A 57,671-nucleotide genomic window follows, 5' to 3' on the forward strand; every position below is an offset into this window, starting at 1 on the left:
CGCATGCCGCGGCCCTTGCCGGCGACACGAAATATCCGCCCGCCGACGGAACGCCGGCGCTACGGGCCGCGATCCAGCGGAAGTTCAAGCGCGACAATAATCTCGATTACGATCCGAGCCAGATTCTGGTGGCGGGCGGCGGCAAGCAGATCATCTTCAACGCCATCATGGCCACCTGTGACCCGGGCGATGAAGTCGTCATTCCCGCGCCGTCGTGGATCAGCTATGCCGATATCGTGAAGTTCGCGGGCGGCGTGCCCGTGCCGGTGGTTTGCCCGGAGAATAACGGTTTCCGCCTGCGCGCCGAAGATCTCGAAGCCGCGATTACCCCGAAGACCAAGTGGCTGCTTTTCAACTTCCCCAACAACCCCACGGGTGCCGCCTGCTCCCGCGCGGAAATGAAGGAAATCGCCGAGGTCATGCTGCGGCATCCACATGTCTGGATCATGACCGACGACATGTATGAGCACCTGATCTATGACGACTTCGAATTCTGCACCATCGCCGAAGTCGAACCCCGCCTCTATGACCGGGTCCTGACCGTCAACGGCGCATCGAAAGCCTATGCCATGACCGGCTGGCGTCTCGGCTTCTGCGGCGGCCCGAAGGATCTCATCAAGGCCATCAGCAACGTCAATACCCAGAACAGCGGCGGTGTCGCGACCATCGTACAGGCTGCCGCCGTCGCGGTTCTCGACGGCCCGCAGGATCTGCTGAAGGAGCGCGCCGACATCTACAAGACGCGCCGCGATTTCGTGCTCGGCAAGCTTTCGGAAATCGAGGGGCTTCGCTGCCACAAGCCGGAAGGCGCCTTCTATATCTTCCCGAATATTGCCGCGCTGATCGGCAAGACGACGAAGGGCGGCACGAAGATCGAGAACGATACCGATTTCGTCATGGCGCTTCTCGCCGAACATCACGTTGCGACAGTGCAGGGCGCAGCCTATGGCCTCAGCCCCTTCTTCCGGCTTTCCTATGCCACCAGCATGGAAAACCTTGCCGAAGGCTGCGCCCGCATCGCCGAATTCTGCAATGGAATGAAATAGGGAGAACAGCATGTTGGGAGGAAGTGGCCGTGTCATCATGGTTTCCGGCGCATCGCGGGGTCTCGGCCTTGCGATCGCCAAAAGGCTTCACGAAGCCGGTTTCACGGTGGCGGCGGGAGCGCGAAATCCGGCCGCCGTTGCGGTGAAGGACCGGCTTTCGGCCGATCGCTACGATGCGGAAGAGGCTGGCTCGGCGGAGGCCTGGGTTGACGCCGTTGCCGCCAGATATGGCCGGATCGACGGGCTGGTGAATTGCGCCGGCATCAACCCCAAGGTCCGGGTCATGGATGCGGGCGAAGAAAGCCTCGACCAGATGTGGCGTATCAACGTCAAGGGTCCGCTGAGGGTAACCCGCGCCGCCATTCCCCATCTCGTAAAAACCGGACAGGGCAGGGTTATCAATGTCGCTTCGCTGGCGGGACGCCGCGTGGGGTCAAATGTGGGTTATGCCATGACGAAATTCGCCGTTGTCGCCCTCACCCACGGCATCCGGCAGGAATTGTGGGACAGCGGCGTGCGCGCCACCGCGCTTTGCCCTGGCTATATCGCAACCGATATGACGGTCGGCGAAACGGAAGTCAGCCGCGAGGATATGACCCAGCCGGACGATCTTGCCGAAATGGTCGAAACCCTGCTTCGCCTGCCGAACAACCTTTCGGTGGCAGAATTGCTGGTGAACTGCCGCAAGGAAGCAATGCTTTGATCTTTTCCATGCGCGGCACCGGGAAACGCTGCTGCGCATGGCTTTAGAGCCGGCCGAACCCTTTTATTTCAGGGTCTCGGCCAGTTGCAGCAATATCTCCTTCACGGCAAGCGCGGGCTCGGAGAGCGGCGTATTGTCCGATACGCAGAAGGACAGCGTTTCCTCGATCATCGGGCTCGCGATCTGCCTCACGACGATGTCCTCATTGGATTCTGCGACGATGCGGTCGGCAATGGCCTTGGGCGTTATGGTCGCGCCAAGCCCGGCATCCACGCCGCGCGCGATGGTCCTTACCGATTCCAGCTCCGCCATCACGATCAAATCCTTGCGGCTGCGAGTGAAGGCGAGATTGATGGCGCGGCGCACGAAATTATAGGTCGGCGGCAGAAGGAAAGGCAAAAACGCCAGATCGGCGACCGTGATCGGCGCATCGCCCGGTTCCACGCCGAAGCTGCGATGCACGACGAGAACGAATTCCTCACGGAACAGCGGCGTGAACTTGACGCCCCGGATCGGCCCGACGCCGTGGATCAAACCCATTTCCAGACGGCCGTTCATGATCATCTGGCTATAGGGCTGGCTGACGCTTTCCGTGATGTGCAGCAGAATGCCGGGATGAAGCCGCTTGGTTTCCTCCATCAGACGCAGCGAAAGCGTGGCGGCGCTGCTGAAGGGCGCAAGGCCCACCGACACCTTGCCGGAAAGCACAGCGCCGGCTTCCAGAGCCTCCGCCTGCGCCTGCTCCATCTGCCGCAAAATGACCTGCGCATGCCTATAGACAACCTTGCCGGCATCGGTCATGACCACGCCCTGCTGGCTTCGGGTCAGCAGTTTCTGACGGAAATGCTCCTCGATGCTTGCCAGTTGCTGGCTGAGCGCCGGCTGGGCAATATGCAACACATCGGCCGCTCTGGTTATGCTACCCATGTCGACAATCGTGATAAACGATTTCAGGCGCCTGATATCCATCTGCTGTTGATCATCCCATTACTTGCTTGCAGGAAATAAGATGCTCAATTTGCAGACAAAGTCCATCTTCCATTTCCCCGCCGTGCCCATCGGCGCTGATGGACACGGCTGCTCAGGGCGCCCAGTCAGGCCGCCTTTAGAGAACTCCGATGGACACCTGTTCCCTGACCGAGTTCGAACTGGCCGAGCAGCCGGTTCAGCGCATCGACCTCCGTTGCCAGCGTGTGGCTTGCGGCGGTCATCTCCTCGACCATCGCGGCATTTTTCTGCGTGTCCTGATCCATCTGGTTAACGGCGACGTTGATCTGCTGGAGGCCGGATGACTGTTCCTGCGCGGATTCCACGATCGCGGCGACGTGCTGGTTGATCTCCTGCACTTCGGCAACGATGACATCGAGCGCCTTGCCTGTATCGCCGACAAGATGTACGCCCTCTTCGACCTGCTGGTTCGACTTGGTGATCAGCGACTTGATTTCCTTCGCCGCAGCGGCGGAGCGTTGGGCAAGCTCCCGCACTTCCTGCGCCACCACCGCAAAACCCTTGCCCGCCTCACCGGCACGCGCCGCTTCCACCCCGGCATTCAGCGCCAGCAAATTCGTCTGGAAGGCGATCTCATCGATCACGCCGATGATGCTGGAAATTTCGTTCGACGATTTCTCGATCCGCTCCATCGCCATCACGGCCTGACGCACGACTTCACCAGACCGTTCCGCGCCGATGCGCGTGCGGGAAACCAGCCGGCCCGCCTCATGCGCACGTTTGGCGGCGTCTTTTACCGTTGTCGTAATCTCTTCAAGGGCCGCAGCGGTCTCTTCAACGGCCGCCGCCTGCTGCTCCGTTCGCCGCGCCAGATCATCGGACGCTGCCTTGATTTCATTGGCGCCGGCGTCGATGCCGGAGGCATTTTCCGATACCCGCAGAAGCGCGTCCTGCAATTTCCCGGCCGAGCCGTTGAAATCGCCACGCACCGCGTCGAGCTGCTCGACAAAGGGATTGTCGATACGGCAGGCTAGGTCGCCGTCAGCGAGCTTCGCCAGCGCATAAGCCAGGCTGTCGACGGCAAAACGGATGCTGCCCGCCTCATCGGCAGCCCTGCGTTCCCGCGCCGCACGCTCTTCTTCGCCAAGCGTGCGGTTGCTCTCGGCCTGCTGTTCCAGTGAGGCCTTCTGCCGATTGTTTTCGCGCAGAACATCGAGAGAGCGGGCAAGATCGCCGATTTCGTCCCTTGTCCCGATATCCTTCAGTGTCAGATGAAGATTTCCCTGTGCAATCTGGGCGGTCTCATCGATGATGTTTGCGATGCGCCCGATGAACCGCCGCGCGATGAACCATCCCGCCAGCGCCAGCAGGACGGTGGCCGTCACTATGGTCAAAGCGGCGTCACGCATCATGGCATGCAGCTGCGCAAACACCGTTTCTTCCGGCACCGAGATGATTGCGTACCATTTCATGTCCTGGGTAAGCATGACCGGCAAGGCGATGGCGAAGGACGCCGTTCCATCCTGTGCGGTGATCTCGCGCTCCGCACCGGGATTTGCAATCAGCTGGTCCCAACCGGCGGTCTTCGCACCGCCGTCCGCGAGGCTTTTTCCCATGATCGTCGCATCCGGATGACTGATGATCTTGCCGCCGCCACTGACTAGGCTGACGAAACCCGTTCCCATGGGCCGCACCGCCGAAAGCGCCTTGCTTGTTTCATCGAGCGACAGGTCGAGGCCGGCAACGCCCTGAGGCTTGCCATCGATCATAACCGGCTTGGCAATCGAGGTAATCAGGACTTCCTTGCCGTCGATTGCATAGGAATAGGGCTCGACGACGACCGTTTTCTTCAGGGTGAAGGGCAATTGATAATAATCGCCCGGACCTGCGGTTGGCATAGTCCGTCAAAGCGGTATTGCTTATTTTGCCGCCGCTGCGCACCCAATAGGGTATGTACCGGCCGGTCGCGTCATGCCCTTCCCTGTTGGCGAATTCCGCATCCTTGCCGTCAAACGCATTTGGCTCCCATCCGGTCCATAGGCCAAGAATGTCGGGGTTATTGGCCAGCATCTGGTGAATGATCTGATCGGCCTTACCACGGTCGGCATCGCCTGACTGTTTCATCGATTCCAGAACCGAGACGAGGCTGTTGACGATATGGATTGTGCCGCCGATATTCTTTTCGGTCGCCAGGGCTTCGCTATGGGCGATCTGCCGCATACGTTCGAGATTGTTGGCCCTGGTATCCTCAATGGACCGATAAAACAGCACGGCCGAGGCCGCGATCGTCGCAAAGACCCCGCATGCGGCGACCGCAAAAATATTCCGACCCGTTGTCGATTTAAAAAGCATGTCCCATCCCCCAAAAATTATGCTGCAACGGTGGCGAGAGTTACGGGTGCATGCGCAACTGTTGACGACCGGGCTGGAGGGTGAGCTTAAGAAATTATGTTTAAAATTTACTTTCAATTCTATTTTTCAAGCGCCATATCAAAACATCAATACTTTATAAAGTTGCAATATTGAAGTATATACAAAATATTGCGCGATATATTCACCCCTGCACAGATACTTTTGCTCCGCGCAGGGGCTCTGCTCGATGCGGACGCGCGATTGCGCCCTGCAGAAACCGAAGACTATTGCGGTAACCGCAAAGCGTTCCAGAAGCCACGCAACTGCGCGGTCAATTCTGCATAGAGACCGTAGCGCCGCCGATAATGCGAGACTTGCGCAGCATCGGGCCGGTAAGCATTCGCAACCCGTGTCATCGCCGCAACCGCCTCCTCATAATCAGGATAAAGCCCAATCGCCACGGCCGCACCAATGGCCGCGCCGAGCGCGCCCGTCTCGCGGGCTTCCGCGACACGTAGCGGAATTTCCAGAACATCCGCCATGATCTGCGGCCAATGCTGGCTGCGGGAACCGCCGCCGGACATCACGGCGCTTTCCACCGGCAGTCCCGCTTCGCGCAGAACGCCGATATGGCGGCGATGTTCGAAACACACCCCTTCGAACAGGGCCCGCAACATGTGACCTTCGCCGTGCCATCCCGCGAGGCCGTAAAAGCCGCCGCGAAATTCCGCACCCAGCCGCGAGCCGAAAATGAACGGATGGAAGAACGGATCGTCGGCGCGGGGTGAGACGGAGCCGACCAATTCGTTGCATCGCTCGAAGGCGTGGTCGCCATGATCGCCGCGAACGCGGTGCACGTACCATTCGAGGTTGGCGGCGGAGGTGGCGCTGGATTCGATATTGACATAACGGTCACGGCCGAAGGTGGTGACCATGAAGACATCGGGACTGATGACCGGCTTGTCCGCGAAAACCTGGTTGATGCTCCAGGTGCCGGCGATGATGGAAGCTTCCCCGGCATTGATGACCCCGGACCCCATGGCGCTGGAGACCACATCGAAGAAACCGCCGATCACGGGTGTGCCTTCGGACAGGCCCGTCATAGCCGCAGCCTCGCCCGTCACCTGGCCGACGATGTCAGCCGATTCCACGCAACGGGGGAAAAACGCGAACGCGTCCTCAAGATCGTAAAGCGACAGAAGCTCGCGGTCGAGCCGCGCTTCCGGCAAGGCTAGTAGCCCAGCGCCGCTGAGATCGGAAATATCATTGGCAAGGCACCCCGTCAGGCGGAAATTGACAAAATCCTTGCAGAACAGGACCGTGCCGGTCCGGGCATAAAGATCGGGTGCATGTCGCTTCACCCAAGCCAGAAGGCTGGGTGTTTGCGCAGGCCATGGCCGCTGCAGGCAACGGGCCTGCAATTGCGTTCCGCTTTTCCGGTCAAGCTCGGCCGCCACATCGGCAGCACGGCTGTCGAGCGACTGGATGCCGATCAGGGGCTGCCGGTCCTTGTCCAGAAGATAGAGGCCATTGCCGTGGCCGGCGCAGCCCACTGCCAGGATGCTGCGGGGATCGACGGACGATTTCACCAGAAGCTGGCGGATCGCCTCGCAGCCGTTCCGCCACAATTCCTCGAGATCGCGCACGACATAGCCGGGCTCAGGAAATGTCGACTGTCCGTCGATGGCGTGTTGCGCAACCTGCCGGCCTTCCGTGTCGAACAGCACGGCCTTGATGACCGTGTTGCCGACATCGAGACCCAATATGTGATTTTTATCAGCCACGATTATAGATATCCCATGCTTCCTCGCCACCCGCCCCCTGATGGATGATGGCCATCAACGCCGCAACGACGGCCTTGGGATTGTCGTGCTGGTAAATATTTCGCCCATAGACCATCCCGTTCGCACCTTCGGTCACCAGAGCCGCCGATTTCGTAAGCACGTTACGCAAGTCCTCACGCCCCCCGCCCCGCACCAGCACCGGGCACCGCGCGGCTTCGATCACCTTGTGAAAATCGCGCGGATCGCTGGTCGGATCGGCCTTGATGATATCGGCTCCCATTTCCGAGGCAAGACGCACCAGCGTGACGATCTTTTCGGCGTCGCCATCCACCTGATAACCGCCGCGCACATCATTGGGCAGCATCACCAGCGGCTCGATCATCAACGGCATACCGAAACGATGGCAATCTGCCCGCACACGGCTGATGTTTTCGACGCATTGACGAAACAGCTCCGGCTCATCCGGCAGCATGAACAGGTTCACGACGACGCAGGCGGCGTCCATTTCCAGCGCACCGATGATCGGATCGTGATGGTTCTGGAGCTGCGACCACATGGTTCTGTGGCGCGTGGAATTGTAAGGGTTGCCCATGTCGATACGCATGACGAGGGCCGGCTTGTCGCGCTCCGGCCTCTGCTGCAGCAGATCCGCCTGACCATAGGCCATCTGTATGGCATCGGGACCGGCCTCGACCAGCCTGTTCACGGTCTGCGCCATATCCTCCAGCCCGATGAGGAAGCTCGGCTCGTTGCAAACACCGTGATCGATGGCCACATCCAGGCAACCGCCATTGCGGAACAGCCGGTTCATGCGCGCCTTTTTCGAAATCCGCATCATCATGCATTCTCCTTGCATCTGTGTTGAAGCATTGCCGGCGTGACTCCATAAAAAGTCTCCAGCTCATGGATAAGCCGCTGCCGTTCCGCCGCCGCCTGGGTGGCCGGCCAGCCAAGCTCGCGGGCCGTAACGGCGAGGATCTCGTCGATCAGATCGGCATCGATGACGCCGGTGATGGCGAGCGTCGTGCGCCGCAGGGCGAGATCGGTCAGGTGGCGCACGTGTTCGAAGCGGATCAGCCAGACCACCTCCGCGGCCGTGATCGGCGATTTTTCCGAAAGCCGCACATCATCCGCACGGCCCCGGCAAAAGCCCATCAGATCGAAGGCACGGGAGCCGTAAGCCAGAGCCAGATGCTCCGCCCGGTCTCCGGCAATCGAAAATTCCTCCGACAGCAAGGCGGGCAGGCTGCTGGCACCGGTTGGAAAATTCCTGCCGCCGCCGATCGGGCGGTCCATGGTGCCGGTCAGCCGCCGGCGTCCAAGAAAGGCCAGAACCTCGTCGGTCACCTGCTCGCCAAAAGCCCTGAAAGTGGTCCACTTGCCGCCGATCATGCAGAGCTGCGGCGGATCGCCCGCAACGCGATGGATGAAATGGCTGCGGGAAATTCTTCCGGTAAAGGCGGCATCGCTGCGCGGCAGCGGACGGATGCCGCTGAAACTGAAAACGATGTCGGAATGGGTAATGGCAATCTGCGGAAAGACCTGCCGGATCGCATCCAGAATATAATCCCGTTCCTCGGGCTCGCAGCGCACCCGCTCGGGACGATCCACCTTGATATCGGTCGAGCCTGCGAGAACCCGGCCGAGATAGGGAAAGAGGATACAGACGCGATTATCGTCATTCTCGAAGAAGATCATATGGCCGTTCAGGGCCTTCAAAAGCGCCTCGTTGGCAATGATCAGATGCGATCCCTTGGTTCCGGAGACGGTCGGTTTTGCTGTCTCCGCCGCCGGGGGTGCAGCCAGCGTGCCAATCGTCTCGTCGATCCATGCACCGGTCGCATTAACAATGATCCTTGGGCGGATAGGCAGGGCTTCATCCATGCCCTCCAGCCGAAGACGATACGCGTCGCCGAGACGGACAAGCTCCGCATAGTTGAGCGCAACGCTTTGCGGCGCATCGGCATGGGTGTCGATCAGAAGCTCCAGTGCAAGCCGTTCGGGCTGGCTTATCCACGCATCGTAATAGGTGGCCGAATATCTGATTTCCGGCGTCAGATCCGGCCAATGCTGCAAAGTCCCGGACGCACCGCGAAACGCATGACGGGGCAGGATACGGTTTTTGCGGGTGACGAAATCATAGAGCATCAGACCCGCCTTGATGGCGAGAGCGCCACGGCTTGCGGGTTTTCCGCCGGAACCGGCAAAGGTTGCCGCCGCGTTGAACAGGCCGCTGAAAGTCGAAAAGATCGGGATCGTGGTCGGCAGCGGACGAACCATATGCGGCGCGAGCCTCAGAAGCGCATCCCGCTCCCGCAGCGATTCTGCCACGAGGCCGAATTCACCGTTTTCGAGATAACGCAGGCCACCATGGATCATGCGTGAGGGTGCGGCGCTGCAACCGGAGGAGAAATCGTTGCGCTCCACCAGCAGCACCCGCAGCCCCTGCAAGGCGAGATCGCGATAGGCGGCAATTCCGTTGATGCCGCCGCCGATCACGACGGCATCGAAATCACCATCGAGCCGGATGCGGCGCAGAGCGTCCTCGCGAAAATTGGGCATAGAAATACCGTTCGCTGGCGGATGACCAGCGTCCCAATGTTGTTGACCGTTTAAAGCGACGTGAGAGACGGGACGAAAATGATGCGCTGTTCGCCTGAAGTCCCGTCTCAGCCTACATAATCAGGTATCGAGCCCCACAAGATGCTCCGCGACACCGGCGCTGATGAGCGCCAGCTCACTCTCCGTGAGGCGAAGATGTGCAGCCGCGGCGTTTTCGACCGCCTGAGCCGGATCGCGCGCGCCGCAGAGCGAGAATGTTATGCCCGGCTGGGCAATCGTCCAGGCGATCACCACCTGCGCGACCGAAGCCCCGTGGGCGGCCGCCACCGGTTCCAGCACGCCCATCAATCGCGCGATTTTCTGACGGTTCGCCTGGCTGAAGCGCGGGTTGCCGTGGCGCTGGTCGTCGTCCGCAAAGACCCGTTCAGGCCCGACCTTGCCCGAGAGGAGACCGAGCGCCAGCGACGAATAGCTGAGAACCGAGACATCGTTCTTTCGGCAAAGCGGCAGCAGCGTCGTCTCGATATCGCGCTTCACCATGGAATATTCTTCCTGAATGGCATCCAGCGCGCCGGTGGCGATATAAGCCTCAAGATCGCCGGGCGAGACGTTACTTGCGCCGATGGAGCGGATCTTCCCCTCCTCTTTCAGCCGCACCAAAGCCCCGACCGTTTCGGCAATAGGCGTCGTGGCGTCCTGCCAATGGGTCACGTAGTGATCGATGTAGTCGGTTCCGAGCCGTTTCAGACTTTCTTCGACCTCGAAACGGATAGAGGCAGGACCGAGATAACGATGAACGGGCTTGCCATCCTGATGGAAGAAATAAGCACCCTCATTCACATGCCAGACCAGCCCGCATTTGGTAACCAGCACCACCTTCTCGCGCCTGCCGGCAATTGCCTTGCCAACGATGGTTTCCGCAAGCCCCATGCCATAGGCCGGTGCGGTGTCGATCAGGGAAATACCTGCATCGATGGAGGCCTGGATGGCGGCGATGGATTGCCGCTCGTCGGTGCCGCCCCACATCCAGCCGCCTATGGCCCAGGTGCCGAGCCCCACGGCGGATGCGCCGATGCCGCTTCTGCCGATCGTCCGGGTCACTATTGCATTGTCCGTCACGCGGTTTCCCCTCCTTCGTGATCCAGTAAATAGCCGGCTATCGCCTCGTCCACGACGAGCGAGGTCAGATAGCGGCCGGCAAGCGTGGCCGCCACCGGTCCGGCCTTGATGGCGCCTGCCGCCACACCGATGATATTCGGGCACCGGGCGAGCTGCCCGGGGTCCAGCGCCACCACGCGCGAGTTGAGATCGATACGCGCCAGCTGCCCGTCCGCCATGGTGAGATGGGCGAGAAACTCGCCGGCAATGCCCGCATCCACCAGCGCCTGCCCGCCACGGGCCGCATCCGGCAGAAGATCGTAATAGCCGGAGCCCGGAGCCTCCACGGAGCCGATGCCGACCAGCGCCACCTGCGCCTGCCGGGCCAGATCGAAGACCTCGCGGATCGATGCGACATTCATCAGCAGATCGCGCTGTTCCTCATCCTCGGCAAACAGCGGCGCATGAACGAGCGATGCGCTGCCGCCGAGCTTCTCCGCCAGTTGCGTGGCGAGATGATTGACATCCGTATAGTGCTTGCCCTGCACACCGCCGGTCAGCGGCACCACCCGCACATCGAAACGACGCTCCGCCTCCAGATTGTCGACAACGGCACTCACCGCCTTGCCGCCGGTAATCGCGATCACATCGCCGTCACGAATGGTCTCCAGCAAATGGTTGGCGGCCACCCGACCCACCATCTGCAAGGCGGTTTCCGGATTATCGGAGACCGTCGGCGTCACCACCGATTGCCTGAGGCCGAAACGGCGGGTAATCTCGTTTTCGAGGTCTACCAGCCTCTGATAGGGGCTGGCGATGGTGATCTTCACCATGCCCGCCTTGCGGCCGGCCGCAATCATGCGGTTCACCTTGGTGTGGGAAAGATTGAGCCGCTCGGCGATTTCCGACTGCTTCACACCCTCGATGAAATGCAGCACCAGGACGGAATACATCTGCCTCTGTTGATCGAAATCGTCCTTGATATCCAGCATGGTCGTATTTCTCCAGTTACCCTCGGGCGAGCGAAGGGCGCTCAACGGCGGCGCCTGACCAGATAGTGGTCGAACAGGACCGCAGTCAGCAATATGCTGCCCTTGATGATGTCCTGCCAGTAGACAGACACATTGAGCAAGGCAAGCGAACTGGAAAGCACCGAAAGAAGGATCGCCCCAAGGATCGCGCCGAGAATGGTGCCCGAGCCGCCCGAAAGGCTCGCGCCGCCGATGACCGCCGCCGCAATCACGTTAAGTTCCATGCCGACGCCGAAGCTTGGCTGGGCAGAGCCGAAACGGGCCATATAGATAACGCCTGCAACACCGCACAACATCGAACAAAGCGTGGTGGTGGCAAACACTACCCGGCCGACGCGGATACCGGAATAGGCCGCGGCCTTCGGATTGCTGCCGGTATAGAACACCTTGCGGAAGGCGGTCGTGCGTCGCAGCAGCAGATCGAAAACGACAACCACCACCGCGAAGATAATCAGCACCAGCGGAATGCCGCCAAGCGCGCCCTGACCGATGAACTTGAATTCCGGCGGCAGGGAATAGAGCCCAAGCGGCCGCCCGCCCGTCGCCAGCAGGCACACACCGCGCGCAATCACCATGACACCCAGCGACACGATGAAATGATGCAGCCCGATCACCGTCGTCAGGAATCCCATGGCCATGCCGATCAAGGTCGTAAGGCAGATCGCCAGCCCCGCCGCCACCCATGGATCGACGCCATTGAGGAAGAGCCAGCCAGCCGCCACCATCGCAAGTGCGGTGACGGAGCCGACCGAAAGATCGATGCCGCCAGAGATCAGCAGGATCGTCATGCCCACCACGACGATGCTTTCGATGGCGAAGACCATGGCCATGGCCCGCAGATTGTCCACGGTCAGGAAATACGGAGATATGAAGGACATCACCGCAAAAAGCGCGAGGATGATGACGATCAGCCCGGTTTCCCGCGCCTTGAGCGCCGGCTCCCACCAGGTGGTGCGGCGAACCGCCGTCTCAGCTATGCCCGAAGGTGTTTCCGATGTTGCCATTTTCCCGCTCCCTCAGGCCCTTTCCGGGCTATGCACAATATTGATCGATGCGAGCTGCATGATCTTTTCCTCCGTCATGTCGTCGCCCTCGACCTCACCCGTAATCCGCCCCTCGCGCACGACCAGCACGCGGTCGCTGACGCCGATAAGTTCCGGCAGTTCCGAGGATATGACGACCACACCGACCCCCTCACGCGCCAGTTTCCGGATCTGGCGATGGATTTCCGCCTTCGCGCCCACATCCACCCCGCGTGTCGGCTCATCCAGAAAGATGACCTCCGGCTCCACCGAGAGCATCTTCGCCAGCGCCACCTTCTGCTGGTTACCGCCGCTCAGGGTCGATACCGCATCGCCGATGCTGTTCGCCCGCAATTTCAGCCGGCGTCCCAGCTCATCGGCACGCTTCATTTCCTTGCGCCGTTCGATGAAGCCCATGCCGTTCGATACCCTGCCGATATCGAGTGCAGAGACATTCGAGGCGATGGACATGTTGAGGAAAAGCCCGTCCCCCTTGCGATCCTCGGACAGATAGACCAGCCCCTCGCGGATGCTGTCACGATAATCCTTGAGCCTCAGCGGCCGGCCGCGCAGCGTAACCTCGCCTCTCGGCTTCCCCTCCAGCCGGCAGACCGCCCGGGCGATCTCGCTTCTTCCCGCACCGATCAGCCCGGCAAGCCCCAGGATTTCGCCGCGGCGCAGATCGAAATCGACATCGAAAACCCGCTTTCCTTCGTTCAGGCCTCGCACAGAGAGAATGACGTCATCCGATTTTTCATCCTCCGAAAGCTTTGGCGGGTAGAGCTTGTCGAGCACCCGTCCCACCATGCTGTTGACGACCTCTTCCGGGGAAATATCGGCAATATTCTCCGTCCTGATATGGCAGCCGTCGCGCATCACCGTGATGCGGTCGCAATGTTCGAAAATCTCCGCCATACGATGCGAGATATAAACGATGGCAATGCCCCGGTCCGCCAGCCGGTGCATGATCCTGAAAAGGGTCTGGGCTTCGGTTTCGGTCAGCGCCGCCGTCGGCTCGTCGAGGATCAGGATGCGGCAATCGAGTGTCAGCGCCTTGGCGATTTCGACGATCTGCTGTTGCGAAATCGACAGGTCTCCGGCCCGGCGGGCGGGATCGATATCACCGATTTCCCGCAGCACAATTGCCGCCCGCTTTTCGAGATCGCGATAGTTCATGAACCAGGAGCGGCTCTGCCCCGTCTGCGACATAAACATGTTCTCGGCGACGGAAATCTCCGGGCAGAGCGCGATCTCCTGATGCACGAAACCGATGCCGAGCCGGTTCGCCGCATTGGGCGAGGATATCTTGACCGGTTTGCCATCCAGCACGATTTCCCCACCATCCGGCTGCAGAATACCGTCGATGATATGCATCAGTGTCGATTTGCCAGCGCCGTTTTCACCCGCCAGCGCATGGATTTCGCCGCGCCGCAACTCGAGTGCCGCATTGCGCAGCGCCCGCACGGGGCCGAACGCCTTGTGAATATTCGTCATGCTGAGGATGACCTCACCCATAACGCCCTCCCGAACCTGCTTCCCCTTGTGGCCGGCGAGGTGCAAACCCCGCCGGGTCCAGAGCGACGCGTCAGCGCCCCTTCATATAGTCGTTGAGATCGAAGGAAGCGGCGTTCGCCTTGGTGATGACAGCGAAACCATTGTCCATCGAAGGAACCTGCATCGGATTGAAGCCGGAAACCTTGTAGTCGTTGAACGGGTCGATAAGGTCCGAATGGGCGCCCAGAAACGTGTTCATGAAACCCATGAAGCCCTGCACACCCTGATTGGGGTTGATGGACATGTAGATATTGCCCTGCTTGATATGCTCCAGCGTGGCCGGGGTGATATCCGCATGCAGGATCAGGACCTTCTTCTTCGCCTCAAGGACCGCAGCTGTCGCGCCTTCGGCCGAACCGGCTTCGGGAATCCACAGGGCACCCAGATTGGGATTGGCCTGCAACAATGCGCCAACGGCCTGGTAGGCAAGGTTCGAATCCTGATTGGTCGCCTGGCGACCGACCAGCTTCATCTGCGGATAGGTGCGCCCCATATAGTCGATGAGAGCGGTGACGCGCAGATCGTGATTGCTCTGTCCCGGATTTTCCAGAACGGCATATTCGCCTTTTTCGCCAAGTTTCTTGACGATTTCATCCGCCGCAAATTTCGCCTCGGCAACATTGTCCGAAGTGATATAGGCGGTGCGTTTCGACTTCGGGGAATCCGCCGCAAAAGTCGTCACCGAAACGCCGGAGCCGATCGCCTTGTTGATCGGTTCGATAAAGGGATCGGCCTGCATCGGATGCAGCAGAATGCCCTTCGGCTTCTTCACCAGTTCCTGCTCGAAAGATGCGATCTGCTTGGTGATGTCATATTCCGGGGTGCCGGTGAAAACGGCCTCGCAGCCGAGCGCCTTTGCGGCCTGCTTGAACCCCTCGAAGACCGGCACCCAATAAGGGTGGCTGGAAACCATGACGTTCATCACATAGGTCTCACCCGGCTCGCAGGCAAATTTGCCCGCAGCAGCGGTGGCCTGCGAACCGGCCCCACCGGCAATCGCCACGGCTAAAACACCCGCGGCAGCGGTCGATTTCAGAAAAGCCAACATACTCCCCTCCCAAGGACAATGACTTAGTCCGCAATAAATTTTATTCGATGTAATTTATTTCATGTGAATTGGGATAGCCGGAAACGGAGCGGCCGTCAATACCTTTGAATTTTATTTTATGCTGTGAAATTTATTTCGGTTCAGCCGCAAGGCACGGAAGCGATGGCCGGCGCCTAATCGGCGCCGAGCAAATAGAGGATGAATTTATAGAGGACATAGGCGCCGACAACGGCGGGAAGAAAGTGCATGAATGGATTGATTATCGCCATATCAAACGCGCCCTTTCCAGATCGACTAGGTCGTCGCCAACTGAATGAAGCGAATGGCATCACCGACAGTGGAAAGACTGTCTGCGGCAGCATCGGGAATTTCTATGCCAAATTCCTCTTCGATCTCCATGACGATCTGAACGACCTCAAGCGAATCCGCATTCAGATCTTCGGAAAAATTAGCTGTATCGACGATTTTATCATCAGCTATTCCGAGCTGCTCGCCGATGATTTTTGCCACCCGGTTTCTTATCTCGGACACCGCGGTATCTGTGGGGACCGAAAAACTCACCATCTCGATTCCGACTTCCTGTTCTCCGTGCCGATGTCATCCGACATCCATCGATAGAAGGCGAAAATGCTTATCGCGAAGACAAAAAGGGATATGAGGCCACCCAGGTTCGACATTGCTCTCTCATTTCTCCCCCGATAAAATCTAAGCTTCGGAATGAGTGACCTGCAATGAAGATTTTGTAATTTATTGTTGCCCGTAACCGGCTTTTAGACCGCTCTCTGTCTCTGAACTTTTCCGGCTTTCATGAATTGCATCCGGCTCGCACACTCCGGTGACATGGATAGTCATGTTTCATCTGGCCCTAAGCGAAATATCCCGGAAAGACTGTTTAATGGTGACGGGCCGCGCGGAAGCTGGAGTGAATGAAAGCCCGACCCATATGGCACCCGTTACCCTTAGATCCGTAAAGAAAAGCTACGGCGCATTCGCCACCATCGACCGTTTATGTCACGCATGATCAGGTGGAAGCCATGACCATGGCCGACAAGATCGTGGTGATGAATGCCGGACGGGTCGAGCAATGCGGAGCGCCGCTCGAGCTTTATGACCGGCCCGCCAATCCCTTCGTCGCCGGTTTCATCGGTTCCCCGGCAATGAATTTCATCAATGGGCGATTGACCGCCGATGGTTTCGAGGCTGACGGCGTCGTCCTGCCCCTCCCGCCCAGCCATGCCACAGGCGAAGCGATCTACGGCATCCGCCCGGAACATTTCGAACTGGTCAACCATGGCCTCGCCGCAACCGTTTTATTGGTGGAGCCGATGGGGTCGGAAACGCAGGTCACAATGATGATCGGCGATCACCAGGTCATCGGTGTCTTCCGCGAGCGCGTACAAGCGCAGCCGGGCGCGACCATCCAGGTTCAGCCGGATCTGGCATCGATCCACCTGTTTGATGCCAGAACCAGTCAACGCCTCAACTAGCGTCGATGAAAACCGGAAGCGTGCGTATAGAATCGTCGCGGAAATCGCGGCGCAGGGCCAGAGAAGGCCTGCCACGGCCGTGCGATAATCTATGGTGCCGCCTCCACTGAAAAAGCAGATTTGATGAGTGTTTCGGTATATTCAGCCGTCGGATTGTTGAATATCACATCCGTTTCTCCTTCCTCCACAATCTTCCCGTTTCTCATGACGATGACGTAGTCCGAAATCGCCTTGATGACAGAAAGGTCGTGGCTGATGAAGATGTAGGAAAGGCCATGCGTCTTCTGCAAATCACGCAGCAGATCGATAACTTGTCCCTGAACGGATCGGTCCAGTGCGGATGTGGGTTCGTCGAGAATGACGACATCCGGTTTGAGGATGATCGCGCGGGCGATTGCGATACGCTGACGTTGTCCGCCCGAGAACTCATGAGGGTAACGGTTGCGAGCGGCGGGATCGAGACCGACTTCTTTCAGTGCTTCTATTGCCCGCTTGTCCCGTTCCGCTCGGCTCAGCCGTTGCTCATGCACAAACAGGCCTTCCGTGATGATCTCTCCGACCGTCTGTCTTGGCGAAAGCGAGCCATAGGGGTCCTGGAACACAAGCTGCAGACGCCGCCGCAATGGCCGCATTGCCTTCCGATCAAGTCCGGTAATTTCCCTTCCATCGAAGAAAATACGGCCATCTGCCACAATTAGACGCAGAAGCGCACGACCGAGCGTGGACTTGCCTGATCCGGACTCACCGACGATGCCTATGGTCTGTCCCTGGTGAAGGTTGACATTGACGCCGTCTACGGCTCGGAACCTGCGAGACTTCGACAAGAAGCCACCAGGAATTGTATAATCGATCGTCACGCCCTGGCCGGAGAGCACGACCGGCGCCTCTGTACTAATTGCCGGCTTGTGTCCCTTGGGTTCGGCGTCGAGAAGCATCCTGGTGTAATCCGCCTGCGGGCGATCGAAGATATCTTCCGTCGTACCGGACTCGACAATCTCACCACGGCGCATGACAGCCACACGATTGGCAAAATGGCGGACCACGCCAAGATCATGCGTGATCAGGACGATGGCCATGCCGAAGCGTTGTTGCAACGACTTCAGGAGGTCGAGGATTTGCGCCTGGATCGTCACGTCCAGCGCAGTGGTCGGCTCATCCGCAATCAGAATATCCGGTTCATTCGCGAGAGCCATGGCGATCATGACGCGCTGGCGCTGGCCACCGGAAAGTTCGTGGGGATAGCTGTCTATGCGCCGCTCCGGCTCGGGAATTCCCACGAGCTTCAGCAGTTCGAGAACGCGGGCGCGCGCCTCTTTTTTACTGCCGCCCCTGTGGTGCAGGATAGGTTCGGCGATTTGCGCGCCGATCCGGTAGAGAGGATCGAGCGAGGTCATCGGCTCCTGGAAAATCATAGTGATTTTCGCACCTCGAATATCGTTCAGCTCGCCGACCGGCAGACCGATCAGCTCGCGTCCGCGATATTTTGCCGAGCCTTCAATAACGCCGTTGGATGCCAGCAGCCCCATGATGGCCATCATGGTCTGGCTTTTGCCGGAACCGGATTCTCCGACAACGGCAAGCGTTTCACCCTGCTTGACGTCAAGATCGATGCCCTTGACGGCTTTCACCGTGCCGTCCGGCGTTGTGAAATCGACCTTGAGATTACGGACGGTGAGAATGGTTTCAGATGTCGTATTCATGTCAACGATCCTTGGGATCGAGTGCATCACGCAACCCGTCACCCACGAAATTCAGCGAAAATAGGGTCAGTACGAAGAAGATCGCCGGGAATATCAGTAGCCAGGGGGCGGATTGGATATTGTTGGCACCTTCGGAAATCAGCGCACCCCAGCTCGTCAGCGGCGCCTGCACGCCAAGACCGAGGAAGGAGAGGAAGCTTTCCAGAAGAATGACTTTCGGTACGACGACCGTGACGAACACGACGACGGGCCCGATCGTATTCGGAATGATGTGACGGCGGATGATCTGCCAGTCGCTCAAACCCAAGGCCTGTGCGGCGCCCACAAATTCCCGCCGTTTCAGGGCAAGCGTCTGACCGCGGACGATACGCGCCATGTCCAGCCATTCCACCGCACCGATGACCAGGAAGATCAGGATGAAGCTGCGGCCGAAAAACACCACCAGCACGACCACCAGAAAGACGAAGGGCAGCGAATAGAGAATTTCGACGAAACGCATCATCACATTATCGACACGCCCACCGATATACCCCGCAGTTGCGCCGTAAAGCACGCCGATTCCGAGCGAAACGAGGCCGGCGAGAACGCCGACGGCGATTGAGATTTGCCCACCCAGCATCACGCGCGCCAGCATGTCGCGACCGTTGGAATCCGTGCCGAAGAAGAAGTACTCACGGTTGACGTCGCCTTCCAGCTTCAGCGTTCGACCCTCATCTTCGGTGGCAACGACCTTCGTGTTTTCGAATTCGTTGGCGCGGTCGAAATAGCGTGTCGTGCGGGGGTCGATCGGGCCGCTGGAGGTGACGGTTGCCGTGAAGGTCTGCCCTTCGACTGAAAATTCTTTCAGCTCGACGCGCGCCCGGCTGGCAACGCCCTCCATCACGTCTTGCAAGTTGTTCACATCCGGGCGCGGCTCAAGGCTCGGCGGGACGGAGACATAGGACGAAAACACCTGATCGTAGGTGTGCGTGAGGAAATGCGGGCCGATGAACGAGAAAAGCGTGATCAGCAGCAGCATGACGGAACCTGCCATGGCGGCCTTGTTTCGTTTGAAACGCAGGGCTGCCAGCTGGAACAGGCTTCGGCTTTTTACCAATGGTTGAGGGGCAATATTGCCGGGGATATCAGTCATGTCTGACCCTCGGATCCAGCAGGCCGTAGAGAATATCGACCACGAGATTGAACAGGATGACAAAAATGGCGACGAGAACGACGGTTCCCATCACCAAGGTATAGTCACGATTGATCGCACCAAGAACGAAGTAGCGGCCGACACCCGGAATAGTGAAGATCGTCTCGATGACTGCTGAACCCGTCAGCAGTGCTGCGGCGCAGGGAGCCAGATAGGAAACGACCGGAAGCATCGCTGCGCGCATGGCGTGGAATACCACCACGTTGCGCGCCGGAAGACCGTAAGCCTTGGCGGTGCGGATGTGGTCCATTCGCAAAGCCTCAATCATCGCGCCGCGTGTCAGGCGCGCGATAACCGCAAGCTGCGGCAAAGCGAGCGCGATCATCGGAAGGATGAGATATCGCAGCGATCCGTCGCCCCAGCTGCCGGCGGGCAGAAGCCCGAGTATGACGGCAAAGACAAGCGTGAGAACCGGTGCGACAACGAAGTTCGGCACGGTAACGCCAACGGTCGAAATCGACATGATCGAGAAATCGAAGGCACTGTTCTGCCTGAGCGCGGCCAGCGTCCCGGCAAGAACGCCGCCGACCAGCGCCAGCAAAAGAGCATAGCTGCCGAGTTCCAGCGAATAAGGCAGACCCTTGCCGATCAATTGCGCGACGGTATTATCCTTGTAGACGTAGCTCGGACCGAAATCGCCGGTGACGGCATTGCCGAGATAGATGAGATACTGGCGCCACAATGGTTCATCCAGATGATAGGTTCTCATCAGGTTTTCCATCGTCTGCGGCGGCAGGGGACGTTCAAGATTGAACGGACCACCCGGTGCGAAACGCATCAGGAAGAACGAAATCGTGACGACGATAAACAACGTCGGCACCGCACTCGCCAAACGGCGCAGGATAAACGAGATCATGCTTTTTCGGGCTCCGGCATGGCACGGTGGTGTGAGCCACCGTGCCGACGCTGCTTATTCGGAAACGCTCAGGAAGCGGCTGAGGTGTGCGTTGGCAGCATTGTCGACCCAACCCTTGACGCGGTTGGAAACCAGCCAGAGATCGGCCTGCGTCAGAAGCGGAACAACCGGCTGTTCCTTCATGAGGATGGTCTCTGCCTCATGCAGGAGCTTGGAGCGAGCGGCAGGATCCTTCTCGTCGTAGGACTTCTGCATCAGCGCGTCATATTCGGCGTTGTTGAACTTGGAATAGTTGAAGGTCTTGTTGGAAGATACCGAAAGCGCGAGGAAGTTTTCGGCATCCGCATAGTCGGCAACCCAACCGGCACGCGCCACGTTGAATTTGCCGCCTTCCTGAAGGTAACCATAGTGCGAGGCGACGTCGAGGTTCACCAGCGACACCTTCGCGCCGAAAGTGTTCTTCCACATATCAGCGATAGCCGTCGCGACGCGTTCATGGTTCGGGTTGGTGTTGTAACGGATTTCGATGGAAAGCGGCTTGCCGCCCTCACCGTAACCAGCGTCCTTCATGAGCTTGAGGGCTTCGTCTTCACGATCAAGCTGAGACAGCGTGGCAAAGTCGGCCTTTGCCGGCTCTTTGTAAGAATCCATGCCCGGAGGAACCATGGAATAGGCCGGAATCTGAGAACCGCTATAGATTTCCTTGGCGAGGAAATCGCGGTCCACTGCCATGGAGAACGCCTGGCGGACACGGACATCGTTATAAGGCGCTTCGCGGGTATCAAAGGTGTAGTAATAGGTGGCAAGCGTCGGCGAAACGTGAACCTGTTCGCCATAGGCCTTGCGCAGACGGTCGATCTGATCTGCGGAAAAGTTGTAGGCGAGGTCCATTTCCTTTGCTTCGAAACGACGAACGGATGCGGCCTGATCGTCGATCGGGTAGAAGATGACCTTGTCGATCTTGGTGTTGGATGCATCCCAGAAACTGGTGTTCTTGACGACCGTCAAGCTGTCATTGGGAACATGCGCTTCGAGTTTATAGGCGCCGTTCGAGACCATGACGCCGGGCTTTACGAAGTCGGTGCCATTCTTTTCGTAGCTTGCCTTGGAGATTGGCAGAGCCGCCTGGTGAGAAAGGAGTTCAAGGAAGAAAGGTGTCGGGCGCTCGAGTGTGATCTCAAGCGTCTTGTCATCCACCGCCTTGACGCCAAGCTGGTCAACCGGAACATCGCCCTTGTTGATCTTTTCGGCGTTCTTGATCGGGTAAAGGATATTTGCATATTTTGCGGCGGTCTTTGGGTCTTCGACGCGCTGGTAGGAGAACACAAAATCTCCGGCCGTTACCGGTGTGCCATCCGACCACTTCGCATCTGCACGCAGTTTGAACGTGTAGACGGTGCCATCCTCAGACAGTGTCCAGCTTTCCGCCGTACCGGGAACGATCTTGCCGGCGGCATCGTAAATGGTGAGACCTTCATAAAGGTCTTTCAGGATAAAGGCTTCGATGTTGATGGAGGTCTGCGCCTGATCGAGCGTCTGCGGTTCCCCGGCATTGCCGCGGTGTAGAACTGTTTCCGCAAGTGCAGAACTCGCCCCAATCAGAAGCGATCCTACCAGCAGAGTGGCGCGAGTTGTTGTTTTTATGGACATCGTTTCTCTCCCCGTGAAGATTTTGAGTCTACAAATAAGGCGATATTGCTCCGAAGCGCAACAACAATAAATTGTGAGTTGATGGGAAGCCTTGACCTCGTCGGTGCTCTTTCAATGCCAGGACTGTGGACAACTGTTCTGAATACCCCCGGCGCGAAAATCGCAACCCGGGTGTTGCTCTGTCGTGAAAGACCTGCGCGATACGAACCTTATCTACGAACCGCGTGGCATCGAAGACGGTAAGGCAGACGCAAGTGTCACTCGCTGGGGGCCACTATGTAAAAAGGCCCTGCGATCTCTCGCAAGGCCTTGATACTTAAGAATTCGGATGGTGGGCGTGACAGGGATTGAACCTGTGACCCCTACGATGTCAACGTAGTGCTCTCCCGCTGAGCTACACGCCCTCCGTGGCGGCGGATAGACCACAAAACCGGTTCATGCGTCAACTGCTTTTTTTCGGTTTTGTGAAGGTTTTTTGAGAGGCCTTACGCCACAAGGAGTTTGTTGACCTCATCCACCAGATCGCGCAGATGGAACGGCTTGGAAAGCACCTTGGCGTCCTTCGGAGCCTTCGAATCGGCATTCAGCGCAACGGCTGCAAAGCCGGTAATGAACATGACTTTCAGGTCCGGGTCGAGTTCGGTCGCGCGCCGCGCAAGCTCGATGCCGTCCATCTCGGGCATGACGATATCGGTCAGCAGAAGCGAAAAGGGCTCTTCGCGAAGCCGGTCATAGGCGCTGGCGCCATTGTCGAAGGAAGAAACCTTGTAACCGGCTTTTTCCAGCGCCTTGACGAGGAAGCGGCGCATATCGTTGTCGTCTTCAGCGAGAAGAATTTTCTGATTCATCATAAGTGACCGTAACTACTCAATGTTTGGAATACCCTAGCCCGATTATAGGATTTTCACGGTAAATATCCTGTGAACGCGTGAATCGGTATAGCGCTGATTGGGCGATAGTATGGACTTGCCGCGCCGTAACTGGCAACATGAACATCCTGATAGTTTTGCGACATGGTAAATGACCCTGAATGGACTGGATAACGGGTGAATATGAGCTGTTTGAAGTAACGGAACCTGCCGTTCAAACCCTGCCATTCGTCTATAATTCCCCCCATAGCGGCCGCTGCTACCCCATCTCCTTCCTGGAATCGGCAAGGCTCGATTCGCACGAGATTCGCCGCTCCGAAGATCATTTCGTCGACGAGCTGTTCGCGGCGGCACCGGAGATCGGCGCGCCGCTTCTCAAAGCGAATTTCCCGCGCGCCTATCTGGACGTCAATCGCGAGCCCTACGAGCTCGATCCCCGCATGTTCGAAGGCACGCTTCCGCCTTATGCCAATATCGGCTCCATGCGGGTCGCCGGCGGTCTTGGAACGGTGCCGCGCATCGTCGCCGAGAATATGGATATCTATGCCCACCGGCTGCCGGTCGACGAGGCGCTTTCGCGGATCGAGACGATCTACAAGCCCTATCATGCCTGCCTGCGCCGCCTGCTGTCTCGCACCCACGCCAATTTCGGAATGGCGGTGCTGATCGACTGCCATTCCATGCCGGGCAATATCCGCGTTGCCGGCTCGAATCTGAGGCCGGATGTAATCATCGGCGATCGCTACGGCACCAGCGCATCCCAGGAAGTCTCCCGCGCCGCGCTGCATTTTCTTGAAGAACTGGGGTTCGTCGCGGTCTGCAACAAACCCTATGCCGGCGGCTTCATCACCGAACATTATGGCCGGCCCATCCGCTCTCTCCATGCGCTGCAGATCGAAGTCAACCGGGCGCTTTACGTGGATGAAAAGACGCTTTTGAAAAAAGCCGATTTTCCTGCCATTCAGGCGTCGCTTGAAATCTTCATGCGCCAGCTCGGCGCCTTCGTTTCCGAATACGCGATAGAAACGTCGCTCGCCGCTGAATAGCAGTTCAAATCATCCGCTATCTCAATCTTTTATCCCGGATCGTCTGGCAGCCCGCCGGACAAAAAAAACCGCGCCTTGGCGCGGTCAAGTCTAGGGAGGAAACACCCAAGGAGGGTATTTACAGTCAAAGACTGTAGGATCACGCTACGCAGTAATTGCACAATTGTCAATCATTTTATTTTATGCATATTTTTTAGGCTTATGCTGAAAATATGGAAACACCGGCGCCTTCATTCGTATGAGTGGACGGCGGATGCGATTCCGGTCTATGCATTGCCGCAATAGAATTCAGACCCAATATTCAGGCAATGAGGTTTCGCATGCTGCCCGACCGGGATTTCTTCTTCAAACTTGCCGATGCCGCCAGCGCTGAAACGCTTCCCCGCTTCCGCACGGGCATTGCCGTCGCCAATAAAGAGGATGGCGGCTACGATCCGGTGACGGAAGGCGATCAGGCCGCAGAAACAGCCATTCGCGCCCTGATCGAGGCCCGGTTTCCACAGCATGGCATTCTGGGCGAAGAACACGGCAATATCGGTCTCGACCGCGAGCATATCTGGGTCATCGACCCGATCGATGGCACCCGCGCCTTCATTTCCGGCGTGCCGGTCTGGGGCACGCTGATCGGTTTCCAGTCGGCCGGACGCGCCTCCATGGGCATCATGGACCAGCCTTTCACGAAAGAGCGCTATTTCGCCGATGGCGAGACAGCCTGGTATTTCGGACCCGACGGCGAAAAGAAACTCCGGACGCGTGATTGCGCGTCTTTGTCGGATGCGGTGCTGTTCACCACTACCCCGCATATCTTCACTGCGGAAGAAAAGCCCTTCTATGAAAAGGTACAGGATCAGGTTCGCCTTTTCCGCTACGGCGTGGATTGTTACGCCTATTGCCTGCTTGCAGCCGGCCACGTCGATCTGGTGATCGAATCCGGCCTGAAGCCCTATGATGTCGGCGCGTTGATCCCTGTCATCGAGCAGGCCGGCGGCATCATGACGACCTGGGATGGCGGGCGTCCGGAAAATGGCGGCCGCATTCTCGCAGCCGGCTCAAAGGCGGTGCACGAACAGGCGCTCGCCATTCTCTCAAAACTCTGAGGCAGCCCGGTTAAGCGGCCATCATTCCGGCGCGAAAAACGCGTCGATGGCCGCCAGCGCCTGTTTGCGGAAAACGTCACGCTCATGCAGCAGTTCGTGGCGCGCACCGGTGATAGGAAGAAGCTGCGCTGCCCGGAAATTGCGTGAGAGTTCCTCCTGCGCCTTATAGGGCGTGATGGTATCCAGCATCGGCGCCAGAATAAGGGTCGGAATGGTGATATTCGTCAGATGGTCCTGACGGACCACCCGTCCCATGGTCTTCAGCGCCTCATACACCCAGCGCGCCGTCGGCGCACCGATGAAAAGTTCCGGAAACTGCCTGTGCAGCGAGAGATTTCTTTTAAAACGTCTGGGGTCCGAGGTGAGCGGATTACCGTCGAAATCCCGCTCGCGCTGATCCTTGCCGAGCTGCACCCGCCCAAGGCCAACGAGACTTAGAGCCGTCGCCACCGCCCGAATGACGGATGAGGGGACGGATTGCTGGCTGTCCAGCTCGATGAAAGGCGAACAAAGCGCCAGACGGTCGATCCGGTTCGACAGGCCGGGTGCGGCGGCAAGCGCTGCAAGCGCGCCGGTGGAATGCGCGATCATGAAGAATGGCAGCCGCGTATCCGGCAACACCACCTGTTCGAGAAAAAGGCCGATATCACGCTGATAGTCGGAGAACCGCCGCACATGCCCGGCACCCGGTTTTTTCAGCAATCTTTCGGAACCGCCCTGCCCGCGCGTATCGAAGGTCGCAACCCAGAAACCCATGGCGGTGAGATCGCCGACCGTTTCGAAATATTTCTCGATACATTCGTTCCTGCCATGCAGCAGAACCACGGTTCCGCGAGCCACCTGGCGGCTGGCGCGAAAGATCGCGTAGCGAAGCTGTTTGCCGCGATCGCCGGTAAAATAACCGACGGTATGGTTGCCGGGAACCGGGTTGTCTTCGCTGGCGCGCAATGTGGCTTCGATCATCGGTCTTTTCCGGCTTTTCTGCCTTTTCGGGATAGGTCGGCGGCGCGGGAAGGTCAAAGAAAAAATTGCCGGAACCGTCGGTTAAAGCAGTCGCGGTTCCGGCGAATAAGACAGAAGAAGAAGGGACGTTATTGCTTCTGTCCACGGAGAATGTCTCCGATGACCGATGTTTTATGGCTCTCAAACTGAACGATGCCGGAACCTGACGTTCAGCCATGGTTCATGTTTCTTTCGCCTTTTCACGCCCCCTTGACGCAGCGGCAGGCCATTCCCATCTCATTCATGCGGTCGCCAGAACGGGACCGCGCCACATGTCCGGCCGTTGCCAGAACGGGACGCCGGGCTTAACCGCAAACAGTCGCTTCTTAAGGAGGACACCATGCGTCACGTTGATTTTTCCCCCCTCTATCGTTCCACCGTCGGCTTCGACCGTCTTTTTTCGATGCTTGACGGCCTCGGCCAGCCCGAACAGGCCCAGTCCTATCCGCCCTACAATATCGAGCGGACCGGCGAAAACACCTATCGCATCACCATGGCCGTTGCCGGTTTCGATGAAACTGAACTCAGCATCGAATCCCGTGCGAATACGCTGACGGTGAAGGCCGAGAAGGCCGCAGATGAGAAGTCATCCGAAGGTGAGTTCCTGTATCGCGGCATTGCCACCCGCGCTTTCGAGCGCCGCTTCCAGCTTGCCGACCATGTCGAGGTCCAGACCGCTTCCCTGAAGAACGGCCTGCTCCACATCGATCTCGTCCGCAATATTCCCGAAGCCATGAAACCGCGCCGCATTGCGATCTCGTCCGACAGCGCCGATGCGCCGAAGACCATCGAAGCCCAGATTTCGCCGGCTCAGGTCAACTAAACCGATCCGGACCTCAAACGAACGGCCCCGTAAAGGGGCCGTTTTTGTTTGATGAAAATTCGTTCTTCAGCGGGTGGAGACTACCGCACCTTCTGCGGCAGCGGCTTCCGATATGGCCGCTTTTTCATGGGCCTTTCTGGCATAACGTTGGGCCAGCACCGCGCAGACCATCAGCTGGATCTGGTGGAAAAGCATAATCGGCAGGACGATTGCACCAATGCTTTGGCCGGCGAAAATCGCGCCCGCCATGGGCACGCCACTGGCGAGGCTCTTTTTCGAGCCGCAGAAGGTGATGGTGATTTCATCGGCCTTATCGAAACCCAGCAAACGGCTGCCGAACATCGTCACACACAGGACAAGCGCCAGCAGCAGGATATTGATGACGATGACCACACCGATATCCCTGAGCGAAAACGTGTGCCAGATGCCTTCGATGACCGCATCGGAAAAAGCGAGATAAACGACCATCAAGATGGAGCCGCGATCGACCGGAGCCAGCAGTTTCTTGCGCGCCCTGATCCAGTCGCCGATCCACGGCTGCAGCACCTGACCGACGATGAAGGGCAAAAGCAGCTGCAGGAAGATCTGCAGGAACGCATCCAGCGAAAATCCACCGCCATGGCCCCCCACCGTAAACAGCAGACCGACCAGCAGCGGGGTCAGGAACATGCCGAAAATATTCGAAGCGGAGGCCGAACAGATCGCAGCCGGCACGTTTCCGCCCGCCATGGAGGTGAAGGCAATGGAGGACTGCACGGTGGATGGCAGGACGCAGAGGAACAACACGCCCATATAAAGCGGCGCAGGCAGAATATTCTCGGGAATGAAGCCGATTGCCACACCGAGCAGCGGGAACAGGCCGAAGGTCACGAGAAGGATCGCCAGATGCAGGCGCCAGTGCAGGATACCGGCAATCACCACATCCCGGGAAAGCCGCGCGCCGTGGAGGAAGAACAACAAAGCGATCGCGAGTTTTGTCGCCAGCCCGAAGTACTCCGCCGGCTCACCGCTGATCGGCAAAATGGAGGCCAAAATCACGGTGGCCACCAGCATCATGGTGAAGCGATCAGGTAGGAAGCGGGTCATGGGAGATCTTTCCGGCATCGGTTTTGCTTGAAACGCGCGCTACTATCGCTCATCATGAATTCCGATGCAAAGATTAACAGTTATCGCGATTCAGGATAATGCTGAACCTTCAACATCTTGCCAGCTTCGTGATGCTTCAGCAGACCGGCAGCTTCACGCTGGCGGCCGAACGGCTGGGGATTGGCCAGTCCACTGTCAGCCAGCATATTCAAAGGCTTGAGGCCGTACTTGGCCGCCGGCTGATTGCCCGCAGCACCCATCAGGTGAAACTGACGGGCGAAGGTGAGGCGCTGCTGGGTTACGCCCGCAACATGCTGGAAATCGACAGCAAGGTGTCATCGCTATTCAGCGAGAACCGTCTGCGCGGACGGCTGAGGCTTGGCGTTTCGGAAGATTTCGTCGCCAGCCGGCTGACCGCCATTCTGGAAGAGTTCATCCGGCTTTATCCCCTCGTCGATCTGGAACTGACGGTTTCGCTGAGCGGCGTGCTTTACCAGATGCAGGACAATGGCGAACTGGATGTGGTGCTTGCCAAACGCCGTCTCGGCGACAAGCTCGGGCACTTTCTCTACCGCGAACCGCTCGTGTGGCTAGCGCGCGACCCGGAGCGAATGCTGAACCAGCCGGACGCCCTGCCCCTGATTGCCTTTCCGCCGCCGAGCATCACCCGAAAGGCGGCGCAGGAGGCGCTAGACCGGGCCGGCCTCGCCTGGCGGATCGTCTGCACCTGCGGCAGTCTCAGCGGACTGACCGCTGCGGCAAGAGCGGGCATGGGCATTCTGGTGCAGCCGCGCAGCATGGCGCCGGCAGGTCTGAAGGAGATTGCCGCAGGCGTGCTACCACCGCTGGAGGACGTGGAATTTGTGCTTCAGCCGAGCAAGGGCGCGGATGCGAAGCTGGTGCGCGCCCTTTCCGATCTCGTTTCCAGCAAGAGCATCGCACCCGGCAGTTTCGTATAGCCTGTTCAATTCTCCCGCCGCGACAGGCAGCGGCCGACACTGTCACGCCAGCCGGCAATGGCGTCTTTCCGTTTAGCCTCTTCCATTGCGGGGCTGAAACGGCGGTCACGCCGCCAATGTTCAGCAAAGGCCTTGCGATCCGGCCAGATGCCGGCGCGTGAGGCGGCAAGCCAGGCCGCTCCGAGAATGGTCGTTTCCAGGAAGACCGGCCGGTCGACGGGTGCCGCAAGAATATCCGCCAGCCGTTGCATGGTCCAATCGGAAGCGACCATGCCACCATCGACCCGGAGCACCGTCTTGCCATTGTCACCCGCCCAGTCCTTGCGCATGGCGTCCAGCAGATCGAAGGTCTGATAGGCGACGCTTTCCAGCGCCGCGCGGGCGAATTCCGCCGGACCGGTGCCACGCGTCAGCCCGAAAATAGCGCCACGCGCCTCCGCGTCCCAGTAGGGTGCACCAAGGCCGGTGAAGGCCGGAACCAGATAAACACGCTGATTGGCGTCGGCCTTTTCCGCAAGCGCGCTGACCTCGGAAGCGACCGAGATGAAACCAAGCTCATCGCGCAGCCATTGCACGGCGGCACCGGCAATGAAGATGGAGCCTTCCAGCGCATAGGTGGTGACGCCGTCGAGACGGTAAGCGATGGTCGTCAGCAGCCGGTTGGTGGAGGCGACGCGATCCGTGCCGGTGTTGAGCAATGCAAAGCAGCCCGTGCCGTAGGTGGATTTCATCATGCCCGGCTCGAAGCAGGCATTGCCGATCACGGCTGCCTGCTGGTCGCCGGCGACGCCAAGGATCGGAATTTCCGCGCCCAGAAGCGATTTATCCGTCACGCCGAAATCGGCGGCGCAATCCAGCACCTCCGGCAGCATGGCGCGGGGGATATCGAGGATCGACAGGAGTTCATCGTCCCATGCATTTTCCTCGATATTGTAGATCAGCGTTCGCGAGGCATTGGTGGCGTCGGTCACATGGCGGCGGCCGCCGGTGAGACGGTAGATCAGGAAACTATCGACCGTGCCGAAGCAGATTTCGCCCTTGACGGCTTTTTCGCGAAGGCCGCTGACACTATCGAGAAGCCATTTCAGCTTCGTGCCGGAAAAATAGGGATCGAGCAGCAGACCGGTCTTTTTCGAAAAAAGCGGCTCCAGCCCCCTTCTTTTCAGCTCCTCGCAGACGGGAGCAGCGCGGCGATCCTGCCAAACCACGGCCCGATGCACGGCCTCGCCCGTGTTCCGGTCCCACAGCACGGTCGTTTCGCGCTGGTTGGTAATGCCGATGGCCTCGATATCGGAGGCGGCGATGCCGGCATCGGCAAGCGCCAGCCGGATGGTTTCGAGCACGCTTTTCCAGATATCCTCGGCATCGTGTTCGACCCAGCCGGAGGCCGGAAAATGCTGCGGAAATTCTCGCTGTCCGACACCGATGACCCGCATGTCGCGATCAAAGACCATCGACCGTGTCGATGTCGTTCCCTGATCGATCGCCAGAATATAACCGCCCATCATGCTACTCCCTTTCAGACGCAATGACCGGGGCGGCAAGCCGCCCCGGTTTCAGATTTTACGCAGACATCACTTCTGCCAGCTTTTGACCAGTTCGTCGTAATTGACGGTGACCGGCTTTTCCTTTTCGTTGGCAATCTTCAGCTGCGGCGCCAGATTGCCCTTCGAAACGGCATCCTTGTTCCAGTATTCGATATCGTGCTCTTCCGCCAGTTTCGGGCCGATATCGCCCTGCACGCCAGCGCGTTCCAGACGGCTCATGACCTTTTCCTGCTCGGCGCAGAGAGAGTCCATCGCCGCTTGCGCGGTTTTCGCACCCGACGAAGCATCGCCGATCGCCTGCCACCAAAGCTGCGCCAGCTTCGGATAATCCGGAACGTTGGTGCCGGTCGGCGACCACTGCACGCGGGCTGGCGAACGATAGAACTCGATGAGACCGCCGAGTTTGGATGCCCGATCCGTGAAGCTCTTGTGGTGGATGGTGGTGTCGCGAATGAAGGTCAGGCCCACATGGCTCTTCTTCACATCCACGGTCTTGGAGGTCACGAACTGCGCATAGAGCCAGGCGGCCTTGGCACGGTCGTCGGGGGTGGATTTCATCAGCGTCCACGAACCCACGTCCTGATAACCGAGCTTCATGCCGTCCTTCCAGTAGACGCCATGCGGCGAAGGTGCGACGCGCCATTTCGGCGAACCGTCCTCGTTCACGACAGGCAGGCCGGGCTTGGCCATATCGGCGGTAAACGCCGTGTACCAGAAGATCTGCTGGGCGATGTTGCCCTGCGCCGGCACCGGACCGGATTCGGAGAAGGTCATGCCCTGCGCTTCCGGCGGCGCATATTTCTTCAGCCATTCGAGGTATTTCTCGATGGAATAGACCGAAGCCGGACCGTTGGTATCGCCGCCGCGCGCCACGCAGGAGCCGACCGGCTGTGACTTGTCGTTGACCTTGATGCCCCATTCATCGACCGGCAAACCGTTCGGCAGGCCCTTGTCGCCGTTGCCGGCCATGGAGAGCCAGGCATCGGTGAAGCGCCAGCCGAGCGAGGGGTCCTTCTTGCCGTAATCCATATGACCGAAGACCTTCTTGCCGTCGACATCGCGGCCGGTGAAGAATTCGGCAATATCCTCATAGGCCGACCAATTGACCGGCACGCCGAGGTCATAACCATATTTGGCCTTGAAATCGGCCTTGTTCTTTTCGTTGTTGAACCAGTCGTAACGGAACCAGTAGAGGTTCGCGAACTGCTGGTCGGGAAGCTGGTAGAGCTTCTTGTCCGGCGCCGTCGTAAAGGCGCTGCCGATGAAGTCCTTGAGGTCGAGGCCGGGATTGGTGACGTCCTTGCCTTCATTGGCCATGAAGTCGGTCAGGTTGCGCACCTGCTGGTAGCGCCAATGCGTGCCGATAAGGTCGCTGTCGTTGACCCAGCCGTCATAAAGGTTCTGGCCGGTCTGCATCTGGGTCTGGATTTTTTCGACGACGTCGCCTTCCTGGATCAGGTCGTGCGTGACCTTGATGCCGGTAATCGCGGTGAAGGCCGGAGCCAGAACCTTGGATTCATATTCATGGGTCGTCAGAGATTCGGAAACGACCTTGATTTCCATGCCCGCGAAGGGTTTCGCGGCATCGACAAACCATTGCAGCTCTTTTTCCTGATCGCCACGCGAAAGCGACGAAAGATCGCCGATTTCCTTGTCCAGAAACTGCTTTGCTTCCTCCATTCCGGCGAAAGCGGAACCCGTCATTGCCAGCAGCATAGCCGCCGTCGTCGTCATCAGATGCCGTCGCATATCAGTCCTCCCAGGGGTTTGCGATTGCATGAAGTCTGCGGGTGCGGTTTTCCTCCGCCGCACCGTTTTCCTGCTCTAGACAAATCGGAAAACGCCGATGGCGTAAACCAAGGATAGAGCGAGAGCCCACCACAGGTTCGGGCCGACCAGCCCGAGCCATGCGAGATGAATGAAGGCGCTGCCGAGCAGCGAGATAAACAGCCTGTCGCCGCGCGTGGTCTCGAAGCGCAAGAGGCCGAAGCGGGGATTGCCGCCGGGCGAGAGATATTCCCAGAACCACATTCCGACGAGCAGCAGGGCGATGGCGCCGAAAAAGGCCGCCGTCTGCCAAGTCCATGCCATCCAGGTAAAATCGGGCATCTTCGTCATGGTCAAACCCTCCCGAGCGCGAAGCCCTTGGCGATGTAATTGCGCACGAACCAGATCACCAGCGCGCCGGGGATCAGGGTCAGAACGCCGGCGGCGGCAAGCAGGCCCCAATCCATGCCGGCGGCGGAAACGGTGCGCGTCATGGTCGCGGCAATCGGCTTGGCGTCCGTCGTCGTCAGCGTGCGGGCGATCAGAAGCTCGACCCACGAGAACATGAAGCTGAAGAAGCAGGCGACACCGATGCCGGAAGCGATGAGCGGCATGAAGATTTTCACGAAGAATTTCGGGAAGGAGTAGCCGTCAATATAAGCGGTCTCGTCGATTTCCTTCGGCACGCCGGACATGAAACCTTCGAGAATCCACACCGCCAGCGGCACGTTGAACAGGCAATGCGCCAGCGCCACGGCGATATGCGTATCGATCAGGCCAAAAGCCGAATAAAGCTGAAAGAACGGCAGCGCGAAGACGGCGGGCGGCGCCATGCGGTTGGTCAAAAGCCAGAAGAACAGGTGCTTGTCGCCGAGAAAGCGATAACGCGAGAAGGCGTAAGCCGCCGGCAACGCCACCGCGACCGAGATCACCATGTTCATGACGACATAGATGATCGAATTGATATAGCCCGAATACCAGGATGAATCCGTGAAGATCGTCCGGTAGTTCTGCAACGTCGGCTGATGCGGATAAAGCGTCATGGAGGAGACGATTTCCGTGTTCGTCTTGAAGCTCATATTGACGAGCCAGTAAATGGGAACCAGCAGCAGCAGGATATAGATCGTCGGCACCAGCCAGGAAAAACGCGACGGCCCATGGTGGCGACGCCGTGCATTGACGGCAAGGCCGGATCGTCCCGTCGCAGTGGCTCTCACCGGCGAACTGCCGATGCCGTTGCGCTCCACGCTTGTGGTGACATTCGAGGCGCTCATGTCTCAAGTCTCCGCGTCGTGGCTGGTCATGACGGTGTAGAACACCCAGGACAGCAGCAGAATGATGAGGAAGTAGATCAGCGACATGGCCGCCGCCGGCCCGAGGTCGAACTGGCCGAGCGCCATCTTCACGAGATCGATGGACAGGAAGGTGGTGGAATTGCCCGGGCCGCCGCCGGTGACGACGAAAGGCTCGGTATAGATCATGAAGCTGTCCATGAAGCGCAGCAGGAAGGCGATCAGCAGCACCCGCTTCATCTTCGGCAGCTGGATGAACCGGAACACCGCGAAACGCGAGGCGCCGTCGATCCTTGCCGCCTGATAATAGGCATCCGGAATGGAAACGAGGCTGGCATAACACAGAAGGACGACAAGGCTCGTCCAGTGCCACACATCCATGATAACGACGGTGATCCATGCATCGACGGGATCGTTGACATAGTTGTAGTCGAGCCCAAGCTGATTGGCATAATAACCGAGTAGCCCGATATCGCTGCGCCCGAAAACCTGCCAGATCGTGCCGACCACATTCCACGGCACAAGCAGCGGCAGTGCCATGGTGACGAGGCAAACAGGCACGCCAATGCCGGATTTCGGCATCTTGAGTGCGATGAAAATGCCGAGCGGAATTTCAATCGCGAGGATGATGCCGGAGAACAGCAGGTTGCGCCCCAGCGCATCCCAGAAACGGTCCGAGGCCAGAATTTCCTCGAACCATTGCGTTCCAGCCCAGAAGAACTGGTTATTGCCGAACGTATCCTGCACCGAATAATTCACGACGGTCATCAGCGGAATGACGGCGGAAAAGGCGACCAGCACCAGCACCGGCAGCACCATGAACCATGCCTTGTTGTTCCAGCTCTTTTCCATGGTCAGGCCCCCATCTTTACACGCCACGAGTTGGCGAAGACGCCGATGGCGGCCGGATCGAAGCGAACACCCGCTTCCGCCGGGATTTCCTCGTCTTCGGCAACGACGATCGCGAGTTTCTGGCCGGCGAACCGGGCGCGCACGATCTTCTGCCGGCCGATATCCTCGACCTTGTCGACAGCTATGGGCATGCCGCCCCGTTCCAGCCGGACGAATTCCGGGCGGATGCCGATCTCGATGCGTTGCGCTCCGTCAACCTTTGGCGCACCGGCGAGCGGCACACCAAGGCCGCCGACCATTGCGGTCGCGCCGTCGATACTGGCGGGCAGCACATTCATGCCCGGCGAACCGATGAAATAACCGACGAAGGTATGTCCCGGCCGTTCGAAAAGCTCAGCCGGCGTGCCGATCTGGACGATCTGCCCGTCATACATGACCACAACCTTATCGGCGAAGGTCAGCGCTTCGGTCTGGTCATGGGTGACATACACCATGGTGAAACCGGACTGGCGATGCAGGCGTTTCAGCTGCGAGCGCAGCACCCATTTCATATGCGGGTCGATCACCGTCAGCGGCTCGTCGAAGAGGATGGCGTTGACATCGGACCGCACCAGCCCGCGCGCCAGCGAGATCTTCTGTTTCTGATCCGCCGTCAGACCACGCGCATGGCGTTTGGCCATGCCGGAAAGATCGGTCATTTCGAGGATTTCCCGCACCCGACGGTCCACCTCGGCCTCCGGCACATGCCGGTTGCGCAGCGGAAAGGCCAGATTGTCATAGACCGTCATCGTGTCGTAGACGACCGGGAACTGGAATACCTGCGCGATATTGCGGTCTTCCGTGGCGAAATCCGTCACGTCGGTTCCGTCAAAGGCGATGCGGCCTTCGGAGGGGCGCAGCAGCCCGGAAATGATGTTGAGCAGCGTGGTTTTGCCGCAGCCGGAAGGGCCGAGCAGAGCATAGGCGCCGCCGTCCTCCCATTCATGATGGACTTCCTTCAGCGCATAGTCGCCGGCAGCCTGCGCCTTTGCGTTATAGGCGTGGCGGATGTGATCGAGCGTGATGCGTGCCATGACCGATCTCCCTCAAGCCGCTTCGCCGATGGCGCGGCCATTCGCGTCAAAGGCCATCAGGTGTTTTGTATCGAGAAACAGCTCTATGTCCCTGTCCGGCTCGATGTCGTGAATGCCATGCGCGAGCATGACCCAGCGCCGGCCCGAAAATTCCACATGCACGAAGCTTTCCGATCCGGCGATTTCCGAAATCAGCGTCCGCGCCCGGATCGACTGCCGGGCCTCGCCCTTCGCCTGCGGGAAAAGATGATGCGGTTGGAACGCAATGGTCAAAGGTCCATCCGGCACGGCGGCAAGATGCGCCGGCACCGCAATCACCGCCTGGTCGGCACGGGTGAATGCACCGCCCGCCTTGATGACCTCGATGGTGTTGAGCGGCGGGTCTGCAAAAATTTCCGCGGTGACGATATCCACCGGACGCCGGTAAACCTCGATGGTACGGCTGAACTGCGTTACCCTGCCCTCGTTGAGCGTTGCGGTATTGCCGCCCAAAAGCAGCGCCTCGGAAGGTTCGGTCGTGGCATAAACGAAGATGGCGCCGGATTCGGCGAAAATGCGCGGCAGTTCCTCGCGCAACTCTTCGCGCAGCTTGTAATCGAGATTGGCCAGCGGCTCATCGAGCAGCACCAGATTGGCGTTCTTGACGATGGCGCGGGCGAGTGCTGTGCGCTGCTGCTGGCCGCCGGAAAGATTGAGCGGCGTGCGGTCGAGATAGGGCGTCAGCTTCAGAAGCTCGGCGGCTTTCCTCACTTCCCTGTCGATGGTCGCCTGGTCCTTGCCGGCAACGCGCATCGGCGAGGCGATGTTTTCGTAAACGCTGAGCGCCGGATAGTTGATGAACTGCTGATAGACCATGGCGACGTTGCGCTTCTGCACCGGCCACCCCGTCACATCTTCGCCATTGAAAAAGATCGAGCCCGCGCTCGGCTTGTCCAGCCCGGCCATCAGCCGCATCAGCGTCGTCTTGCCCGAAAGTGTCGGTCCAAGAAGGACGTTCAGGCTTCCGCGGTGCAACGTCAGATCGGTCGGGTGAATATGATATTCACCGCCAACCATCTTAGAGACGTTTCGCAATTCAAGCATGGTGATCCAAAGCCTCCTCCGCTTTTATCCGGATCGTCAGATTGCCCTTAAGCGCCCACCTGCAATGTCTTCGACATAATCCTCCAGCTCACGCACCTCTTCCGGGGTAAAAAAGAGCCCCTGCTTGGTGCGACGCCACAGAATATCCTCCGCCGTCAGCGCCCATTCCCGCGCCATCAGCCAGCGAACCTCAGCCTCGTACAGCGTACCGCCGAAATACCGCCCGAGCGCCGCCGCCTCCGTGGCATTGCCGATCAGCACCGCCGCATCCGTTCCGTAGCAGCGCACAAGCCGCTCCGCATGACGCTCTTCAAGAAAGGGGTAACGCGACCGCAGCGCCGAAACTTCCGCGGTGTAGGCCTCGGCGCCGAAATTTCCACCCGGCAAATGCGAGCCCGCCGTCCATGGCGCACCCTTTTCACCCAGCGCATCGCCGATTTTTTCAAGAGCATGTTCGGCAAGCCGCCGATAGGTGGTGAGCTTGCCGCCGAAAATATTGAGAAGCGGCGCTTCACCTTCCGCCCCTTCGGTTTTCAGCACATAATCGCGGGTCGCTTCCTGCGCTTTCGATGCTCCGTCATCGAACAGCGGGCGCACGCCGGAATAGGTCCAGACGATATCCGCCGGCTCCACCGGTTCAACGAAATATTCGCTCGCCGCATTGCAAAGATAGCTGATCTCCTCGTCGCTGATCTTAACAGCCCGGGGGTCGGCGGTATAGTCGCGATCCGTCGTGCCGATCAGCGTAAAGTCCTGTTCATAGGGAATGGCGAAGATGATCCGCCCGTCCGGATTCTGGAAAAAATAGGCACGCGGATCGGAAAATTTCTTGCGCACGATGATGTGGCTGCCCTGCACCAGGCGGACATTATGGACATTGTTTTTGCCAAATGCCGAGGACAGCACCTTGTCCACCCAGGGACCCGCGGCATTCACCAGCATGCGCGCCCGGTAGGTTTTGGTCTCTCCGGCCGCATTTTTGGTTTCGACATGCCAGAAGGCGCCTTCGCGCCGGGCCGAAACCACCTGCGTGCGGTTGAGGATGAGCGCGCCGCGATTGGCGGCGTCGCGGGCATTCAGCACCACCAGGCGGGCATCGTCCACCCAGCCATCCGAATATTCGAAGGCGCGGGCAAAAATCGGTTTCAAAGGTTTCCCGGCGGGATCGCGGCGCAGATCGAGCGAGCGGGTCGCGGGCAGAAGCTTGCGGCCGCCGAGATGGTCGTACAGAAATAGCCCGAGACGCACGAGCCAAGCCGGGCGCACGCCACCTTTCTGGAACGGCAATACGAAGCGCATGGGCCAGATGATGTGCGGCGCCATGGCCCACAGCACCTCACGTTCCATCAGCGCTTCGCGCACCAGACGAAACTCGTAATGTTCGAGATAACGCAAACCGCCATGGATAAGCTTGGTAGCGGCGGACGAGGTGCCGGAGGCGAAATCGTTCATTTCCGCAAGCGCGACGGAATAGCCCCTGCCGACGGCGTCACGCGCGATGCCGCAGCCATTGATACCGCCGCCGATCACGAAAATATCGTGGATTGCCTCGTCAGACATGGACCCTCCCGCGCTTTCATCGACGCTCTCCTCATCGATATACTGAAAGCACGAACATCTAATTCGAAGACAAAACGAATGTCAAACGAAATTCATGGGCTATCCCGATCAGGACTCGACCATCTCGGTTTCGATCAACCGGACGTCATGATCGGCACAGATGGACCGGATCGAATCCACCGGACAATGATCGGTGATGAAAGTATGCACCTGGGAAAGATGGCCGATACGAACCGGAGCCGTGCGCTCGAATTTGAGCGAATCCGACACCAGAATGACATGGCGCGCATTGGAGATGATTGCCTGCGCGACCTTGACCTCACGAAAGTCGAAATCCAGCAAAGCGCCATCCTCATCGATGGCCGAAACGCCGATGACCGCAAAATCCACCTTGAACTGGCGAATGAAATCCACCGCCGCCTCGCCGACGATACCGCCATCGGAACCGCGCACGACACCGCCGGCAATCACCACCTCGATACCGGGGAAGACACGCAACCTGTTGGCAACATTGATGTTGTTGGTAATGACCATCAACTCGTGATGATCCGCCAGCGCTTCGCCCACGGCTTCGGTCGTCGTGCCGATATTGATGAAGAGTGACGAGTTGTTCGGGATAAGGGCGGCGGCGGCGGCGCCTATCGCCTGCTTTTCGGAAGAGGCTATCGCCCGACGCGCCTCGTATTTGACGTTTTCATTGCCGCTTGGAAAAAGCGCGCCGCCGTGGATGCGGGTTAAAACCCGCGTATCGCAGAGATCGTTCAGATCCTTGCGGATCGTCTGGGGAGTGACGGAGAACCGCGCCGCCAGCTCGTCGACCAGCACCCGCCCGTTCGCTTTCGCCAGCGCAACGATTTCATCCTGACGCGGTGTGAGCAGCATTTCACCCTCCCTCCTCTTTCAATTTTTTCGTTTTATTGAAGAGCGAACGAAAAACCAATGTCAAGGGACGGTTTTGCAGCAGCGATAGTGGCGGGATGAAAACAGGTCGTGAACCCCACGACGCCATTTGACGATATTATTTAGCCGACTTTCTGAATGAGCGGGCTGGAACGGGACATCGCCGAAGACGCGGCACCAAATGCATCGCCGATGCCGATTAGCACCGGTTCGTTTACACCCAGCCTCTCAACGGCCGCAGCCAATTGCGTAAGCGAACCGCACCAGCGCTGTTCGTTTGAGCGACTGACGGAAATCATGATGGCAACGGGCGTCAAGGCAGGCATGCCATGGGCAAGCAGGGCAGCTTCGATCTCGGCTGCGGTGCGCCCACCCATGTAAAAGACCGTGGTTACGGAAGGGTCGGACAGCGATTTCCAGTCGATATTCTCCGGCAGCCTTCCCTGTCGGGAATGGCCGGTGATGAAGCGTACCGACTGGGCATGGTCGCGATGGGTCAGGGACACACCCAGGCGCGAGGCCATGGCGCTTGCGGCGGTAATGCCGGGCACGATCTCGACCGGGATATTTTCAGCCTCCAGCGCAGCGATTTCCTCGCCGGCGCGCCCGAAAATCATTGGATCGCCGGATTTCAACCGCACCACCCGTTTGCCGGCCTTGGCGAGACGGATCATCATGTCATTGATGTCTTCCTGCCTGCAGCTTTCCCGGCCGCCACGCTTGCCGACCAGCATGCGTTTCGCCTCCCGCCGCGCCAGTTCCAGCACCTCGGCCGAGACGAGATCGTCGAACAGGATGACATCGGCCGCCTGCAAAGCGCGCACCGCTTTCAGTGTCAGCAGTTCGGCATCGCCCGGTCCGGCGCCCACAAGCGTCACAAGGCCGCGCCCCGATCCTGCCCGCGCAGCCTGCATTCCGATATCCGCAAGCAGCCGTTCCTCGCTGCCCTCATCCAGCCTTTCGGTAAAAGCCCGATCGACGAATTTTTCCCAGAAAGAGCGCCGCGACGCGCCGGGAGCGAGCCGCAGATTGACGCGCTCGCGGATTGTCTGGGCAAGCGCGCCCCAATCCTTCAGCGAAAGCGGCAGCAATGTCTCAATGCGCCGGCGGATAGCCTGCGCCAGAATGGGTGCTGCGCCATCGGTGGAAATAGATACCACCACGGGCGAGCGATTGACGATGGAGCCAAACTGGAACTGGCAGAATTCCGGCTTGTCGATGACATTGACGGGAACGCCGGCCGCGCGCGCGGCATCGTAGAAGCTCGCGGCTTCCGCATCGGTCTCGCAATCCGCCAGAGCCAGTTCCGCGCCGCCGAAGATATCCGGACCCCACGGACGGTCATGCCATCTCAGCATCTGGCTTTTTGCGACAAGCACTGCAAAGCTTTCCGAAAGCCCGCTCTCCTCGCAATAAAGATGCAATTCCGCCCCGCAGGCCAGCAGCAGTTCCGCCTTCCAGGCGGCCCCGTCCGATCCGCCCGCCAGCACCACGCGCTTGCCCTCAAGCCCCCAGAAGACCGGCAACTTGGCTAATCTTTCCATGCGGGCCGGTTCATTCCGCTGCGGTTTTAAGGCATCCATCGATGATCCCCCTGATTTCAGCGCGGCAGGAGCCGCAATTGGTTCCGGCATTCAACGCCTTGCCTATGGCTTCGACGCTGCGGCAGCCTTCGCGGATGGCCGCGGTAATCTGGTTCACTCCGACGTTAAAGCAGGAGCAGACGGTGGCGCCCGGATCGGCGCGGCCGGCACCGGGGCGACCGGCAACCAGCGCAAAACGCATGCGCAGATCCTCATGACGCTCGGCAAGTTGCGAGATCGCCCAGTTGCGGGCGACGGCCACCGGCTGCCTGGCGACGAACAGCGCTGCCAGCAGGATATCGCCGTCGAAGAAGGCGAGGCGCAGGTCACCCGTCTGCCGGTCACTATAACCCAGCGGCTCGACCCTGGCCTCGATGCCGAAGACCTGTCGCGCCCAGAGTGTCCAGTCCTGCGGCTCCTCGGCAAAGGCGAGCTCCATGCGATAACCGCCATCCGCTTTGGCCGTGGCCCAGTAAGCACAATCCGGTGCATCCGGCCGGACGCGGGAGATGGCGAAACCATAGGCTTTCGCTTCGAAGCGCCTTGCCCTTACTGCCACGTTTTTCGAGGCGGGCTGGCCTGAATATGGGTCCGTCACCGGCGCAACCACAACATCGATGCGCGCCTGCGAGGCGAACTGGTCGTTCCAGTGCATCGGCGCAAACACCGAGCCGCGCGCCTGCCTTTCGCTCACCAGCGCCCGCAGCAGAACCTTGCCATGGGGACTTTCCAGCTCCACCAGATCGGCGCTTTCTATTCCCAGCGTCTGCGCATCGCGCGGATGAAGCTCGGCGAAAGGTTCGGCGATATGGGCAGTAAGGCGCGCACTTTTGCCCGTGCGGGTCATGGTGTGCCATTGATCGCGGATGCGGCCGGTATTCAGCGTCAGCGGATAATCCGCCGATGTTCTGCCCGTCTCCGGCAGGGTGGTGACAATAAACCGCGCCTTGCCATCGGCATGGTAAAACCGGCCATCGGCGAAAAAGCGGGTAACGACGGCGTCGCCCGGCCCGGCTTTCGGCCATTGAAACGGCGTCATCGCATCGTAGGAATTCCGCTCGACACCGCTGATATCGAAATCGCGACTGCCCGCGTTCTCAAAGCCGGAAAGAGCGGCATGTTCGGCAAAAATCTCCGATGGCTGGCCATAGGCGAAGGCCGTGCCGAAACCCATGCGCCGGCCCACTTCCGCCATTTGCCACCAGTCCGCTTTCGCTTCGCCGGGTACCGCGAGAAAACCGCGCTGGCGGGAAATGCGCCGCTCGGAATTGGTGACGGTGCCGTCCTTTTCCCCCCAACCAAGCGATGGCAGAAGCACATGGGCATGGCGGGCCGTATCGGTATTCGCCATGACATCGGACACCACGACGAAAGGACACGCCTTGATGGCCGCCTCGACGGCACCGGCATCCGGCATGGAAACCACCGGGTTGGTCGCCATGATCCACAGCGCCTTGATGCGGCCATCGGCCACGGCCCTGAACATGTCCACCGCCTTCAGGCCGGGTTTTTCCGCAATGGCGGGCGAGGCCCAGAAGCGCCGCACACGGTCGCGATCCTCGGCATTTTCGATGGCCATATGGGCGGCCAGCATGTTGGCCAGCCCGCCGACCTCGCGCCCGCCCATGGCGTTCGGCTGGCCGGTCAGCGAAAACGGCCCCATGCCCGGCCTGCCGATGCGGCCGGTGGCAAGGTGGCAATTGATGATAGCGTTGACCTTGTCGGTGCCGCTTTTAGACTGGTTGACGCCCTGGCTGTAGCAGGTGACGGTTTTTTCGGTGCGTTCGAACAATTCGTAAAAGGAAATCAGTTCGGCAATCGTCAGGCCGGTGGCTTCGGCGATCTCCGGCAGGCTGTGTCCGTTTGCTGCCTGCATCGCCGCATCAAAACCGAGCGTGTGATTTTCCACATAACCGCGATCGATTGCGGGACTATCAGAAAGATGCGCCAGCAAGCCGGTAAACAGTGCCACATCTCCATCCGGGCGGATGGCGAGGTGCATATCGGCAATATCGGCGCTCATCGTCCGACGCGGATCGATAACGACGACTTTCATTTCCGGCCGCGCAGCCTTTGCCGCCGCAAGCCTTTGGTAAAGCACTGGATGGCACCAGGCGAGATTGGAACCGGTGAGGATCACCAGATCGGCAAGCTCCATATCCTCATAGGTGCCCGGCACCGTATCGGCCCCAAAGGCACGGCGATGGCCGGCGACGGAAGACGACATGCACAGCCTTGAATTGGTATCGATATTGGCCGAGCCGATGAAACCCTTCATCAGCTTGTTGGCGAGATAATAATCCTCGGTCAGCAATTGGCCGGAGACGTAAAAGGCGACGGAGTCCGGGCCGTGTTCGGCGATGGCTTGAGAAAACCGGGAAGCGACGAGGTCAAGCGCTTCGTCCCATGACGCCCGCCTGCCGGCGATTTCCGGGTGGAGCAGGCGACCGTCGAGGTCGATGGTTTCGGCCAGAGCCGAACCTTTGGAGCACAGCCGTCCGAAATTGGCGGGGTGATCCTCATCGCCTCTGACGGATACCGCGCCATCGTCGTTGACGGTGGCGATGACGCCGCAGCCAACGCCGCAATAGGGACAGGTGGTTTTTGTTTCAGTGGGCATGGGTTTGCCCCCTCAGTGCGTGGCGGTTACCCCCCTCTGTCCTGCCGGACATCTCCCCCTCAAGGGGAGAGATCGACAAGCGGATGGCTCCCCGTTTCCTCTCCACCGGCAACGACGCCAGTTGTGAATGGACGTTTGTGCCGCGAGTGATCTCCCCCCTTGAGGGGGAGATGTCCGGCAGGACAGAGGGGGGTAACGCCACCGCCATCGCAATTCACTCCGCCGCAATCATCAGGGTTTCGAGCGCTATCGAAAGCCTTCCATCCAGATTACGCACCGGAATGGTCCTCACCTCGCCCTCATCCGCCCCCAAGGCCTTGCCAGTTTCCAGCGAAATGACCCAATTATGCAAAGGACATGTCACCGAAGCGCCATGCACGATGCCCTGGCTCAGCGGCCCGCCCTTGTGCGGGCAGTGGTCCTCGATGGCGAAGACCTGATTTTCCGCCGTGCGGAACACGGCGATCTTGCCCATCGGCGTTTTGACGCAACGCGCGCCGCGCAGGGGAATGTCGGAGATATCGCCAATATCGATCCAGTTGCTGTCCATCGTTCTCACTCCGCCGCCTGATTGAAACCGATCGCCGCCATGGGCCTGAATTCGTGCTTGTCGTGGCCGGATACGCGTTCCGACCAGGGATCGACCTGCGCGAATTTTTGGCTGAAGACGAAGCGATCGAAATAGGCCTTGCGCTTTTCCGCATCGTCCATGATCTGGCGGCGGATTTCGTCATAACCGATGCGCTTGGCCCATTTGTAAATGCGCTCAAGATAGCGGGCCTGTTCGCGATACATCTGCGTCAGCGCCACGATATGCTCCAGCGCCTCATCCTCGGTTTTGACGAGACCCAGAACTTCCGTGCCCTTGATATCGAGGCCGGCGGCACCGGCGAAATGGATCTCGAAACCGGAATCGACGCAGATCACGCCGATATCCTTGCAGGTCGCCTCCGCGCAGTTGCGCGGACAGCCTGAGACCGCAAGTTTCAGCTTGGCGGGTGTCCACGAGCCCCACATGAATTTTTCGATGCGGATGCCAAGGCCGGTGGAATCCTGCGTGCCGAAGCGGCACCATTGCTGGCCGACGCAGGTTTTGACCGTGCGCAAACCTTTGGCGTAAGCCTGGCCGGAAATGAAACCAGCCTTGCCGAGATCGGCCCAGACCGCCGGCAGATCCTCCTTCTCGATGCCGAGAAGATCGATGCGCTGGCCGCCCGTCACCTTCACCATCGGGATTTCGAACTTGTCGACCACATCCGCAATCGCCCGGAGCTCGGAGGAAGAGGTGACGCCGCCCCACATGCGCGGAACGACGGAATAGGTACCGTCCTTCTGGATATTGGCGTGGACGCGCTCATTGATGAAACGCGACTGGTAATCGTCGGCATATTCATCCGGCCAGTCGCAGACGAGGTAATAATTGAGCGCCGGCCGGCATTTGGCGCAGCCGCAGGAGGTCTTCCATTCCAGCTCCTGCATCACGGCGGGAATGGTCTTCAGCCCCTTCGCCTTGATGAGACGGCGCACATCGTCGTGGCCAAGATCGGTGCATTTGCACATGGGCTGCACGGCAGCGGGATTGTAGCTGTCACCGAGCGTTATCGTCATCAGCTGCTCGACAAGGCCGGTGCAATTGCCGCAGGAGGCGGATGCCTTCGTGTGGGCGCGCACATCGTCCAGCGATGTCAGCCCCTTGGAGGTGATGGCCGATGTGATCTTGCCCTTGCAGACGCCGTTGCAGCCGCAGATTTCCGCATCATCCGGCAAGGCTGCAACGGCCGCCATAGGGTCCAGTGGCGACCCTCCCTGATAGGCCTGGCCGAAGATCAGGGTTTCGCGCATGGCGGAAATATCGGTCGATTTCTTCATCAGATCGAAGAACCACGAGCCGTCCGCCGTCTCGCCGTAAAGCACCGCGCCGATGATGCGGTTTTCCTTGAGGATCAGGCGCTTATAGACACCGGCGGTGGCATCGCGCAGCACGATTTCCTCGCGGTCGTCGCCTTCGGCGAAATCACCGGCGGAAAACAGGTTGATGCCGGTGACCTTCAGCTTGGTATTGGTGACAGAGCCGTGATATTCGGCCGAGCCGCCGCACAGCCGGTCCGCCAGCACCCGCGCCGATTCATAAAGCGGCGCGACCAGTCCGTAGCACATGCCGCGATGCTCGGCGCATTCGCCGAGCGCATAGATCGAGGCGTCGGACGTCATCATGCCATCATCCACCACGATGCCGCGATTGACGGCTATACCCGCCTCCTTGGCGAGGCCCGAGGCAGGACGGATGCCGACCGCCATCACCACCATGTCGCCCTTGATGACGCGGCCATCTTCCAGCTCGATGCCCTCGACCTTCTCCTCACCCAGAATGCATTTGGTATTGGCCTTGGTGATGATGTCGATGCCGCGCTCGTTAAGCGCCTTTTCGAGAAGATAGGCCGCTGCTGGATCGAGCTGGCGCTCCATGATCGTCGGCATCAGGTGGATGACGGTAACGTCCATGCCCTGGCGCTTGAGGCCATAGGCGGCTTCCAGCCCGAGAAGACCGGCGCCGATGACGATGGCGCGGCCCTTGCCCTCGGCGATTTCCAGCATCTTCGTCACATCGTCGAGATCGCGGTAGGCGAGCACGCCCGGCAATTGGTGGCCGGGGACGGGAATGATGAAGGGCAACGAACCGGTGGCGATCACCAGCTTGTCGTAGGAAACCGTGATGCCGTTTTCGCTGGTCACGGTCTTTCTGTCGCGGTCGATGCCGGTGACCTTCGCACCCTTGTGCAGCGTCACATTGTTAGCCGCATACCATTCGTCATTATGAATGACGATGTCTTCATAGCTCTTTTCGCCAGAAAGCACCGGCGAGAGCATGATGCGGTCGTAATTGACGCGCGGCTCGGCGTTAAAAATGGTGACGTCGTAAAGGCCGGGAGCGGTTTCGAACAGGTTCTCCAGCATGCGCCCCGGCGCCATGCCATTGCCGATGATGACGAGTTTTTGCGTCATGGTCGTTACTCCGCAGCTTCGACGAAGCGGTGACGTTCGTAAAGGAACTTCAGCACGGCCTCGCGGCATTTGAGGTAGGTCTTGTCGGATGCGAGCTCGATGCGGTTGCGCGGGCGTGCCAGCGGCACCTCCAGCACTTCGCCGATGTGGGCTGCCGGACCGTTGGTCATCATCACGATACGGTCGGAAAGCAGCACCGCCTCGTCGACATCATGAGTGATCATGACCATGGTGTTGCCAAGCCGGGCGTGGATTTCCATCACCGCGTCCTGGAGATGGGCACGGGTCAGCGCGTCCAGCGCACCGAAAGGCTCGTCGAGCAGCAGGATCTTCGGCTCCATGGCGAGCGCGCGGGCAATGCCGACGCGCTGTTTCATGCCGCCGGAAATTTCAGACGGTTTCTTGTCCTTAGCATGGGCCATCTGCACGAGATCGAGATTGCGCATGACCCAGTCATGCCGCTCGGCCCGGGTCTTGGTATTGCGGAAGACCTTCTCGACGGCGAGGTTCACGTTTTCATAAACCGAAAGCCAAGGCAGCAGGCTGTGGTTCTGGAACACGACGGCGCGTTCCGGGCCGGGCTCGTTGACCTCGCGGTTTTCGAGCAGAACGGCGCCGGCAGACACTTTCGTCAGTCCGGCGATGAGATTGAGCATGGTGGATTTGCCGCAACCGGAATGGCCGATGACGGAGACGAATTCGCCTTTTTCGATGGTGAGATTGATGCCTTTCAGCACCTCGGCGCGCGAACCGCCCTTGTCGAAATATTTGTCGATGTGATCGAGCTTCAGATAAGCGTTCATGATCGTCGCCCTCTTAATTTGCCGCAGCGCCGCGGGTGATGACCTTGCCGAGCGCCGCCACCAGCTTGTCGAGCACGAAGCCGACGACGCCGATGTAGACAAGCGCCACGATGATGTCGGGCAGGCGCGAGGAGTTCCACGCATCCCAGATGAAGAAACCGATGCCGACGCCGCCGGTCAGCATTTCCGCCGCGACGATTGCGAGCCACGAAAGGCCGACACCGATACGCAGGCCGGTGAAGATGTAGGGTGCCGCCGAAGGCAGCATGATCTTGAAGAAGAATTCGAGCTGGTTGAGTCGCAGCACCTGCGCCACGTTGCGGTAGTCCTGCGGAATATTGCGCACGCCGACTGCGGTATTGATGATGACCGGCCAGATGGAGGTGATGAAGATCACGAAAATGGCCGAAGGATTGCTGTCCTGAAAGGCGGCCAGCGAAAGCGGCAGCCAGGCAAGCGGCGGCACGGTGCGCAGCACCTGGAAGATCGGATCGAGACCGCGCATGGCCCAGACCGACTGACCGACGACAGCGCCGAGAATGATGCCGGCAATGGCGGCGAGGCCGAAACCGTAAGCCACACGCTCCAGCGAGACCAGCACGCGCCAGCCAAGGCCGATATCCTGCGAACCATTATGGAAGAACGGCGATACGATGAGATCGTAGCTCTCCTCGAAAACCTGGCTCGGGGGCGGCAGCGATGAGCCGGGGGCGGAACAGAGCAATTGCCAGACGCCCAGCAGAATGGCGAGGACGATGAACGGCGGTACGATGTTGCGGGCAGCGGCCGCACCCCATTTGCGCAGATCGATCCGCGGCGACTGTTTCGGCGCAAGCGACACGACATTTGCTTTCTGCGTTGCCGGCTGGTGCGGCTCTTCCTTGAATTTTCGGGCCAATGCGGACATGGGCATTTCCTCTTGATGTCGGTTGCGGTCTGGGGCTCGCCCCTCATCCGGTCTTCAGTCGCGCCGGTTGGGCAGCGCACCTGGCGGATGAGGGGCGACACCCCGGGTCTCCTCCTCAGGAGGCCGCCTTGATGGACAGGCTTTCGAGATAGGCCGACGGATTTTCCGGGTCGAAGACCTTGCCGTCGAAGAAGGTTTCCTTGCCACGCGAGGTGGAGGCGGGAAGATCGGCGACGCCGAGATCCTTGGCCGCCGCGCGCCAGATATCCTCACGGTTCACCTTCTCCACCAGCGCTTTCACATCCGTATCGGGTGCGAATTTGCCCCAGCGGATGTTTTCCGCGATGAACCAGCTGTCGTGGCTGCGGAAGGGATAGGAGGCATGGTCCTGCCAGAACTTCATCTGCAGGCCGGTATTTTCGAGCACGCGGCCGTTGCCGTAATTGATATTGCCCTTCAGGCGGCCAAGCACATCCTTCGGCGGCACATTGAACCATTGGCGTTTGCCGAGGATGGTGGACATTTCCTCCTTGTTCGCCATCTCGTCGCACCATTGCTGCGCTTCCATCACCGCCATCAGCAGCGCCTTGGTGGCATTGGGGTTCTTTTCCACCCAGTCGGCGCGCATGCCGAGCGCCTTTTCCGGATGGCCCTTCCAGAGTTCGCCGGTGGTACAGGCGGTAAAACCGATGCCCTGATTAACGAGCTGCTCGTTCCAGGGTTCGCCCACACAGAAGACGTCCATATTGCCCACCTTCATATTGGCGACCATCTGCGGCGGCGGAACGACGATGGTAGAGACGTCCTTGTCCGGATCGATGCCGCCGGCGGCCAGCCAATAGCGAATCCAGAGATCATGCGTGCCGCCGGGGAAGGTCATGGCGGCCTTGATTTCCTTGCCCTCGGCCTTCTTTTTCTCGAAAGCCGCCTTCAGCTTGGAGGCATCCAGCTGAACGCCGGTTTCGGCATATTCCTTGGCGACGGAAATGCCCTGGCTGTCGAGGTTGAGGCGGGCGAGGATGGTCATCGGCACCGGCACATTGTTCTGGGTCACCTTGCCGGTATGCATGAGATAGGGCATGGGCGTCAGAATATGCGCACCGTCGATGCCGTTCGATGCGCCGCCTAGCACGAGATTGTCGCGCGTCGCGCCCCAGGAGGCCTGTTTCAGAACCTCGACATCCGGCATGCCGTGTTTGGCGAACAGGCCCTTTTCCGCCGCAATGATGAGCGGGGCGGCATCGGTGAGCGCGATGAAGCCGATTTTCGCGCCTTTCACCTCGGGCTCAGCGGTGGCTGCGAAAGCACCGCACGGAAAGGCCACGCGCACGGCGCTGACAAGGGCGGCGGTGGCTGTCGTCTTCAGTATCGTGCGGCGGCTGACATCGCCGGAGAATATCTTTTTCATTCGCATGTTCCCCTTATTGGGCCACCTCTGCGGGTGACGCTTTCGCTTGCGAAAAAACCTGAAAATAAAAAAACGCCGCTCGGTGTTTGCGCCTGCGGAACGGGAGGTGTTCCGGGCAGCAAAACCTTGCGACGTCTGTGTCTTCTGAAAGCGCCTATGCCGCGCCTTGCTTTGCCCCGATCGCCGTTGACCGGTGCAAAAAACAAGAAGCAAGAGGCGTGCCAGTTTATAAAAACCAGATTATATTATTGAAAATAAAAGAGTATTTTTTAAAATCAATCTACTGATTAAATTTTAATCAGCGTGCTTTCTGTCTTCCATTTGTGCAAAGAGCAGAATCCTGCGCTTGAAATTTGCGCAGCCCGCAAGGCAAGACGCCGCTTACGTCTCGCCTGAAGTCGGAGAAAACGGTGCGGCGGTGCGCACGGAAAAGGCGTTCACGTAGCCTGCAATGTCGGCGGGATCGAATATGAGGCCATCCACGAAACGGTCCTGCTCTTCCTGCCCTTCGATGCGGATATCGGCATCGTCAGGTGCATTGGCGTCGCCAAGCGCCGCCCGATAAATATCCGGCCGGTAGGCAGACAGGGCGGCCTCCACACCGGCCTGGGAAAACTCGGCCTGCCCCCAGCGGATCATCTGGCTGTAGATCCACAATGCCTGGCTCTGGCGCGGATAATTGGCGTGACCATCGTGGAAGATGAAATAATTGTCGATCACCCGGCGGTTGCCCTGGCTGTCGATACTGAATTCACCGGCAAGCACACGGCGAATGATACCTTCCGGTGCGCCGATATAACGGGGATCGGCAAGGGCAGCGCTGAGATCATCGTGATTTTCGGCTAGGTCGCACCAGCGCGCGGCGGCATCGAGCGCCTTCAGCAACCGTCCGACCGTTTCCTGCTGGTTTTCCGCCCATTCGGGTCGCATGCCGATGACTTTTTCCGGTGCGGAAGGCCACAAATCCTGCTTGGCCGCAACGATCCGGCCGACACCGCGCTCGGCGGCGACGATGTTCCACGGCGCTCCGACGCAGAAACCGTCAATGGCCCCTGCGGCAAGCGCATCCGAGGTCAATGGCGGCGGCACGACCACAAGCTTGACATCGTGATCGGGGTGAATGCCGCCGGCGGCAAGCCAGTAGCGAAACTCGTAATTATGCGATGAAAATGGATAGGTCATGCCAAGCGTCGGCGGCGGTTCGCCGCGGGCGCGCATATCATCGAGCACCCGCTTCAACGCCTCGGCATTTTCGAGCGCTCCGGCCGTTTCGGAAAGCCCGGTCAAAGTCTTCATCCGTGCAAACAGCCGGGTCGAAAGCGTGATCGCATTGCCGCCGCGCCCGAGTGAAAAGGGCGTGATCGTCGGCGACGGATTTGAGCCAAGCCCGAGCATGGAGGCGACGGGCATTGGCGACAGCATGTGGGCGATATCGAATTGCCGAAACGCCAGCCGGTCGCGCACATTCGCCCAGGAAACATCCTTGACGAGATCGAGCGAAAGGCCTTCGCGTTCTGCGAAACCGAATTCGGCCGCAGCAATCAGGACGGATGCGTCGACAAGCGGAATAAAGCCGGCACGCAGAATTTTCTGCCGGTCGCTGCCGACGATTGCCGGTGCTTGCGTTACGCCGCTGTCTGATCCGGCCGTTTTTTCCGGTGCCGCCATATCATTCACTCCACACTGTCCGACCGGCGGTTCGTTACATCAACAGACCGGCCGCGGTGACCACGCTTTGCGCGATCTCGGAAATCTTCTTCTTCTCGTTCATTGCGGTTTGCCGCAAAAGGGCAAAGGCCTCCTCTTCGGAAAGGCCGCGCATCTTCATCAGAATGCCCTTGGCGCGCTCGATGACCTTGCGTTCCTCAAGCGCCGATTTCGCTTCGGCAAGTTCCCGCTGCAGACGGCTGAAGGCATTGAAGCGGCTGACCGCCATGTCGAGAATGGGCTTGACCCGCTCCTTCTTCAGCCCGTCCACCACATAGGCGGAAACGCCCGCCTCGACGGCCGCCTCAATGGACGCGGTGTCGGAGCGATCGACAAACATGGCGATCGGCCGGCCGACCGTGCGGGTAAGCTGGAACAGATGCTCCATCATGTCACGATTGGGATTTTCGAGATCGATGAAGATGACATCGGGCTGCAGCGTCTCGATGGTGCGCGCCACCCCGTTCACCTCGTGGATGACGGTGACGCGATGATAGCCGGCCTCGCGCAGCCCCTCCTCGATGATGGAGGCGCGGATCGCGTTTTCGTCGATAACGAGAATGGTCAGGTCGCGAAGCGTCATGTCAGCATTGATGACGCAGCGCAGCAAACTTGGCAATCGGCTGCGGATGCAAAAAATGGCGGGAGCGGCAAGGGCCGTTTTTTCCCCTGCCGCCCGTCATGTCAGGAAGCGTGTTCGACGGCGCGTTCAAGCGCCTTCAAAACCGTCCGCTCGGACAGATTGAGATAGATTTCCATCTCGTCGCCGGCCTCTTGCGCCTTGCCCTCTTCCATCAGCGACAGGATCTTGCTGTTCATGTCCACGAAGGGAGAATGAAGCTGTTCGGGATCTTTCAGCAAACCGAAACAAAGCCTGAGTTCAGCGGCGATACGCTCGTAAAAATCGCTGAGGCGAGCGCTGTCGAGAAGATCGACGACGGCGGCGTGAAATTTCATGTTGGCGCTGCCCACACCCAGCCAGTCTGCATCTTCACGCTTGACCTTGGCGTCCTCGACCGCTGCCCGCATCGTCTTGATTGCGGGATGCTTGTGCCAGGCCTGGCGAAGTGCGCCGCATTCCACCATGCGTCGCACCCGATAAATATCGATGACCGAGGACATGGTGGGAACGGCGACGAACACGCCGCGATTTGCCTCGTGGCGCAGAAGCCCGTCCTTGGTCAACAACCGGAAAGCTTCGCGCAGCGAATTGCGCGAGACGTCGAAACGTTCACTGAAGGCTGCCTCTGATAGGCGCTGTCCCGGCATCAACTCGCCGGAGATCAGTAGGGTGCGAATACCCTTGGCCAATCGATCCGCAAGCGGCAGACCCTCTATCGTTTCGGTCATGGCGCTCCTTTCCTTAAGAGCAATGCAGCATCGGGAATTCCGTGACAGGCATGTTCGGACACGGCATGATTGCCCATAGCACAAAGCATTAGCAAAGCACGAAAAAAACGTGATTAAATCCTGCTCATTACGTCCAACAAATGGACAAAATGAAAGAACGATAACTTTATATTGTTGAACAAAGTTGACAATTTCGCAGAACAGGACAAGATCGTCCGCATAAAGCATCCGCGAGGGGCGGATTGCGACAGGAGCGGAGAAAATCCATGGAGCAGAAAAAGCTCACCCCGACTGCCGATGTGAAAATGTCAAAACGCGCATCCCTGATGGGCGCGATCTTCCTGATGGCGACATCCGCCATCGGTCCCGGCTTCATCACGCAGACGGCGACATTCACGACCCAGCTCGGTGCCGCCTTCGCCTTCGGCATCCTTGCCTCCATCCTCATCGACTTCGTCGTCCAGCTCAACATCTGGCGTATCGTGACGCTGACGCGCATGCGCGCATCCGATATTGCCAATGCCGCTATTCCCGGCTCCGGTTATCTTCTGGCCATTCTCGTCATTATCGGCGGCCTGTTCTTCAACATCGGCAATATTGGCGGCACCGGCCTTGGCCTGAACGCCATTTTCGGGCTGGACCCGAAAATCGGCGGCGCCATCAGCGCGGTCTTTTCCATCGCCATCTTCGTTTCCAAACGCGCAGGCCTTGCCGTCGACCGGTTCATCATTTTCGCAGGCATCCTGATGATCGTGCTGACACTTTATGTGGCCTTCGTTTCCGCACCGCCGGTGGGTGACGCCTTCCGCCAGACCTTCCTGCCGGATACGATCAATTTCGCAACCATCACCACCATCGTCGGCGGCACCGTCGGCGGCTACATCACCTATTCCGGCGCACACCGGCTGCTGGACCGGGGCATGGTCGGCATCGAAAACCTGCCTGCCGTCAACCGCGCGGCGCTGACCGGCATCGCCGTCACGGGCGTCATGCGCTATGTGCTGTTCCTCGCCATTCTCGGCGTCGTCGCCAGCGGCGTCATCATCGATACGTCGGGCCAGGCCGCCAATCCGGCCGCACAGGCCTTCCGTTCGGCCGCGGGCGATCTCGGCTTCCGGCTCTTCGGCATCATCTTCTGGGCAGCGGCCATCACCAGCGTCATCGGCGCGGCCTATACCTCGGTTTCATTCCTGCCCGTCTTCAAGCAGGACATGACCGAACGTGCCCGCAACATGGCGACGGTCGTTTTCATCGCCGTCTCGCTTGTCTGCTACCTGCTGATCACCACGCCGCCCGCCGCCATGCTGGTCTTCGTCGGCGGCCTGAACGGCCTCATCCTGCCCATCGGCCTCAGCATCTTCCTGTTCGCCGCATGGAAACGCGAAGACCTGATGGGCGGCTATCGTTACCCACGCATCCTGCTTGTGCTTGGCGTTCTGACCTGCGCATTGACATGGTACATGGGCTACAAGTCCGCCGGCACCATCTTCGGCCTGCTCGGCCTGTAATAAACTAGTGTTTTACGCATTTTCCGGACGCAAAACCGCTACGCACTTTTGCTGGAAATGCTCTAAAGGGAGGCAAACATGGCCGCTATCGATCTCAACAGCGATCTTGGCGAAAGTTACGGCGCATGGCGCATGGGAGACGATGAGGCGATGCTCGCCATCGTTTCCAGCGCCAACATCGCCTGCGGATTTCATGCCGGCGATCCGGCCGGTATCTACCGCACCGTCAAGGCCGCCGCCGAAAAAGGCGTGGTCGTTGGCGCCCATGTCTCCTATCCGGACCGCGTTGGCTTTGGCCGCCGCGATCTGGACGCGACCTCGGAAGAACTGATCGCCGATGTCATCTACCAGATCGGCGCACTGAAAGGCGTCGCCGCCGCTGCCGGCACAACGGTGCGTTACGTGAAACCGCATGGCGCGCTTTACAACCGCATCGCCAACGATGCGAAACAGGGGCAGGCCGTCATTGACGGCATCAAGGCCATCGATCCTTCGCTGGTGCTGATGGGTCTTGCGAACGCGCCCATCCTCGATCTTGCCCGCAAGGCAGGTCTTGCCGTCGTCGCCGAAGCTTTCGCGGATCGCGCCTATACGCCTCAGGGCCAACTCGTCTCCCGCCGCGAAGCCGGTGCCGTGCTGCATGACGCGGCCAAAATCGCCGACCGCATGGTGCAGCTTGCCCGCGAAGGCACGCTGGAGGCCATCGATGGCAGCATCATAAAAATCGAAGCGCAATCCATCTGCGTGCACGGCGACAGCCCCGGTGCCGTCGCCATCGCCCAGGAAATCCGCCGCCGTTTCGAGGCTGATGGCATCGACATCCGCTCTTTCGCATCCAATCGTTGAAAGGATAGCCGATGACGATACCGACATCCTATCTCAACCACACCAACGCGGACGCCGCACGAAAGGCCCGTGCGACCTATCGCGACGGCCTCGTCGCCCCAACTTCCGGCATTGCACCCGGCTTCACGCAGGCGAACATGATCGTGCTGCCGCGCGACTGGGCCTTCGATTTCCTGCTTTACGCGCAGCGCAATCCCAAACCCTGCCCGGTGCTGGACGTGTCCGATCCCGGTTCGCCCACCACGCTGCTCGCGCCCGGCGCAGATCTGAGAACCGACCTGCCGCTCTACCGCATCTGGCGGGACGGCAAGCTCGTCGAGGAAACAGCGGATGCAACCGCCGCCTGGGCGGAGCGTGACGATCTCGTCGCCTTCCTGATCGGCTGCAGCTTCACCTTCGAAACGCCGATGGTGGAAGCGGGCATCGAAATCCGCCATATGACCGACAAGAGCAATGTGCCGATGTATCTCACCAACCGACCCTGCCGCCCGGCCGGTCGGCTGAAGGGCAATATGGTCGTTTCCATGCGGCCGATCCCGGCCTCGCGGGTCGCCGATGCTGCGACCATTTCGGGACGTTTTCCGGCCGTACACGGGTCGCCCGTGCATGTCGGCGCACCGGAAGAGATCGGCATCACCGATCTTGCAAAGCCTGATTTCGGCGATGCGGTGCGGATCGAGCCGGGCGAAGTTCCGGTGTTCTGGGCCTGCGGCGTCACACCCCAGGCCGCCGTGATGGCGTCGGGCGTACCCTTTGCGATCACCCATGCGCCGGGGCACATGTTCATCACCGACATTCCCGATTCAGCCTATCACGCGTGAGGACATGATGCGTTTTCTCCCCGTCAGCCTCACCACCATTCTTGTCGAACTTGCCGATCTCGATGAAACGCTGGCGCTTTTCGCCTCACTTCAGAACAATCCGGTCGAAGGTATCGAAGAGACCGTGCCGGCTGCCCGCACCCTGATGATCCGCTTTCGCCCTGAGAAGATCGGTGCCGAAGCGCTGGTCGCGCGACTGGCAAGCCGCGATCTCTCGGCAAAAATCGCGCCTTCGGACAATCTCGTGGAAATCCCCGTCCACTATAATGGTGAGGACCTTGCCGATGTTGCCGAACTGACCGGCATGAGCATCGAAGAGGTCATCCGCCGCCACACCGAAAGCGAATTCACTGTGGCCTTTTGCGGGTTCGCTCCCGGCTTCGGTTATCTGGTCGGCGGCGATCCGGCGCTGCATGTGCCACGCCGGCAAAGCCCGCGCACCCGCATTCCGGCAGGTTCGGTGGCGCTGGCCGGCGCCTTCAGCGGCGTCTACCCGCAAAACAGCCCCGGCGGCTGGCAGATCATCGGCACCACGCCGGTGAAGATGTGGGATATAGACCGCGATCCCGGCGCGCTTTTCCAGCCGGGTTACCGCGTGCGTTTCTTCGACATGGACAAGGCCGGCAAAACGGTCGACATCCCCGTCTCGGAACCGCGCAGCGCCGGGAAAGACCAGGCAAAAGCAGGCCCGCATTTCGAGGTGCTCGCAGCCCCCATGCCCGCCATCTTTCAGGATCTCGGCCGCTTCGGCCAGACCGGACAGGGCGTTTCGGCCTCCGGCGCACTGGATCGTGGCGCGTTCAATGCCGCAAACCGCATCGTTGGTAACCCCGTCAACACGCCCTGTCTCGAACTGACGCTCGGTGGATTTTCCTTTAAAAGCACGAGCCGCGCCGTCATCGGCATTGCAGGCGCCCCCTGCCCCGTCACCATCACCACGGCAGATCGCAGCTTCGCGGCAAAGACCCATGGCCCGGTGCCGCTCGAACCCGGTGATGTGGTCACTTTCGGCCAGCCGCCAAAGGGCATGCGCTGTTATCTTGCGGTGCGCGGCGGCTTCGATGTCGAGCCGGTGCTCGGCAGTTTCGCAACGGATACGCTGGCTGTCGTCGGCCCAGAGCCGGTGGGTACAGGCGCCATCCTTTCCCTCAAAGGCGAAAAGACCGGCCTTTCCAGCGTATCGATCGACGAGGTTCCGGCCTTCGAAGCGCCGGCAATGGGCGAGGTCGTCACGCTGGACGTCGTTCTCGGCCCCCGCACCGACTGGTTCACGCAGAAGGGCGTCGAGACGCTGACCGGCCAGCTCTGGCAGGTCACGCCGCAATCGAACCGCGTTGGCATCCGCCTTGCCGGCGACGTGCCGGTGGAGCGCAAGGACAGCGCCGAATTGCCGAGCGAAGGCACGGCGACAGGGGCGATCCAGATTCCCCATAGCGGCCAGCCGGTTCTCTTCCTTGCCGACCATCCGCTAACCGGCGGTTATCCCGTCATCGGCGCGGTCGCCGAATATCATCTCGATCTTGCGGGACAAATCCCCGTCAACGCCAAAATCAAATTCCACCCAATCGGCCCCTTCGCCGAAATCGCGGCCAAGAACACAGAATTCCGAGGAGAAGAGCGATGAAAAAAGTGCTGATTGCCAATCGCGGCGAGATCGCGGTCCGCATCATCCGCGCATGTCGCGATTACGGCGTGCAATCGGTCGCCGTTTATGCCGATCCCGATCAGGATGCGCTCTTCGCCCGGCTGGCGGATGAGGCCTATGCGCTGGAGGGCGTGCGTCTCGCCGAGACCTATCTCGATATCGCCAAGCTGATTGCGATTGCCCAACGCGCCGGTGCGGATGCCATTCATCCCGGTTACGGTTTCCTGTCCGAACGCGCCGAATTTGCGCGTGCCGTTCTCGATGCCGGCCTCATCTGGATCGGCCCCGACCCGCATGTCATCGAGGCACTGGGCGACAAGGTAGAGGCACGGCGCATTGCCACCGGCGTCGGCGCACCGCTGGTCGCCGGCAGTGACGGCCCGGTTTCTTCCGCTGCCGAAGTCACGGCCTTCGCCGAAGAACACGGCCTGCCCGTCGCCGTCAAGGCGGCCCATGGCGGCGGCGGTCGCGGTCTGAAGGT

At 59.6% G+C, this 57,671-nt stretch carries 47 protein-coding genes, 1 tRNA gene and 2 pseudogenes (2 of these 50 cut by a window edge); 12 read left to right on the forward strand and 38 right to left on the reverse strand.

What is annotated here, in order from left to right; all coding sequences use genetic code 11:
• Positions 1-1,046 carry the 3' portion of a pyridoxal phosphate-dependent aminotransferase gene (locus tag PH605_RS17565; RefSeq protein ID WP_078052162.1) on the forward strand. The gene continues 157 nt to the left of window position 1, outside the view, so only the last 1,046 of its 1,203 coding nucleotides appear in the window; the start codon falls outside the window, past its left edge; its stop codon occupies positions 1,044-1,046.
• A gap of 10 nt (positions 1,047-1,056) precedes the next feature.
• A complete protein-coding gene (locus tag PH605_RS17570; protein WP_125145055.1) occupies positions 1,057-1,749 on the forward strand; it encodes an SDR family NAD(P)-dependent oxidoreductase in 693 nt (230 codons plus the stop codon).
• A gap of 63 nt (positions 1,750-1,812) precedes the next feature.
• Here the strand turns inward: PH605_RS17570 and PH605_RS17575 are convergent, their stop codons facing one another.
• From PH605_RS17575 to PH605_RS17625, 11 genes and pseudogenes are all read right to left on the reverse strand, one after another.
• Positions 1,813-2,718, reverse strand: a complete 906-nt coding sequence (locus tag PH605_RS17575; RefSeq protein WP_078052164.1) for a LysR substrate-binding domain-containing protein — start codon at positions 2,716-2,718, stop codon at positions 1,813-1,815.
• 125 nt (positions 2,719-2,843) lie between these two features.
• Positions 2,844-5,049, reverse strand: a pseudogene (locus PH605_RS17580) (methyl-accepting chemotaxis protein).
• Between the two features lie 284 nt (positions 5,050-5,333).
• Positions 5,334-6,833 carry an FGGY-family carbohydrate kinase gene (locus PH605_RS17585; RefSeq protein ID WP_161987938.1) on the reverse strand — a complete coding sequence of 500 codons (1,500 nt, stop codon included), beginning with the start codon at positions 6,831-6,833 and terminating at the stop codon, positions 5,334-5,336.
• Positions 6,826-7,668: a class I fructose-bisphosphate aldolase gene (locus PH605_RS17590; protein ID WP_142845600.1), complete on the reverse strand. Its 843-nt coding sequence runs from the start codon at positions 7,666-7,668 to the stop codon at positions 6,826-6,828. Before PH605_RS17590 ends, PH605_RS17585 begins: the two co-directional genes overlap by 8 nt.
• 2 nt (positions 7,669-7,670) lie before the next feature.
• On the reverse strand, positions 7,671-9,395 hold the full coding sequence (locus PH605_RS17595) for a glycerol-3-phosphate dehydrogenase/oxidase (RefSeq protein ID WP_142845565.1): 1,725 nt from the start codon (positions 9,393-9,395) through the stop codon (positions 7,671-7,673).
• 120 nt (positions 9,396-9,515) lie between these two features.
• The gene (locus PH605_RS17600) at positions 9,516-10,514 is read right to left on the reverse strand and encodes an aldo/keto reductase (RefSeq protein WP_142845566.1); all 999 of its coding nucleotides are present in this window, start codon (positions 10,512-10,514) and stop codon (positions 9,516-9,518) included.
• Positions 10,511-11,485, reverse strand: a complete 975-nt coding sequence (locus PH605_RS17605) for a sugar-binding transcriptional regulator (protein ID WP_059757988.1) — start codon at positions 11,483-11,485, stop codon at positions 10,511-10,513. The genes PH605_RS17600 and PH605_RS17605 overlap by 4 nt, the downstream gene beginning before the upstream one ends.
• Positions 11,486-11,526: 41 nt before the next feature.
• Complete coding sequence (locus PH605_RS17610) at positions 11,527-12,528, reverse strand: ABC transporter permease (protein ID WP_142845567.1); 1,002 nt, start codon at positions 12,526-12,528, stop codon at positions 11,527-11,529.
• 12 nt (positions 12,529-12,540) lie between these two features.
• A complete protein-coding gene (locus PH605_RS17615) occupies positions 12,541-14,061 on the reverse strand; it encodes a sugar ABC transporter ATP-binding protein (RefSeq protein ID WP_142845568.1) in 1,521 nt (506 codons plus the stop codon).
• A gap of 70 nt (positions 14,062-14,131) precedes the next feature.
• Positions 14,132-15,148: a substrate-binding domain-containing protein gene (locus PH605_RS17620; RefSeq protein ID WP_065656645.1), complete on the reverse strand. Its 1,017-nt coding sequence runs from the start codon at positions 15,146-15,148 to the stop codon at positions 14,132-14,134.
• A 294-nt stretch (positions 15,149-15,442) separates the two neighbouring features.
• Positions 15,443-15,679: an acyl carrier protein gene (locus tag PH605_RS17625; protein ID WP_142845602.1), complete on the reverse strand. Its 237-nt coding sequence runs from the start codon at positions 15,677-15,679 to the stop codon at positions 15,443-15,445.
• Positions 15,680-16,146: 467 nt separating this feature from the next.
• Here PH605_RS17625 and PH605_RS17630 point away from each other — a divergent pair.
• Positions 16,147-16,635: pseudogene (locus tag PH605_RS17630) on the forward strand (ABC transporter ATP-binding protein); the annotation flags it as partial.
• Between the two features lie 89 nt (positions 16,636-16,724).
• Here PH605_RS17630 and PH605_RS17635 read toward each other — a convergent pair.
• From PH605_RS17635 to cpdR, 6 genes are all read right to left on the reverse strand, one after another.
• Positions 16,725-18,335, reverse strand: coding sequence for an ABC transporter ATP-binding protein (locus PH605_RS17635; protein ID WP_161987939.1), 1,611 nt, complete (start codon positions 18,333-18,335; stop codon positions 16,725-16,727).
• Between the two features lies 1 nt (position 18,336).
• A complete protein-coding gene (locus PH605_RS17640; RefSeq protein ID WP_271040153.1) occupies positions 18,337-19,467 on the reverse strand; it encodes an ABC transporter permease in 1,131 nt (376 codons plus the stop codon).
• Entirely contained in the window at positions 19,460-20,383 is a 924-nt protein-coding gene (gene oppB, locus PH605_RS17645; protein WP_035265000.1) for an oligopeptide ABC transporter permease OppB, read from the reverse strand. Before oppB ends, PH605_RS17640 begins: the two co-directional genes overlap by 8 nt.
• A 54-nt stretch (positions 20,384-20,437) precedes the next feature.
• Positions 20,438-22,033 carry a peptide ABC transporter substrate-binding protein gene (locus PH605_RS17650; RefSeq protein ID WP_142845570.1) on the reverse strand — a complete coding sequence of 532 codons (1,596 nt, stop codon included), beginning with the start codon at positions 22,031-22,033 and terminating at the stop codon, positions 20,438-20,440.
• Positions 22,034-22,362: 329 nt separating this feature from the next.
• Positions 22,363-22,437 (reverse strand) — tRNA-Val (locus PH605_RS17655).
• Positions 22,438-22,518: 81 nt separating this feature from the next.
• On the reverse strand, positions 22,519-22,881 hold the full coding sequence (cpdR, locus tag PH605_RS17660) for a cell cycle two-component system response regulator CpdR (RefSeq protein ID WP_003497910.1): 363 nt from the start codon (positions 22,879-22,881) through the stop codon (positions 22,519-22,521).
• Between the two features lie 182 nt (positions 22,882-23,063).
• Between cpdR and PH605_RS17665 the strand changes: the two genes are divergently transcribed.
• Both PH605_RS17665 and hisN read left to right on the forward strand, forming a co-directional pair.
• Positions 23,064-23,948 (forward strand): N-formylglutamate amidohydrolase, encoded by an 885-nt coding sequence (locus PH605_RS17665; RefSeq protein WP_003519728.1) that lies wholly within the window; start codon positions 23,064-23,066, stop codon positions 23,946-23,948.
• Between the two features lie 320 nt (positions 23,949-24,268).
• Positions 24,269-25,045: a histidinol-phosphatase gene (gene hisN, locus PH605_RS17670; RefSeq protein ID WP_065656651.1), complete on the forward strand. Its 777-nt coding sequence runs from the start codon at positions 24,269-24,271 to the stop codon at positions 25,043-25,045.
• Positions 25,046-25,066: 21 nt separating this feature from the next.
• Here the strand turns inward: hisN and PH605_RS17675 are convergent, their stop codons facing one another.
• A complete protein-coding gene (locus PH605_RS17675; protein WP_078052178.1) occupies positions 25,067-26,008 on the reverse strand; it encodes an alpha/beta fold hydrolase in 942 nt (313 codons plus the stop codon).
• 379 nt (positions 26,009-26,387) lie between these two features.
• Between PH605_RS17675 and hspL the strand changes: the two genes are divergently transcribed.
• The gene (gene hspL / locus PH605_RS17680; protein ID WP_065656653.1) at positions 26,388-26,870 is read left to right on the forward strand and encodes a heat shock protein HspL; all 483 of its coding nucleotides are present in this window, start codon (positions 26,388-26,390) and stop codon (positions 26,868-26,870) included.
• Between the two features lie 66 nt (positions 26,871-26,936).
• Here the strand turns inward: hspL and PH605_RS17685 are convergent, their stop codons facing one another.
• Entirely contained in the window at positions 26,937-27,956 is a 1,020-nt protein-coding gene (locus tag PH605_RS17685) for a bile acid:sodium symporter family protein (RefSeq protein WP_078052179.1), read from the reverse strand.
• A 98-nt stretch (positions 27,957-28,054) separates the two neighbouring features.
• Between PH605_RS17685 and PH605_RS17690 the strand changes: the two genes are divergently transcribed.
• A complete protein-coding gene (locus PH605_RS17690) occupies positions 28,055-28,915 on the forward strand; it encodes a LysR family transcriptional regulator (RefSeq protein ID WP_142845571.1) in 861 nt (286 codons plus the stop codon).
• Between the two features lie 5 nt (positions 28,916-28,920).
• Here the strand turns inward: PH605_RS17690 and glpK are convergent, their stop codons facing one another.
• The 19 genes from glpK to PH605_RS17785 all read right to left on the reverse strand — a co-directional run bounded on the left by glpK (position 28,921) and on the right by PH605_RS17785 (position 52,370).
• Positions 28,921-30,420 carry a glycerol kinase GlpK gene (gene glpK, locus PH605_RS17695; RefSeq protein ID WP_142845572.1) on the reverse strand — a complete coding sequence of 500 codons (1,500 nt, stop codon included), beginning with the start codon at positions 30,418-30,420 and terminating at the stop codon, positions 28,921-28,923.
• A 69-nt stretch (positions 30,421-30,489) separates the two neighbouring features.
• Complete coding sequence (locus PH605_RS17700) at positions 30,490-32,211, reverse strand: ABC transporter substrate-binding protein (RefSeq protein WP_003519735.1); 1,722 nt, start codon at positions 32,209-32,211, stop codon at positions 30,490-30,492.
• A gap of 75 nt (positions 32,212-32,286) precedes the next feature.
• Positions 32,287-32,580, reverse strand: coding sequence for a DUF2160 domain-containing protein (locus PH605_RS17705; protein ID WP_003519736.1), 294 nt, complete (start codon positions 32,578-32,580; stop codon positions 32,287-32,289).
• 2 nt (positions 32,581-32,582) lie between these two features.
• Positions 32,583-33,503: a carbohydrate ABC transporter permease gene (locus PH605_RS17710; RefSeq protein WP_035261093.1), complete on the reverse strand. Its 921-nt coding sequence runs from the start codon at positions 33,501-33,503 to the stop codon at positions 32,583-32,585.
• 3 nt (positions 33,504-33,506) lie between these two features.
• Positions 33,507-34,373, reverse strand: coding sequence for a carbohydrate ABC transporter permease (locus tag PH605_RS17715; RefSeq protein ID WP_065117167.1), 867 nt, complete (start codon positions 34,371-34,373; stop codon positions 33,507-33,509).
• Positions 34,374-34,375: 2 nt separating this feature from the next.
• Entirely contained in the window at positions 34,376-35,446 is a 1,071-nt protein-coding gene (locus tag PH605_RS17720) for an ABC transporter ATP-binding protein (RefSeq protein WP_142845573.1), read from the reverse strand.
• A gap of 12 nt (positions 35,447-35,458) precedes the next feature.
• On the reverse strand, positions 35,459-36,529 hold the full coding sequence (locus PH605_RS17725) for an ABC transporter ATP-binding protein (protein WP_142845574.1): 1,071 nt from the start codon (positions 36,527-36,529) through the stop codon (positions 35,459-35,461).
• A gap of 36 nt (positions 36,530-36,565) precedes the next feature.
• Positions 36,566-38,089 carry a glycerol-3-phosphate dehydrogenase gene (gene glpD, locus PH605_RS17730; protein ID WP_142845575.1) on the reverse strand — a complete coding sequence of 508 codons (1,524 nt, stop codon included), beginning with the start codon at positions 38,087-38,089 and terminating at the stop codon, positions 36,566-36,568.
• Positions 38,090-38,197: 108 nt separating this feature from the next.
• Positions 38,198-38,971, reverse strand: coding sequence for a DeoR/GlpR family DNA-binding transcription regulator (locus PH605_RS17735; protein ID WP_020812079.1), 774 nt, complete (start codon positions 38,969-38,971; stop codon positions 38,198-38,200).
• Positions 38,972-39,111: 140 nt separating this feature from the next.
• Positions 39,112-40,572 carry a siroheme synthase CysG gene (cysG, locus tag PH605_RS17740; protein WP_161987940.1) on the reverse strand — a complete coding sequence of 487 codons (1,461 nt, stop codon included), beginning with the start codon at positions 40,570-40,572 and terminating at the stop codon, positions 39,112-39,114.
• Positions 40,544-43,192, reverse strand: coding sequence for a nitrate reductase (locus PH605_RS17745; RefSeq protein ID WP_271040154.1), 2,649 nt, complete (start codon positions 43,190-43,192; stop codon positions 40,544-40,546). Before PH605_RS17745 ends, cysG begins: the two co-directional genes overlap by 29 nt.
• Positions 43,193-43,406: 214 nt before the next feature.
• Positions 43,407-43,742 carry a nitrite reductase small subunit NirD gene (gene nirD, locus PH605_RS17750; protein WP_003519747.1) on the reverse strand — a complete coding sequence of 112 codons (336 nt, stop codon included), beginning with the start codon at positions 43,740-43,742 and terminating at the stop codon, positions 43,407-43,409.
• Between the two features lie 5 nt (positions 43,743-43,747).
• Positions 43,748-46,195 carry a nitrite reductase large subunit NirB gene (gene nirB, locus PH605_RS17755; RefSeq protein WP_142845578.1) on the reverse strand — a complete coding sequence of 816 codons (2,448 nt, stop codon included), beginning with the start codon at positions 46,193-46,195 and terminating at the stop codon, positions 43,748-43,750.
• Between the two features lie 5 nt (positions 46,196-46,200).
• Positions 46,201-46,998: an ABC transporter ATP-binding protein gene (locus tag PH605_RS17760; RefSeq protein WP_003497964.1), complete on the reverse strand. Its 798-nt coding sequence runs from the start codon at positions 46,996-46,998 to the stop codon at positions 46,201-46,203.
• Positions 46,999-47,011: 13 nt separating this feature from the next.
• Positions 47,012-47,905, reverse strand: coding sequence for a nitrate ABC transporter permease (ntrB, locus tag PH605_RS17765; protein ID WP_142845579.1), 894 nt, complete (start codon positions 47,903-47,905; stop codon positions 47,012-47,014).
• 115 nt (positions 47,906-48,020) lie between these two features.
• Positions 48,021-49,313, reverse strand: coding sequence for a CmpA/NrtA family ABC transporter substrate-binding protein (locus PH605_RS17770; RefSeq protein WP_142845580.1), 1,293 nt, complete (start codon positions 49,311-49,313; stop codon positions 48,021-48,023).
• Between the two features lie 381 nt (positions 49,314-49,694).
• A complete protein-coding gene (locus PH605_RS17775; RefSeq protein WP_142845581.1) occupies positions 49,695-50,981 on the reverse strand; it encodes a CmpA/NrtA family ABC transporter substrate-binding protein in 1,287 nt (428 codons plus the stop codon).
• 34 nt (positions 50,982-51,015) lie between these two features.
• Positions 51,016-51,603, reverse strand: a complete 588-nt coding sequence (locus PH605_RS17780) for an ANTAR domain-containing response regulator (protein ID WP_003519752.1) — start codon at positions 51,601-51,603, stop codon at positions 51,016-51,018.
• A gap of 101 nt (positions 51,604-51,704) precedes the next feature.
• Positions 51,705-52,370 carry a GntR family transcriptional regulator gene (locus PH605_RS17785; protein ID WP_065656665.1) on the reverse strand — a complete coding sequence of 222 codons (666 nt, stop codon included), beginning with the start codon at positions 52,368-52,370 and terminating at the stop codon, positions 51,705-51,707.
• Between the two features lie 266 nt (positions 52,371-52,636).
• On the opposite strand from PH605_RS17785, the gene PH605_RS17790 reads away from it, so the two are divergent.
• The 5 genes from PH605_RS17790 to PH605_RS17810 all read left to right on the forward strand — a co-directional run.
• Entirely contained in the window at positions 52,637-53,878 is a 1,242-nt protein-coding gene (locus PH605_RS17790; protein ID WP_142845582.1) for an NRAMP family divalent metal transporter, read from the forward strand.
• A gap of 78 nt (positions 53,879-53,956) precedes the next feature.
• On the forward strand, positions 53,957-54,724 hold the full coding sequence (locus PH605_RS17795) for a LamB/YcsF family protein (RefSeq protein WP_059758319.1): 768 nt from the start codon (positions 53,957-53,959) through the stop codon (positions 54,722-54,724).
• Positions 54,725-54,735: 11 nt separating this feature from the next.
• Entirely contained in the window at positions 54,736-55,545 is an 810-nt protein-coding gene (locus PH605_RS17800) for a putative hydro-lyase (RefSeq protein ID WP_080857581.1), read from the forward strand.
• Positions 55,546-55,552: 7 nt separating this feature from the next.
• The gene (locus PH605_RS17805; RefSeq protein WP_142845605.1) at positions 55,553-57,169 is read left to right on the forward strand and encodes a 5-oxoprolinase/urea amidolyase family protein; all 1,617 of its coding nucleotides are present in this window, start codon (positions 55,553-55,555) and stop codon (positions 57,167-57,169) included.
• On the forward strand, positions 57,166-57,671 hold the 5' portion of the coding sequence (locus tag PH605_RS17810; protein ID WP_142845583.1) for an acetyl/propionyl/methylcrotonyl-CoA carboxylase subunit alpha. 1,228 nt of this gene lie beyond the right edge of the window; only the first 506 of its 1,734 coding nucleotides appear in the window; the start codon lies at positions 57,166-57,168; the stop codon falls past the right edge of the window. The genes PH605_RS17805 and PH605_RS17810 overlap by 4 nt, the downstream gene beginning before the upstream one ends.

The organism is Agrobacterium sp. CFBP 3001 (assembly GCF_027871605.1).
In the GTDB taxonomy this organism is placed as follows: domain Bacteria; phylum Pseudomonadota; class Alphaproteobacteria; order Rhizobiales; family Rhizobiaceae; genus Agrobacterium; species Agrobacterium leguminum.

What these genes read in the sequence shown, in the direction of transcription:
- PH605_RS17570 (WP_125145055.1), top strand. Translation starts at nt 1,057, where the DNA reads ATGTTGGGAGGAAGTGGCCGTGTCATCATGGTTTCCGGCGCATCGCGG.
- PH605_RS17575 (WP_078052164.1), bottom strand. Translation starts at nt 2,718, where the DNA reads ATGGATATCAGGCGCCTGAAATCGTTTATCACGATTGTCGACATGGGT.
- PH605_RS17590 (WP_142845600.1), bottom strand. Translation starts at nt 7,668, where the DNA reads ATGCGGATTTCGAAAAAGGCGCGCATGAACCGGCTGTTCCGCAATGGC.
- PH605_RS17595 (WP_142845565.1), bottom strand. Translation starts at nt 9,395, where the DNA reads ATGCCCAATTTTCGCGAGGACGCTCTGCGCCGCATCCGGCTCGATGGT.
- PH605_RS17605 (WP_059757988.1), bottom strand. Translation starts at nt 11,485, where the DNA reads ATGCTGGATATCAAGGACGATTTCGATCAACAGAGGCAGATGTATTCC.
- PH605_RS17610 (WP_142845567.1), bottom strand. Translation starts at nt 12,528, where the DNA reads ATGGCAACATCGGAAACACCTTCGGGCATAGCTGAGACGGCGGTTCGC.
- PH605_RS17615 (WP_142845568.1), bottom strand. Translation starts at nt 14,061, where the DNA reads ATGGGTGAGGTCATCCTCAGCATGACGAATATTCACAAGGCGTTCGGC.
- PH605_RS17620 (WP_065656645.1), bottom strand. Translation starts at nt 15,148, where the DNA reads ATGTTGGCTTTTCTGAAATCGACCGCTGCCGCGGGTGTTTTAGCCGTG.
- PH605_RS17635 (WP_161987939.1), bottom strand. Translation starts at nt 18,335, where the DNA reads ATGAATACGACATCTGAAACCATTCTCACCGTCCGTAATCTCAAGGTC.
- PH605_RS17640 (WP_271040153.1), bottom strand. Translation starts at nt 19,467, where the DNA reads ATGACTGATATCCCCGGCAATATTGCCCCTCAACCATTGGTAAAAAGC.
- oppB (WP_035265000.1), bottom strand. Translation starts at nt 20,383, where the DNA reads ATGATCTCGTTTATCCTGCGCCGTTTGGCGAGTGCGGTGCCGACGTTG.
- PH605_RS17650 (WP_142845570.1), bottom strand. Translation starts at nt 22,033, where the DNA reads ATGTCCATAAAAACAACAACTCGCGCCACTCTGCTGGTAGGATCGCTT.
- cpdR (WP_003497910.1), bottom strand. Translation starts at nt 22,881, where the DNA reads ATGAATCAGAAAATTCTTCTCGCTGAAGACGACAACGATATGCGCCGC.
- PH605_RS17665 (WP_003519728.1), top strand. Translation starts at nt 23,064, where the DNA reads ATGGACTGGATAACGGGTGAATATGAGCTGTTTGAAGTAACGGAACCT.
- hisN (WP_065656651.1), top strand. Translation starts at nt 24,269, where the DNA reads ATGCTGCCCGACCGGGATTTCTTCTTCAAACTTGCCGATGCCGCCAGC.
- PH605_RS17675 (WP_078052178.1), bottom strand. Translation starts at nt 26,008, where the DNA reads ATGATCGAAGCCACATTGCGCGCCAGCGAAGACAACCCGGTTCCCGGC.
- hspL (WP_065656653.1), top strand. Translation starts at nt 26,388, where the DNA reads ATGCGTCACGTTGATTTTTCCCCCCTCTATCGTTCCACCGTCGGCTTC.
- PH605_RS17685 (WP_078052179.1), bottom strand. Translation starts at nt 27,956, where the DNA reads ATGACCCGCTTCCTACCTGATCGCTTCACCATGATGCTGGTGGCCACC.
- PH605_RS17690 (WP_142845571.1), top strand. Translation starts at nt 28,055, where the DNA reads ATGCTGAACCTTCAACATCTTGCCAGCTTCGTGATGCTTCAGCAGACC.
- glpK (WP_142845572.1), bottom strand. Translation starts at nt 30,420, where the DNA reads ATGGGCGGTTATATTCTGGCGATCGATCAGGGAACGACATCGACACGG.
- PH605_RS17700 (WP_003519735.1), bottom strand. Translation starts at nt 32,211, where the DNA reads ATGCGACGGCATCTGATGACGACGACGGCGGCTATGCTGCTGGCAATG.
- PH605_RS17705 (WP_003519736.1), bottom strand. Translation starts at nt 32,580, where the DNA reads ATGACGAAGATGCCCGATTTTACCTGGATGGCATGGACTTGGCAGACG.
- PH605_RS17710 (WP_035261093.1), bottom strand. Translation starts at nt 33,503, where the DNA reads ATGAGCGCCTCGAATGTCACCACAAGCGTGGAGCGCAACGGCATCGGC.
- PH605_RS17715 (WP_065117167.1), bottom strand. Translation starts at nt 34,373, where the DNA reads ATGGAAAAGAGCTGGAACAACAAGGCATGGTTCATGGTGCTGCCGGTG.
- PH605_RS17720 (WP_142845573.1), bottom strand. Translation starts at nt 35,446, where the DNA reads ATGGCACGCATCACGCTCGATCACATCCGCCACGCCTATAACGCAAAG.
- PH605_RS17725 (WP_142845574.1), bottom strand. Translation starts at nt 36,529, where the DNA reads ATGCTTGAATTGCGAAACGTCTCTAAGATGGTTGGCGGTGAATATCAT.
- glpD (WP_142845575.1), bottom strand. Translation starts at nt 38,089, where the DNA reads ATGTCTGACGAGGCAATCCACGATATTTTCGTGATCGGCGGCGGTATC.
- PH605_RS17735 (WP_020812079.1), bottom strand. Translation starts at nt 38,971, where the DNA reads ATGCTGCTCACACCGCGTCAGGATGAAATCGTTGCGCTGGCGAAAGCG.
- cysG (WP_161987940.1), bottom strand. Translation starts at nt 40,572, where the DNA reads ATGGATGCCTTAAAACCGCAGCGGAATGAACCGGCCCGCATGGAAAGA.
- PH605_RS17745 (WP_271040154.1), bottom strand. Translation starts at nt 43,192, where the DNA reads ATGCCCACTGAAACAAAAACCACCTGTCCCTATTGCGGCGTTGGCTGC.
- nirD (WP_003519747.1), bottom strand. Translation starts at nt 43,742, where the DNA reads ATGGACAGCAACTGGATCGATATTGGCGATATCTCCGACATTCCCCTG.
- nirB (WP_142845578.1), bottom strand. Translation starts at nt 46,195, where the DNA reads ATGACGCAAAAACTCGTCATCATCGGCAATGGCATGGCGCCGGGGCGC.
- PH605_RS17760 (WP_003497964.1), bottom strand. Translation starts at nt 46,998, where the DNA reads ATGAACGCTTATCTGAAGCTCGATCACATCGACAAATATTTCGACAAG.
- ntrB (WP_142845579.1), bottom strand. Translation starts at nt 47,905, where the DNA reads ATGTCCGCATTGGCCCGAAAATTCAAGGAAGAGCCGCACCAGCCGGCA.
- PH605_RS17770 (WP_142845580.1), bottom strand. Translation starts at nt 49,313, where the DNA reads ATGAAAAAGATATTCTCCGGCGATGTCAGCCGCCGCACGATACTGAAG.
- PH605_RS17775 (WP_142845581.1), bottom strand. Translation starts at nt 50,981, where the DNA reads ATGGCGGCACCGGAAAAAACGGCCGGATCAGACAGCGGCGTAACGCAA.
- PH605_RS17780 (WP_003519752.1), bottom strand. Translation starts at nt 51,603, where the DNA reads ATGACGCTTCGCGACCTGACCATTCTCGTTATCGACGAAAACGCGATC.
- PH605_RS17785 (WP_065656665.1), bottom strand. Translation starts at nt 52,370, where the DNA reads ATGACCGAAACGATAGAGGGTCTGCCGCTTGCGGATCGATTGGCCAAG.
- PH605_RS17790 (WP_142845582.1), top strand. Translation starts at nt 52,637, where the DNA reads ATGGAGCAGAAAAAGCTCACCCCGACTGCCGATGTGAAAATGTCAAAA.
- PH605_RS17795 (WP_059758319.1), top strand. Translation starts at nt 53,957, where the DNA reads ATGGCCGCTATCGATCTCAACAGCGATCTTGGCGAAAGTTACGGCGCA.
- PH605_RS17800 (WP_080857581.1), top strand. Translation starts at nt 54,736, where the DNA reads ATGACGATACCGACATCCTATCTCAACCACACCAACGCGGACGCCGCA.
- PH605_RS17805 (WP_142845605.1), top strand. Translation starts at nt 55,553, where the DNA reads ATGCGTTTTCTCCCCGTCAGCCTCACCACCATTCTTGTCGAACTTGCC.